The organism is Streptomyces sp. NPDC046335, assembly GCF_055587985.1.
Genome location: NZ_JBVJFF010000008.1, coordinates 370,343 through 424,245, shown reverse-complemented (window position 1 = coordinate 424,245; position 53,903 = coordinate 370,343). Strand labels below are relative to the sequence as shown.

Genomic DNA, 53,903 nt, shown 5'->3' with positions numbered 1-53,903 from the left:
GCGGTACGTCCCCGCGGTGATCACCGCGGCCGTCTCCGCGCTGATGTTCGTGTGGTACGGCTTGACCGACGAGGTGCCCAACCAGGTCGTCACCGCCACGCCGTACGTGGTGACCCTGCTGGTCCTCTCGCTCTCCGCCCAGCGGCTGCGCATGCCGAAGGCGGACGGAATGCCGTACCGGAAGGGCCAAGGAAAGTGACGACTGCCGCCGCCGACACCGACTGGGACGCCCTGCGGGAAGCCGCGCGCGAGGCCATGTCCCGCGCGTACGCGCCCTACTCCGGGTTCCCGGTCGGTGCCGCGGCCCTGGTCGACGACGGCAGGACGGTCTCCGGCTGCAACGTGGAGAACGCCTCCTACGGCCTCGGCCTCTGCGCCGAATGCGGCCTGGTCTCCCAGCTCCAGCTCACCGGCGGCGGCCGCCTCACCCACTTCACGTGCGTGGACGGCAAGGGCGAGATCCTGATGCCGTGCGGCCGCTGCCGTCAGCTCCTGTACGAGTTCGGGGGCCCGGAGCTGCTCCTGGAGACCGCTTCCGGGATCCGCGCCCTGGCGGAGATGCTGCCGGACGCGTTCGGCCCGCAGCACCTCGACTGAACACGACGGCCCCGCACTCCGGATCTTGTGATCCCGGGTGCGGGGCCGTCTTCATCTCGGCTCTCTATGCGCGTAGAGTCCCGAACGCATCCGTATACGTACGCTGTTGTACCGCTGGAAGGACATGCCAATGGACGTCATCTCCGTCATCCGCACCAAGCGCGACCGGGGCGAGCTCAGCGACGAGCAGATCGACTGGGTCATCGACGCGTACACGCGCGGCGCGGTCGCCGACGAGCAGATGTCCGCCCTCGCCATGGCGATCCTGCTCAACGGCATGAACCGCAAGGAGATCGCCCGCTGGACCGCCGCGATGATCGCGTCCGGCGAGCGCATGGACTTCTCCTCGCTGTCCCGCCCCACGGCGGACAAGCACTCCACCGGCGGCGTCGGCGACAAGATCACGCTGCCGCTCGCCCCGCTGGTCGCCGCGTGCGGCGCGGCCGTCCCGCAGCTCTCGGGCCGCGGCCTCGGCCACACCGGCGGCACCCTGGACAAGCTGGAGGCCATCCCCGGCTGGCGCGCGCTGCTCTCCAACGAGGAGATGCTGAACGTGCTCGACGGCGTCGGCTCGGTCATCTGCGCGGCCGGCGACGGCCTCGCCCCCGCCGACAAGAAGCTCTACGCCCTGCGGGACGTGACCGGCACGGTCGAGGCGATCCCGCTGATCGCCTCGTCGATCATGTCCAAGAAGATCGCCGAAGGCACGGGCTCGCTCGTCCTCGACGTGAAGGTCGGCACCGGCGCCTTCATGAAGAACGTCGACGACGCCCGTGAACTGGCCTCCACGATGGTCGGGCTCGGCACCGACAGCGGCGTGCGCACGGTGGCGCTGCTGACGGACATGTCGACCCCGCTCGGCCTCACGGCGGGCAACGCCCTGGAGGTACGGGAGTCGGTGGAGGTCCTCGCGGGCGGCGGCCCCGCGGACGTCGTGGAACTGACCCTCGCCCTGGCCCGCGAGATGCTCGACGCGGCGGGCCTGAAGGACGCGGACCCGGCGAAGGCGCTGGCCGACGGCTCGGCGATGGACGTGTGGCGCCGCATGATCGCGGCCCAGGGCGGCGACCCGGACGCGGCGCTGCCGGTGGCCCGGGAGACGCACGTGGTGACGGCCCCGTCGTCCGGCGTCCTGACCCGCCTCGACGCGTACGACGTCGGCGTCGCCGCGTGGCGTCTGGGCGCGGGGCGTGCGCGCAAGGAGGACGTGGTCCAGGCGGGCGCGGGCGTGGAACTCCACGCGAAGCCGGGCGACTCCGTCGAGGCGGGCGCCCCTCTCCTCACCCTGCACACGGACACCCCGGAGCGCTTCGAGTACGCGCTCCAGTCCCTGGAGGGATCCTTCGACATCGCCGCCGCGGGGACGTCCTTCTCGCCGAAGCCGATCATCCTGGACCGGATCAGCTGACCCCTGCCCCTTGAGCGGGGCTCTGGCCAAGGCGTACTCGTACGGGTGAACGGGACCGGTGGACCACCACCGGTCCCGTTCGGCGGCGTCACCGATGAGTTCCGTCCGCTGGGTCGGTCCATCCTGCATGGCCGACACCGAACCGCACCTCATCCGCATCGCGGGCCCTCTGCGCCCGGAAGACGTGCCCCGTCTCTGCGAGCAGGTGGCCGCCGCGAGACACGGCCCCGGCGCCGACGTCATCTGCGACGTCACCGCCGTGACGACCTCCGACCTCACCACGGTCGACGCCATCGCGCGGCTGCAACTGGCCGCCCGAAGGGCGGGGCGGACGATACGGCTCCGGAACCCCGCCCCCGCCTTGCTGGCCCTCCTCGGACTGGTCGGTCTGGTCGAACTGCTCGGCTTAGTCGTCGAGATGGAGCGGCATCCCGAAGAGGGGGAACCACCGCTGGGTGTCAAGGAAGCAGTGGAAGCCGGCGATACGGCCCTCTGAGATCTCGATGACCTGGATCGCCCAGGACTTGAATCCACCGTTCTCGGGATCGGGCTTGTACTGCGCGAAGCCCGGCGTGCCGTTCGCGTTCACCGGCAGGAGGCGGCCGTTGGCACACGGCGCGCCCATCGTGGACATGAAGCCCGTGATGTCCTCGGTGCCCCGCAGCCACAGGTCGAACGGCGGCATCGTCATGACGGCGTCCTCGGCGAGCAGCGCCGTGAGCGCCGCCATGTCATAGCCCTCGAAGGCGGTGACATAGCGGTCCAGGAGCTTCTGCTGCTCCTCGTCGAGCGGGTCGGAGACGGCGGTGTCGTCGTCCGGCCGCTCGGCGAGCGTGGCGCGGGCCCGCTGGAGCGCGCTGTTGACCGAGGCGACGGAGGTATCGATCAGCTCGGCGACCTCGCTGGCCTTCCACGCGAGGACCTCGCGCAGGATCAGCACGGCCCGCTGCTTCGGCGGCAGGTTCTGCAGGGCGGCGACGAACGCCAGGCGCACCGACTCCTTGGCGACGGCAGCCTCGGCCGGGTCGTGCGGGCTCGGCAGCACACGGGCGTCCGGCATCGGCTCCAGCCAGGTGTTGTCCGGGCGCGGGGTGAGCGCCGCCTGCGCCAGCGGGGCGGCGGCGGTCAGGTCCATGGGGCGGGCGCGGCGATTGCCCGCGTTCAGCATGTCCAGGCAGACGTTCGTCGCGATGCGGTACAGCCACGAGCGGACGCTGGAGCGGCCCTCGAACTTCTCGAAGCTGCGCCAGGCGCGCACCATCGTGTCCTGCACGGCGTCCTCGGCCTCGAAGGCCGAACCCAGCATCCGATAGCAGTACCCGGTCAGCTCGACCCGGTGCTTCTCCAGTGTGACGTCCAGCTCGGTCGTCGTCCCTGCGATGTCGCTCATCCCAACCCACCCCTGCGGCTCCATCCGAACGGCCCGGCGAAGGGCCTACTCGGGAAGCTACCGCAGCGCACTGACAACGGCCCCCGGAGTCGGGAAACCCACAGGCGGGGGCCCGTTGTCAGGAAGAGGGGGCGAGGGCCCGCCCGCTCGCGCGGGCCGCGTGGGAGCCCCACAGCGTGACCGACACGACGCCGAGCACCGCCAGGAGCCCGAGCCCCACCGTCCCGGCCCAGCCGCCCGCGTGGAAGGCGACGGCACCGAGCGTGCCGCCCGCGCTGGACCCCAGGTAGTACGCGGACTGGTACAGGGCCGAGGCCTGCGCGCGGCCCGTGGTGGCCGTACGGCTCACCGATGACGACGCCACCGCGTGCCCGGCGAAGAACCCGGCGGTGATCAGCACCAGCCCCAGGAGCACCAGGACCAGCGAGGGGGAGAGGGACAGGAGGAGCCCGCCCGTGGTCGTGCTCACCGCCAGGTAGAGCGCGCCGCGCCGCCCGAGCCTGGCCACCAGCTTGCCCGCCGCGGCGGAGGAGACCGTACCGACGAGGTAGACGAGGAAGACCGAGCCGATGATGCCCTGCGGGAGCGAGAAGGGCGCCTCGGTGAGCCGGTAGCCGATCACGGTGTAGACCGCGCCGAAGACGGTCATGAACAGCGCCCCGATCGCGTACAGCCTGCACAGGAGCGGGTTCGACAGGTGCGTGCGGACCGTGCGCGCCAGAGCCTTCGGGCTGAGCGAGGCCGGGGTGAAGTGCCGCGGCGCGGGCAGCAGCGCGCGGAAGGCGACGGCGCACAGGACGGCGAGGATGCCCACGACGCCGACCGCCGCGCGCCAGCCCCAGGCCTGCGCGACCCAGCCGGTGACGATGCGCCCGCTCATGCCGCCGATGGAGTTGCCCGCCACGAACATGCCGATGGCGGCGACCAGGGCCTTCGGCCGGACCTCCTCGGCGAGGAACGCCATCGCCGACGCCGGGAGCCCCGCGAGGGCCGCGCCCTGTACGGCACGCAGCGCGATGAGCGTCTCGACCGAGGGGGCGAAGGGGACCAGGAGACCCACCGCCACCGCGACGGAGAGCGAGGCGGTCATGACCGCGCGCCGCCCGAAGCGCTCGCTGAGCGCGCTGAGGGGCAGGACGAAGAGAGCCAGTGCGCCCGTGGCCGCCGACACCGTCCAGCTCGCCGTGCTCGCGCTCACCCCGAAGTCGTCGGAGACGAGGGGCAGGAGCGCCTGCGTGGAGTAGAGGAGGGCGAAGGTGGCGACACCCGCGAGGAAGAGCGCGAAACTCATCCGGCGGTAGCCGGGCCCGCCGGGCGTCATCCGCGAATCGGCGGCCGAGGGGGAGGGGGACGGCGAGGTGAGGGCGGCCGCGGGGGTGGTGGCGGTCGCCCCGCTACTGGCAGGAGGCATGCAAGGAACGTACGACCGCTTTTCTGATGCGTCCAATGCATGGAATCGCCATAATCATTCCCATGAAGCATCAGCAGAGGTCAGGCGCTCGCGTGTCACACAACAGTGACGCGGAGGACATCGTCACGCTGCTTGCGCCACGCCTCGCGTACTTCGCGGGGGTGGCCCGCACCGAGCACGTCACGCGCGCCGCCCAGGAGATGCAGATCCCCCAGTCGACGCTCTCCCGCGCCCTCGTACGCCTCGAAGGGGACCTGGGAGTCGACCTGTTCGCGCGCCGCGGCCGCACCGTCTCGCTCACCCCGGCGGGCCGCACCTTCCTCGCCTCGGTCGAGCGGGCCCTCGGCGAGGTGGAGCGCGCCGCCGAGTCGGTGCGCGCGGACGCCGACCCGGAGTCCGGCAAGGTCGCCTTCGGCTTCCTGCACACCATGGGCTCGGAGACCGTGCCCGGGCTGCTGCGGGCCTTCCGCGCCGACCACCCGCGGGTGCGCTTCAGCCTCGTACAGAACTACGGCGAGGCGATGCTGGAGCGGCTGCGCGCCGGCGAGCTCGACCTCTGCCTCACCTCGCCCGTGCCGGACGCCCCCGACCTGGTCGCCCGCCGCCTCGACGAGCAGCGGCTGCGCCTGGTCGTGCCCGACGACCACCGCCTGGCCGCACGCAAGCGCGTCCGCCTCACCGAGGCCGCCGACGAGGCCTTCGTGACCCTTGAGCCCGGCTACGGCCTCCGCCGCATCACGGACGACCTCTGCCAGGAGGCGGGCTTCAGGCCCCGCGTGGCCTTCGAGGGCGAGGAGGCGGAGACCCTGCGCGGCCTGGTCGCGGCGGGCCTGGGCGTGGCCCTCCTGCCGCCGCCGGCCGTGCGGCGCCCCGGAGTCGTGGAACTGACGGTGACGGGCCAACGGGCGGTACGCGAGATCGGCGTCGCCTGGCTGGACGGCCACCCGGACACTCCGCCGGTGGCGGCGTTCAAGGAGTTCCTGCTGAGCAGAAAGGGAAAGCTGCTGCAACAGTCGACATGACGGGGGCGGGCCACCGCCTCACCGCCTCACCGCCGAAGCGACTGCCCGAAGCCGGAGGCCAGCGGCATCCGTAGCCCCAGTGGCGGCGGCGCGGCCAACGCGTCCTCCAGGGGGCGGGCGAACCCGGCCCCGAACAGCGTCCCGAGGACGAAGTCGGAGGCCAGCGCCAGCACTTCGCTGTGATGCTGTTGCAGCCGGTGCCCGTCCGAGTGCACCTCGAACCGGCACACGTCGCGATTGGCCTTCTTGGCCCGCTGCGCGAACCGGAACGACAGCTCGGGATCGGTCCGTTCGTCGTTCGTGCCGTGCACGATCAGGACCCGCCGCCCCGCGAGCTGCTTCACCGGTTCGGGCGGCGCGGCCATGTCGTCCTCCGGCAGCCAGGGGGCGAGCGCCAGGACGGACTCGACCGCGCTGTGGCCGCCCGCGCGCAACGCGGCCCTGCCGCCCATGTCCACTCCGGCGAGGCAGACGGGGACGTCGCCGTAGAGACGTACGATCTCGTCCGCCGCCCAGGTCGCGTCGTGGGCGAGCTGCGCCTGCGCGCCGTTCCAGCCGCGGCTGCGGTAGTGCACGACGTGCGCGGCGAGGCCCGACCCGCGCCCGTCGTGGGCCAGCTTGCGGCCGAGCGCGCGCACGGCGCCGGCCGCGAGCGGAGATGGTCTGCGGGTGGATGTCTCGGCGCCGCCGGGCAGCAGTACGACCGCACCGCTCACCGCCGAAGGGGCCGTTCCGACCGCGCGCCCGAGCCTGGGCGCCCCCGTGGGCCCCGTCGTCCCATGCTGTGCCATGACAGAACAGTGTCAGAAGCGGCGGTGTACGCCACCCGTCCGCAGGGTCACTGTTACGTATCGACCAGTGAGTTCTACGCGCGTAGGCGCTAGAGTGCCGAAATGACGAGCCAGACTCACACGACCGGTCACACGGACCGCGAGACGCCCAGCGCCGAACAGATCCGCCGCGCCCCGAAGGTGCTCCTCCACGACCACCTCGACGGTGGCCTGCGCCCCGGCACGATCGTCGACCTCGCCCGGGAGAACGGGTACGAGGGACTGCCCGAGACCGACCCCGACAAGCTCGGGATCTGGTTCCGCGAGGCGGCCGACTCCGGGTCCCTGGAGCGGTATCTGGAGACCTTCGCGCACACCTGCGCGGTGATGCAGACGAAGGACGCCCTCAAGCGCGTGGCCGCTGAGTGCGCCGAGGACCTCGCCGAGGACGGCGTGGTCTACGCCGAGATCAGGTACGCCCCCGAGCAGCACCTGGAGCAGGGCCTCACCCTCGAAGAGGTCGTCGAGGCGGTCAACGAGGGCTTCCGCTTGGGCGAGCGCCGCGCGAAGGAGAACGGCCACCGCATCCGCGTGGGCGCGCTGCTCACCGCCATGCGGCACGCCGCCCGCGCCCTGGAGATCGCCGAGCTGGCCAACCGCTACCGCGACCTCGGCGTCGTCGGCTTCGACATCGCGGGCGCGGAGGCGGGCTTCCCTCCCACCCGCCACCTCGACGCCTTCGAGTTCCTCAAGCGCGAGAACAACCACTTCACGATCCACGCGGGCGAGGCCTTCGGCCTGCCGTCGATCTGGCAGGCCCTGCAGTGGTGCGGCGCCGACCGCCTCGGCCACGGCGTGCGCATCATCGACGACATCGAGGTCGCGGAGGACGGCAGCGTGCGCCTGGGCCGCCTCGCCAGTTACGTACGGGACAAGCGCATCCCCCTGGAGCTCTGCCCGACGTCGAACCTCCAGACGGCCGCCGCGTCCTCGTACGCCGAGCACCCCATCGGCATGCTGCGGAAGCTGCACTTCCGGGCCACGGTGAACACCGACAACCGGCTGATGTCGGGCACCAGCATGAGCCGCGAGTTCGAGCACCTGGTCGAAACGTTCGGCTACACGCTCGACGACATGCAGTGGTTCACGGTCAATGCGATGAAATCAGCGTTCATTCCTTTCGATGAGCGGCTCGCGATGATCAACGACGTGATCAAGCCCGGCTACGCCGAACTGAAGTCCGAGTGGCTGTTCCGTCAGACCGTCTCCACCAGCGCGTCCACCGCGAAGTAGCGCACGGCCCGCGCGTCGCCGCGGGCACCGGAGCGGCCGGGGAGTACGCCACCCGGCCGCTCTTCGCGTCCTGCGCCCGTGATCCGGAGGCCGCGCGGTCGTTGAACCGCCCGGATCCCCGTCATCGAATTCGCAAGGACGCCCTGAAGATGAAGCAGTCTGCCGCCAAGACCCTCGGTGTCGCCGCTCTCGGTGCCGCCTTCGCCGCCGCCGGAGCAGGTGCCGCGAGCGCCGCCCCCGCCGCCCCCGTCGTCCCTGACGCCGCGGCCCTCGGCACCGTCGTCTCGGCCCTCCCGCTCGACCAGCTCGCCAAGACGCCGCCCGGGGTCACCTCCGAGTCCGTGGCGCAGGGCGCCCTCCTTGGCGGCATGGCCGCGCAGCCCATCGCGGAAGAGGCCGCCCGGTCGCTCACGTCGACGGACCGCAAGGACGCGCTCGGCGCCGTGCTCGACGGCCTGCCGGTCAACGGCACCGGACTGAACGGCGTGCCGCTCTAGGCAGGCTCACGGCACGACGAATGGGGCGCCCCTCCGCACGGGAGGGGCGCCCCATCGTGTCTCGGTCACCAGGCCGTTCGGCGGGCCTTGTCCTCGGAGGGCAGCAGGAGCCACATCGCGAGATAGAGCAGGAACTGCGGGCCGGGGAGCAGACAGGAGACCACGAAGATCACGCGCATCGTCTTCGCGGAGGTGCCGAAGCGCTTGGCGAGGGCTGCGCACACTCCGCCGATCATCCGGCCGTGCGTGGGGCGGGCAAGGGCGGTCATGTCGGGCTCCTTCGTGAACCGTGGACGGGAGGCTTCTCGTATGCCCCGATGTCTCCACGCTACGACCGGAAAGCGGTACGAAGCGTCGCTCTACGGTGCGATCCCGACCCTGGGAATCGTCGGGGTCGCACCCTGAGACGTGTCCTCCCGGGGGAGGGCCGCGCCGCGCTCGAGCTCCGCGTGGTGGCGGAGCCTGGCACGCGCCGCCGGCACGACCGCGAGATGGACGGCCGCCACCCCGAGCGTGTTCAGGAGCAGCGAGTCGATGTCGACGACCTGACCGGGCACGCCGGTCTGGAGCAGTTCGATGCCGAGCGAGAGCAGCGCCCCCGCGGCGACGGTTCGCACCAGGGAACCCCACGGCGACACGACGAGCCGGCCGCCGGCCAGCGGGAGCAGCGCGCCGAGCGGCGCGAGCAGCAGCAGGGCCTCGCCGATCCGGCGGGTGGCCTGCACTCCGCCGAGCGCCAGATCCGCCTTGATCCCGGCGAGCGGCTGTAGATTCGCGGCGCTCACCCAGGGGACGTCCAGTGGACGCAGCGTGATCCATCCGACGAGCAGAAGGTGCGCGGCGAGGAGGAATCCTCCCGCCGCACGGAAGCGGATGGCGGCGGTACGGCCGCCCGAGCCTTGACGCACGCCCCCCAAGACGTCATGGGCGGCAGGATCGGTTCCGCGTCCGTGTGCCTGTTACCCCACGGTCGCTTCTGTTACCGCACCGTCTCAGAAGGGGGCTCCACCGAGCCCGGCCGCGAGCGGACCTCCGGCGCGCACGTGTAGCGCCGCAGCGGATCATCACCCGGTCCACCCATGATCACCGTCTGGTCCTGGGCCGACGCCGCGCTGTCGGCCAGCGTGCACACGATCTGCGCGAGCGCGAACGCGGAAAGATCCTGCGGCGGCCTGCTGAGGCGCAGCGCCTCATCCGGCTCACCCCGCGAAGGCCCGGAGACCGTGGTTCCGCCGCGTACGTCCGTGGCGAAGCCGGCCTGTTTCTCGGCCTCCGAAGGGGGCGCGGCCAGCTCGTCGAGCAGGGCCTGCGCGATCCGTACCCGGTCGGTGGTCGCCTTGTCCTCGTGGACCCGCACGGCCCGGTCGACGGTCACGAGCTGCGCCGCGCAGACCAGGAAGACCTGCACGGGGACCTCGCTGCCCGACTGCGAGGCGATGCTGGAGCCCGACATCACGCACGGCACCCGCGACGGCGCGGGCCCGAAGTCGGTCGGCACCTCCGTGGACCTGATCCCGCAGCCGGCGAGCCCGGCGGCCAGCACGGCCGTGACGACCGCGGCACGCGTACGACGCCCCGTCATGCGGGCTCTCCCTCGGTCTCGGCGGGCTCTTCGGGGCTTCCGCCGTCCCGCGGCAGCCGCAGCGTGAACACCGCGCCGCCCGTCGGGCAGTTGGCCGCGGAGATCTCACCGCCGTGGATGTGCGCGTTCTCCAGGGCGATGGACAGGCCGAGGCCGCTGCCCTCGGACCGCGGCCTGGACGCGCTCGCCTTGTAGAAGCGGTCGAAGACGTGCGGCAGGATGTCCGCGGGAATGCCGGGACCGTGATCGCGTACGGAGATGACGAGCTCCGCGTCCTCCAGGCGGGCCGAGACCTCCACCGGGGAACCGCCGTGCTTGAGGGCGTTGCCGATGAGGTTGGCGAGGATGACGTCGAGGCGGCGCGGGTCGAGGCGTACGGTGATGCCGCGCTCGGCGTCGAGCTCGACCGCGTCCAGCCAGGCGCGGGTGTCGATGCACGCCGTGATCTGGTCGGCGATGTCCACGTCGTCCAGGACCAGGCGCGCGGTGCCCGCGTCGAAGCGGGTGACCTCCATGAGGTTCTCCACGAGGTCGTTCAGGCGGCGGGTCTCGCTCACCACCAGGCGTACGGCCGGTTCGATCATCGGGTCGACGGAGCCGGTCTCCGCGTCGAGCTCCTCCTCCAGGATCTCGGTGACGGCCGTGATGGCGGTCAGCGGGGTGCGCAGCTCGTGCGACATGTCGGCGACGAAGCGGCGCGACGCCTCGTCACGGGCGCTCATGTCGGCGACCTTCTTCTCCAGGTTCTCGGCGGTCCTGTTGAACGTCCGGGACAGGTCGGCGAGTTCGTCGGTGCCGGAGACGCGCAGCCGGGTGTCGAGCTTGCCCTCGCCCAGCCTGCGCGCGGCCACCCCGAGGCGGTGCACCGGTTTGAGCACGGTCGTCGCGGCGGCCTGGGCGAGCAGCGCGGAGCCGATCAGGGCCAGCGCGGTGGCGATCGCGAGGGACCAGCCGAGCGAACTGAGGTCCTTGGCCTCCGGCTCCAGCGACTTCAGCATGTAGCCGGTCGGGCCGCCGCCGATCACCTCGGCGCCGCCGACCAGATACGGGGTGCCGTGCTCGGAGGTCCGCTGCCAGTACAGGTGGTGGGGGCTCTTGTTGCCCGAGGTGACCGGCTGCCGCTTGGCCACCGCTTTCTGAAGTGAGCGGGGGACCTTGGCGAGCGTGAAGGCGTCCAGGTCGGAGTAGCCGACTATCCGGCCGCCGCCCTTCTTCTCGGCGACGAGCAGCACGCTGTAACGCTGGCTGCTGTTCGCCATCTGCCCGGCCGCGACCTGGAGTTCCTCCTGCGAGGGGTTGGCGGGCAGCGCGCCGGCCCGCGTCTGCATCTGCTGCCGGAAGTCCTTGAGCGCCGCGTCCTGCGCACGCGTCAGCACGGCCTCGCGGTTGAGCCAGTACGCGATGCCGGACGCGGAGACGGCGGCGGTCAGCGCCACGAGGCCGAACACCAGCACGAGACGCAGTCGCAGACTCGTGAAGCGGATTCCCGCGAGCACGGCCCTGCGCGCCGCGGGCAGGGCGCGGAGCTTGTCCTGCGGTTTGGTCACTGAGGCGTGTCCAGCCGGTAGCCGACCCCGCGCACCGTACGGATCAGCGTGGGCGACGACGGCACGTCCTCGACCTTGGCGCGCAGCCGCTGCACGCACGCGTCCACGAGCCGCGAGTCACCGAGGTAGTCGTGCTCCCACACCAGGCGCAGCAACTGCTGTCGCGACAGCGCCTGTCCGGGCCTGCGGCTCAGCTCCAGGAGCAGCCGCAGCTCGGTCGGGGTGAGCTGGAGGTCCTCCCCGTTCTTCGTCACCGTCATCGCCGCGCGGTCGATGACCAGCGAACCGAACGTCGCCGCGTCGTTCGCCTCGCGCTCGCCGCGCCGCAGCACGGCCCGGATGCGCGCGTCGAGGACGCGGCCCTGCACGGGTTTCACCACGTAGTCGTCGGCACCGGACTCCAGGCCCACGACCACGTCGATGTCATCGCTGCGCGCGGTCAGCAGGATGATCGGCAACTGGTCGGTGCGCCGGATGCGACGGCACACCTCGAACCCGTCGATGCCCGGCAGCATCACATCCAGCACGATCAGGTCCGGCCGCTGCTCGCTGAGCAGCTTCAGGCCGTCCTCGCCGGTGGCAGCAGTGGCCACCCGGTGTCCCTGGCGCGTCAGCGAAAGCTCCAGGGCCGTCCGGATGGCGTCGTCGTCCTCGATCAGCAACAGGGAAGGCACGAACGTCATTCTGTCCCATGCCAGGGCTCCAGTACGACTGCTGGAGCGCTCCCTCACCTCACCCTCACGCGCGATACGGGGTGGCGGACCCCTGTGACAGGCCTGTGACAGTCGGCGGACACCGTCATGAAGTGGGTCCGGCAGAGTTCTGGTCACAAGCAAAAAGCACCACAGCACAGACCGAATGAACCGGACTCCACCGATGGGGGGCGCGAGATGAATACGCTGCACAGCACCAGGTCAAGCGCAGTTGTCACGCGTCTCCACGATGTCGGCCGGAGCTCTGAGAAGTCCGGTGCCGTGAGCGGGCGGGGGTGCGCTCGCGGTACCGGGCGTCAGCACACCACGTACATGACGGTGGTTGACGCACCTCACGGGGGAACCGCGTACGGGGAGGAACCGGGGGAGCGGAAGAGCTTGTCGGAGGCGGAGTTCACCGCCTACGTCCAGGAGCGCCGCGCCTCCCTGTACGCCACCGCCTACCACCTGACCGGTGACCGGTACGAGGCCGAGGACCTGCTCCAGAGCGCCCTCTTCTCGACGTACCGGGCCTGGGACCGGATCAGCGACAAGGCCGCGGTGGGGGGCTACCTCCGCCGCACCATGACGAACCTGCACATCAGCGCGTGGCGCCGCCGCAAGCTGAACGAGTATCCGACCGAGGAACTGCCGGAGACGGTGGGCGACACGGACGCGATGCGCGGCACCGAGCTGCGCGCCGTGCTGTGGCAGGCCCTGGCCCGGCTGCCCGAACTCCAGCGCACGATGCTGGTCCTCCGCTACTACGAGGGCCGCACCGACCCGGAGATCGCGGACATCCTCGACATCAGCGTGGGCACGGTGAAGTCCAGCATCTGGCGCTCGCTCCGCCGGATGCGCGAGGACGAGGTCCTCAGCTTCGGGCGTGACCAGGAGGAGTCCTTCGGCGAGTTGGTCGCCTGAGGATCGGGGGGAACACGGGGGAAGTACGGGGGCCGTCGCTCCGGGGGGACGCGGCGGAGCACGGGGGAACAAGCGGGGAACACGGGGGAGACAAGTAGCGGGACCGGAAGGCCGGGGGGTCTTTCCGGTCCTTCTGCTTGTCCGGGGGCGGGCGCTCCCGGGGCCTGCCGGAGCGGGGCGGCCCGTCAGCCGGCGTCGACGCCCGCCGCGACACGCCGCCCGGCGGCAGCGGCGGCAACCCTCCCCAGGGCCTCACCCTTGGCACAGGGGTACGCCCCGAGGGCGGCCTGCCGGGCCACGATGGCGCGTTCCGCGCGCATCAGCCGCCAGCCCCTGCGCAGCAGGAACGGCACCGACTTGCGCCCCTCGCGCAGATCCCGCAGCAGCCGCCGCCGGAACGTGGTGGAGGGCCGGCCCCGCAGACAGATCGCGTCGGCGAGCACGCCGTTCTCCCGGCACCGCTCCACGATGTCCGCCGCGAAGATGCCCTCGGCGATGAACAGCGGGGTGCGCTCGATGTCCAGGGACTCCTGGCCGACGCGCGCGCTGGTCGCGATGTCGTACACCGGGACGCGCGTACGCCCCGTACGGCACAGCTCCTCGATGGCGGCGAGCGCCACGTCCGCGTCCCAGGAGGCGGGCGAGTCCCAGTCGATGTCCGCGCTGCCGGGGACGAGCGGCAACGTGGGGTCGTCGCCCTCCTTGTAGAAGTCGTCCAGGCAGAGCACGGGGAGCCCGGAGCGGGCGGCGAAGACGGACTTGCCCGAGCCCGAGGGGCCGCAGAGCAGCACGACGCGGGCGGGTGTCGGGGGCTGGGATCCCAATGCGCTGACCCTTTTCAGATGTTGGTTCGCCTCGAGTGGTCGGGAGTCATTATCAACGGCGGCGCGAAGCATGCCCATACCGGCCGTGAACGGACCGCGAAAAGGGATGCGGGAACGCGCGTTTGAGCTCCCGGGGCCGCCTGTGGCGCCTCCCGTACGCGTCAACTACGCTGCGTGCTCGCGTACTTACTCACCACACAGGGATGCGGACGGTACTCATGGCACGACACGCGGCTCGCACATCACTCCGTCCCGGCGCCCGCGGACTGCTGCGCGCGGGGCTGACGCTCACCGCGGCGGGTGCCGCGCTCGGCGCGGGGGGTGCGGCCGCCGGTGCCGCGGAACCGGTCGCGGCACCGCCCGCGGCCGGGACCGCCGAGCCGGCCGACGCCGGGCACGGCATCTCGACCGTCGAGGCGCTGACGGGCGCGCTGCGCAGTTCGGCGGCAGGCGGCCTCGCCCCCGCCAAGTCCCTCCAGCTCGACCCGCTGGCGAACACCGGCACCGACCCGCTCGACAACTCCCTCGGCACCCAGATCGCGGACTTCAAGCCGATCAGCACGGCCGCCGTCACCGGCCCGATCACCCGCGGCGGCTCCGTGAGCGACCTGCCGGTGGTGGGCCCGGTGACGGGGCTGCTGCCGGGCTAGCGGGCGGAGACGGCGGGCGGCGGACAGCGGGCGGCCGGGCCAGGGGCCTACGAGGCTTCGGTGGATGCCGTGCCGGGGTTCGACCGCAGGGGTACCTCGCGGATCAGCCAGGCCGCCGCGAGCGTCAGGGCGCACAGGACGGCCGTGCCGGTCATGACGCCGTGCAGCCCGCCGGTGACCGCGGCCCCGAAGGCGTCCCGCACCGGCTCCGGCATGCCCCGCAGCGCCTCCGGCGTCAGCTGGTGGCCGCCCGCGAGGCGCTCGCCGTCCTCGCCGAGCCGTTCCGTGAGGGTGTCGGTCATGCGGCCGGTGTAGAAGGAGCCGAGCACGGCCACGCCGAGGGAGCCGCCGATGGTGCGCAGCAGCGTGGTGGTGCCGCTCGCGGCGCCCATGTCGCGGGGTTCCGCGCTGTTCATGGTGATCAGCAGGGACGGCTGCAACAGGCAGCCGAGGCCCACCCCCAGGACGAACGTCAGCGCGGAGGCCACGCCCGTGGCGGTGTCCACGTCCAGCGTCAGCAGGGCGAGCGCGCCCGCCGTGGCGACCGCGCCGCCCGCGATCGGGTAGATCCGGTAGCCGCCGCCCTTGCCGACCGCCCGGCCGATGGCGAGCTGCGCGCCCATCATGCCGAGCATCAGCGGAAGCAGCAGCAGACCGCTCGCCGTCGAGGACATGCCGCGGACGAACTGCATGTACTGCGGCAGATAGCTCGCCGCGCCCAGCATCGCCGCGCCCGCCAGGAAGGTGAGCACCTGGGCGACGGTGAAGTTGCGGTCGCGGAACAGGCGCGGCGGGATGACCGGTTCGGGAGCGCGCCGTTCCACGCGTACGAAGGCGGCCAGCGAGGCCGCGGCGATCAGCGCGAGGGCGGCGAGCTGCGGGGAGATCCACTCGTACGTCGTGCCGCCCCAGGTGCCCAGCAGGGTGAGGGCGAGGATGCCCGTGGTGAGGAGCGCGACGCCCGCGTAGTCGATACGGGCGGTGCTGTGCTCGCCGGTCGGCCGGATGAGGAGGCCGACGATCAGCAGTGCGGCGGCGCCCACGGGCACGTTGACGTAGAAGACCCAGCGCCAGTCCAGCTGGTCGGTGAGGAAGCCGCCGAGCAGCGGGCCGCCGATCATGGCGACCGGCAGCATCACGCCGATCATGGACTGCGCGCGCCCCGCCCGCGCCGGCGGCAGGAGCGTGCCGATGAGGGAGAGCGCGCCCACGAAGAGGCCGCCCGCACCGATGCCCTGGAGCCCCCGGAAGGCGATGAGCTGGGCCATGTCCTGCGCGGCTCCGCAGAGCACCGAGCCGACGAGGAAGACGGCGATCGAGGTCAGGTAGCTGCCCTTGCGGCCGTACAGGTCGCCGGCCTTGCCCCAGATCGGGGTCGAGACGGCGGCGGTGAGCAGATAGGCCGTGACCACCCAGGAGAAGTGGCCGAGGCCGCCGAGGTCACCGACGATCGTGGGCAGGGCGGTGCCGACGATGGTGCCGTCGAGCGTGGCCAGGATGATGCCGAGCAGCAGCCCGAGCATGGCGAGGCGGGAGGGCTCCGCGGCCCGGGTGACCGTGGGGTCCGCCGCTTCCGTGCGCTGGTTCATGGCTCTCCCGGGTGGTGGCGGGGCCTCAGGCGGAGTACGGGCGGGCGGCCCTGGCCTCGCTCAGCGCGCGGGCCCACCAGGCGAGCTGGTCGAGCATGGCCTTGGCGGCGGTGTCGCTCTGCGGGTCGCGCATCGTGTGCTCCTCGTCGAAGAGGCCCCAGGCGTTGTGCAGGCTGACCGTGTTGCGGATGGTCGTCGCGTTCAGCTCTGCCATGACGAGGCGGAGCTGTTCGACCGCGCGCAGGCCGCCCGAGATGCCGCCGTAGGAGACGAAGCCGACCGGCTTGGCGTGCCACTGCTCGTTGTGCCAGTCGATGGCGTTCTTCAGCGTCGCGGGGAAGCTGTGGTTGTACTCAGGTGTGACGAAGACGAAGGCGTCGGCCGCCGCCAGGCGGGGTGAGACCTGGGCGAGCGCCTCCTCGGTGCCGGCGGCGGGCGGCTGACCGAAGGCCGGGAGGACGGTGGGCAGCGGCGTCTCGGCGAGGTCGACGACGTCGACGCTCATGTCGTCGCGCTGGTCGAGGTGGCTCTTGATCCACTGGGTGACGATGGGCGCGAAGCGGCCCTCGCGGGTGGAGCCGACGACGACCGCGATGCGGAGCGGCCGGGGCTGTGACTGCGGGCTCGTGTTCATGGGGACCCCCCGTTGCGTACGCCGCCGTTGTGTACGGCGTATCTGGTGCGTACAACGTACACACGAATGTGTACGGCGTCCACTGGGGATACGCTGTACACAAGTCGTCCGTCGAGAGGAGCCCCCGTGGCAGCCCAGCAGAAGAGCAGCGGCGCCGAACCGCCCGTGCTGTGGGAGCGCGTGGAGCGCCCCGCGGCCGCGCCCCGCGCCTCTCTGACACCGCAGAAGATCGCCGCCGTCGCCGTGCGCGTGGCCGACGCCGAAGGCAGCGCCGCCGTCACTATGCGCCGCCTCGCCACCGAGCTGGGCGTCGCCCCCATGGCCGCGTACCGCCATGTCTCCGGCAAGGACGACCTGTGGGCGCTCATGGTCGACCAGGTCATGGGGGAACTGACCGTGCCCGAAGAGGTGACCGGCTGGCGCGAGGTGCTGCGCGCCTACGCCCACGGCAACCGCGCCATGACGCTGCGCCACCCCTGGCTCGCCCAGCTCCCCGCACCGAACTTCACGCTGACGCCGAACCGCATGGCGGCGGCGGAGCGGCAGCTCGCGGCGCTCGACGGCCACGGAATGGACACCGACTCGGTGATGGCCGCCTTCCGCGCGGTCAGCGCCTACGCGCACGGGGCGACGCAGTCCGAGGTCGCGCTGCGCCAGTACATGGACGACAACGGCTGGAGCAGCGGCGACGACACGCGCCGCGCGCTGGCGCCGCAGATGATGTACCTGATGGGCACCGGCCGCTATCCGACCTACCGGCGCTACGCCCTCGGCGAGGGCCGCAAGGACGACGCCGCCTGGCAGTTCGAGACCGGCCTGGAGTGCGTGCTCGACGGCATCGCCGCCCGCTTCGGCATCGGCCCGGGCGACGGGGCCTGACGGACCGGACAGCACGAAGCCCCGGCCTCCTGGACGGAGGGGGCCGGGGCCTCGCTGTGCGGGGAGTGGCTAGTAGGCCGAGCCCGACGCGCCCAGGGAGCCCGTGGGGTGCCAGACCGTCTTGGTCTCCAGGAAGGCCGTCAGGCGGTGCGTGCCCGGGTCGGCCGAGAAGTCCACAGCCTGTGGACGCAGCACCCGCTTGAGGTTGTCGGCGGCGGCGACCTCCAGGTCACGCGCCAGGTCCGCGTCCGCGCCCGTGAGGTCGATCGCGTTGACGTCCTGGTGGGCGGCGAGCGGCGCCGCGATCTCGGCGGTCCTCCCGGTGAGGATGTTGACCACACCGCCGGGAACGTCGGAGGTCGCGAGAACCTCACCCAGCGAGAGGGCGGGCAGCGGGTACTTCTCGGAGGCGATCACCACGGCCGTGTTGCCCGTCGCGATCACCGGGGCGAGCACCGAGACCAGGCCGAGGAACGACGACTCCTGGGGCGCGACGACCGTGACGACGCCCGTCGGCTCCGGCGTCGACAGGTTGAGATACGGGCCCGCGACCGGGTTGGCCCCGCCCGCCACCTGGGCGATCTTGTCGGTCCAGCCCGCGTACCAGACCCAGCGGTCGATCGCCGCGTCGACCTGCGCGGCGGCCTCGGACTTGGAGATGCCCTCCGCGTCCCTGACCTCCCGCACGAACTGGTCCTTGCGGCCCTCCAGCATCTCCGCGACGCGGTAGAGGACCTGGCCGCGGTTGTACGCGGTCGCGCCCGACCAGCCGCCGAAGGCCTTGCGGGCGGCGACGACCGCGTCACGGGCGTCCTTGCGGGAGGCGAGGGGCGCGTTCGCGAGCCACCTGCCCTTTGAGTCGTTCACCTCGTACACCCGGCCGCTCTCGGAGCGGGGGAACTTGCCCCCGACGTACAGCTTGTAGGTCTTGAGAACCGTGAGTCGGTCAGACATCGAGGTACGCCTCCAGCCCGTGCCGGCCGCCCTCGCGGCCGAAGCCCGACTCCTTGTAGCCGCCGAACGGCGACGTCGGGTCGAACTTGTTGAAAGTGTTGGCCCAGACGACGCCCGCCCGGAGCTTGTTCGCGACCGCGAGGATGCGCGAACCCTTCTCCGTCCAGATGCCGGCGGAGAGGCCGTACTGCGTGTTGTTGGCCTTGGCGACCGCCTCGTCCGGCGTGCGGAAGGACAGGACGGAGAGCACCGGGCCGAAGATCTCGTCACGGGCGATGGTGTGCGCCTGCGTGACGTTGGTGAAGAGGGTCGGCGCGAACCAGTAGCCGCTCTCCGGCAGCTCGCAGGGCGCGGACCAGCGCTCGGCGCCCTCCGCCTCACCGGTCTCGGCGAGCGCGGTGATACGGGCGAGCTGCTCGGCGGAGTTGATGGCGCCGATGTCGGTGTTCTTGTCCAGCGGGTCACCGAGGCGCAGGGTCGAGAGCCGCCGCTTCAGCGAGTCGAGCAGCTCGTCCTGGATCGACTCCTGTACGAGGAGACGCGACCCGGCGCAGCAGACCTGGCCCTGGTTGAAGAAGATGCCGGTGACGATGCCCTCGACCGCCTGGTCGATGGGGGCGTCGTCGAAGACGATGTTCGCGCCCTTGCCGCCCAGTTCAAGCGTGACCTTCTTGCCGGTGCCCGCGACCTGGCGGGCGATGGCCTTGCCGACGGCCGTCGAGCCGGTGAACGCGACCTTGTTCACGTCCGGGTGGGCGGTCAGGGCCGCGCCCGCGTCGCCGTACCCGGGAAGGATGTTGACGACGCCCTTCGGGAGACCCGCCTGGCGGCAGATGTCCGCGAAGAACAGCGCCGACAGCGGAGTCGTCTCGGCGGGCTTCAGGACGACCGTGTTGCCGGTCGCGAGCGCCGGAGCGATCTTCCAGGCCAGCATGAGCAGCGGGAAGTTCCACGGGATGACCTGGCCCGCGACGCCGAGCGGCGCGGGGTTCCTCCCGTACCCGGCGTGGTCGAGCTTGTCGGCCCAGCCCGCGTAGTAGAAGAAGTGCGCGGCGACCAGCGGGAGGTCGGCGTCGCGGGTCTCCTTGATGGGCTTTCCGTTGTCCAGCGTCTCCAGGACGGCCAGCTCGCGGCTGCGCTCCTGGATGATCCTGGCGATCCGGAAGAGGTACTTGGCTCGCTCGGCGCCCGGCAGCGCCGACCATGTCTCGAACGCCTTGCGGGCGGCCCACACCGCACGGTCGACGTCGGCTTCGCCGGCCTGCGCGACCTCGGAGAGGACCTCCTCGGTGGCCGGGGAGACCGTCTTGAAGACCTTGCCGTCGGCGGCCTCGGTGAACTCGCCGTCGATGAACAGGCCGTAGCTCGGCGCGATGTCGACGACCGAGCGGGACTCGGGCGCCGGGGCGTACTCGAAGGGGGAAGTCATCTGGATCAGTCCACCGTCACGTAGTCGGGGCCGGAGTAGCGGCCCGTGGCCAGCTTCTGGCGCTGCATCAGCAGGTCGTTGAGGAGCGACGAGGCGCCGAAGCGGAACCAGTGGTTGTCCAGCCAGTCGGCCCCCGCCGTCTCGTTGACGAGCACGAGGAACTTCACCGCGTCCTTGGTCGTGCGGATGCCGCCGGCGGGCTTCACGCCGATCTGCACCCCGGTCTGCGCGCGGAAGTCGCGGACGGCCTCCAGCATGAGCAGGGTGTTGGCCGGGGTGGCGTTGACGCCGACCTTGCCGGTCGAGGTCTTGATGAAGTCGGCGCCCGCGATCATGCCGATCCAGCTGGCGCGCCTGATGTTGTCGTACGTCGACAGCTCACCGGTCTCGAAGATGACCTTCAGGCGGGCGGTGCCGCAGGCCTCCTTCACGGCGCGGATCTGCTCGAACACGGTCATGTAGTCGCCGGAGAGGAAGGCGCCCCGGTCGATGACCATGTCGATCTCGTCGGCGCCGGCGGCGACGGCCTCGCGCACGTCGCCGAGCTTGACCTCGATGGCGGCGCGGCCCGCGGGGAAGGCCGTCGCCACGGAGGCGACCTTCACGCCGCTGTCCCCGACGGCGGCCCTGGCGGTGGCGACCATGTCCGGATAGACGCAGACGGCCGCGGTGCGCGGCGTGCCACGGTCGGTGGGGTCGGGGTTGACGGCCTTCGCGCCGAGCGCCCGGACCTTGCCGGGGGTGTCGGCGCCCTCAAGGGTCGTCAGGTCGATCATCGAGATGGCCAGGTCGATGGCGTACGCCTTCGCCGTGGTCTTGATCGAACGGGTTCCGAGCGAGGCGGCACGCGCCTCCAGGCCGACCGTGTCGACGCCGGGCAGCCCGTGGAGGAAGCGGCGCAGCGTGCTGTCGGACGCGGTCACGTCAGCGAATGCAGTGGGCATGGTCACGAGCTGAGCATATCTACGCGCGTAGCGGCTGTACAGGGGTGTCCCTCGCGGTGGCCGCCGCCGGTTGCCCCGCGCCTGGCCTCGCGGTGGCCGCCGCCGGTTGCCCCGGGGTCTCCCCTGCCCCGGCGCTCCGCGCCGGATGTCTCCCACCCACCCGCCCGGTACTCCGCGGCTGCGAATGGATGAGCTGGCGGAACCGGGTAGGAGCCCGCACGGGTGGTCCGAGGCGAGGGGACGTGTCGGTATGTCTGCCCGGAGCACGGTACGCATGGCTACAGGCCTCCGAAGCGGCCCAGCAGCCACGCAGGCGATAGCGAGGACGGACATACCGGCGCGGCCCCGCCCCACAACCGACCGAAGGCAGACGCGACCACGACCGGCTGAAGATGGACCGTCCGCAACCGACCGAACGCGACACGGCCACGGGCGGTGACCCCGCCGATATCACCCCGCAGGCCCGGTACGTACGCATGTGCGGACCGGCGGGAGGCCCTAGCCGTGGCGTCAGGCAGAATCAAGGGTATGAGCGACCCTCAGAACCCCGTGGCGGAGCCCGCATACAAGGACCGCACCTTCCGGTCCCCCGCCGGCATCGCGGGCGGCGTCCTCCTGCTCGCCCTGGGCGCCTGGCTAGGCATCGACGCGGTCATCCGCGGCGAGGGCCGCACCCCGTGGCTCGCGCTCGCCGGGCTGCTCCTGGCGGTACCGCTGGTCGTCGCGTTCACCGTGCGCCCCGCCGTGTACGCCAACGACGACCGGCTCCGCGTCCGCAACCCCTTCAGGACCGTCACGCTGCCGTGGGCGTCCATCGCGACGCTGCGCTCCAGCTACTCCAACGAGGCGGTCACCACGTCCGGCGCCAAGTACCAGCTCTGGGCGATCCCCGTCTCCCTGCGCGGCCGCAAGAAGGCGGCGCGCAGGCAGTCGCAGGCCGCGGCGGCGGGCGACCCGGTGACGGGCGGCCGGCCCTTCCTCGACCCGTCGGCCAAACCCACCCGCTCCGAGGGCGACCAGGTCATGGACGAACTCCGCGAGCTCTCCGAGCGGCAGGCCGACGCCGAGACCGCGCAGGGCGAGCCCACGGTCCGCTGGGCCTACGAGATCGTCGTGCCGAGCGTCGCCGGGGCGATCCTGCTCGTGGTGCTCCTCGCGGTCACCTGATCCATTCCTTTGGCTTACGGAGCCTCACGGCGGCCCGTGCCAGCCCAGGAGCATGTGGCCGCCGAGTACGGCCGACGTGAGTGCCGCCGTGCCCAGGAGCGTCACCAGTACGTGCGTCCTCGCGCGGGCCAGTGCCACGGCGACCGGCAGCAGCAGCGGGAAGGCGGGGAGCACGAAGCGGGCCCGGGGGAAGTAGACGCCGCTGCTGCCCAGCACGATCGCCAGCAGCAGGCCGCTGAAGACGAGCAGGGGCAGCGGCTGCCGGTCGCACGCCGACAGTACGAAGAGCACGACCGAGCCGAGCAGTACCGCCGTCACCACCGCCACGAACAGCGCGGGACGCTCGGTCACGAAGAGATCCCGCATCCGCCGCAGCGTCCCGACGCCGCCGTCCCACTCGTTGCGCCACAGCCTCTGTACGGCGAAGTAGCCGTCCCAGCGGCCGAGACGCAGGCCCACCCAGCCGACGTACGAGAGCCAGCCGAGGGGTGCGACGACGGCACCCAGGAGCGGTCTCACGGCGACGGACCGCCGCAGGGCCAGCAGGGCCGTCAGGGACACCGCCGCGGCCACCGCGACGCCCGTGGGGCGCGTGAGGCCCGCGAGGGCAGCCAGAGAGCCCGCCCACAGCCAGCGGCCGCTGAGCACCGCGTACAGCGACCACGCGCAGAGCGCCGTGAAGAGGGACTCCGTGTAGCCCATCCACTGCACCAGGGCCACCGGCAGGCTGCCCCAGAGGACGGCGAGGAGCACCCCGGTCCTGCGCCCGTACAGCCGGTCGCCCACCGCGAAGATCCCCCACGCCGCGAGCAGCGAGGCGGCCAGCGAGACCGACAGGCCCGCCGCGCCCCTCGGCAGCCAGGGCAGCAGGGCGTCGCCCGCCCTGACGAGCAGCGGGTAGAGGGGGAAGAAGGCGAGGTTGTTGCCGTCGATGCGGGTGCCGAGCTCGTGGGCGTAGCCGTCGCTCGCGATCCGCAGGTACCAGTCGCAGTCCCAGGACTCCATGAGCAGATGCCGCACCCCGCGGTGCTCGCGGTGCGCCCACACGGTGAACACCAGCAGGCCGATCCCGCGTACGGCCGCGTATCCGGCGAGGGCGGGCCAGGCGTGGCGCAGGGCACGGGCCGCGCGCCCCGCGAAGCCGCGGGGCGGGTGCGGGGCGTCGTCGGGGCACCTGGACGCGGGGACGCGTGACGGGACGGCTGTCGAGGGCTCGGAGAATCCGTACGGCACTGCGGCGGCTCCCGGAACGTGAAAGTGCGCTACCGGTCGTCCCTTCCTGGGGGACCGGCAGCGCACCGGGCACTGCGGCAGTTGCTCCGGCGGAATCACCCGGAGGGGTGACCCGGCAGCCTTGCCGGGCCTCGGGCCTCCGGCCCGGGTCTCCGGCCTCCGGGTCTCCGGCCTCCGGCCTCCGGTCGCCTGGCCTCTGGCCTCCGGCCTCCGGGAGGCCGGTTCCGCATGCTGGGCTTCCGGCTCCGTGTGCCGGGCTTCGGCTCGGTGTGCCGGGCGTCCGGTTCGCGTGCCGGGCTTCCGGTTCGCACGCCGGGCGTCCGCGTCGTGTCAGATGCCCGCTGCCGTCGCGAGGTCGCGCTTGATGGCCGTCAGGAGGGCCGTCGCCCGTGCGCGGGCCGCCGGCAGCTCGGGCTTGTCCGCCACCGGGACGACCACCTCCAGGTAGCACTTGAGCTTCGGCTCGGTGCCGCTGGGGCGGACGATGACGCGGGCGCCGTCGAGCGTGTAGCGCAGGCCGTCCGTGGGCGGCAGCGTCTGCGTGCCCCGCGTCAGGTCCTCCGCCTTCGTCACGGGCAGCCCCGCGAGCCCGGTGGGCGGCTGCTCGCGCAGGCGGCGCATCGCGGCCGCGATCAGGGACAGGTCCTCCACGCGGACCGAGAGCTGGTCGGTGGCGTGCAGACCGTGCTCCACGGCCAGGTCGTCGAGCAGGTCGAGGAGCGTGCGGTCCTGTTCCTTGAGCTCGGACGCCAACTCCGTGAGCAGGAGCGCCGCCGTGATGCCGTCCTTGTCGCGTACGCCCTCGGGGTCCACGCAGTAGCCGAGCGCCTCCTCGTAGCCGTAGCGCAGGCCGTCGACGCGGGCGATCCACTTGAAGCCGGTCAGCGTCTCCTCGTACGGCAGGCCCGCCTTCGCCGCGATCCTGCCCAGGAGGGAGGAGGAGACGATCGACTCGGCGAACGTGCCTCGCGCTCCGCGTCCGACCAGGTGCGCGGCGAGCAGGGCGCCCACTTCGTCGCCCCGCAGCATCCGCCACTCGCCGCCGTCCATGACCGCCGCCGCGCAGCGGTCCGCGTCCGGGTCGTTGGCGATGATCAGGTCGGGCGCGGGGGTGGCGCGGGCCGCCGTCGCGAAGGCCAGGTCCATCGCGCCCGGCTCCTCCGGGTTCGGGAACGCCACCGTCGGGAAGTCCGGGTCCGGCTCGGCCTGCTCGGCCACGAGGACCGGGGCCGGGAAGCCCGCCCGGTCGAACGCCGCGAGCAGGGTCTCCTTGCCGACGCCGTGCATCGCCGTGTAGACGACGCGGGCCGTACGGGGGGAATCCGGGGCCAGGACCGCGTCCGTGCGGGACAGGTAGGCCTCCAGGACCTCGTCGCCGAGGATCTGCCAGCCGGTCTCGGGGCGCGGGACGTCGTCGAGTGACGCGACCGCGTCGATCTCCGCCGCGATCTCCGCGTCCGCGGGCGGGACGATCTGGGAACCGTCGCCCAGGTAGACCTTGTAGCCGTTGTCGCGCGGCGGGTTGTGGCTGGCCGTCACCTCTACGCCTGCCGCCGCGCCGAGGTGGCGTATGGCGAAGGCGAGTACGGGGGTGGGGAGCGGGCGGGGGAGCACGGCCGCCTTCAGGCCCGCGCCCGTCATCACGGCGGCGGTGTCGCGGGCGAAGTCCGCGGACTTGTGGCGGGCGTCGTAGCCCACGACCACCAGGCCGTCCGCCTGGCCCTTCGCCTTGAGGTACGCGGCCAGGCCTGCCGCGGCGCGGATGACGACGGAGCGGTTCATTCGCATGGGGCCCGCGCCGAGTTCGCCCCGGAGGCCGGCGGTGCCGAACTGGAGGGTGCCGGCGAAGCGTGCCGCCAGCTCTTCGGTGTCCTCGGCGTCGATGAGCTTGGCCAGCTCTTCGCGGGTCTCGGGGTCCGGGTCCTCGGCCAGCCAGGCGTGGGCCCGTGCGGTGAGTTCGGGGTCGTCGTGCACGGTGTCGTCAGCCTTTCGTTGCGGCTTCGCTTTAGCGGTTCTGGGGGTCCGGGGGTCCGGGGGTGCTGGTGGTCGTGCTTCGGCTGGACGGGAGGCGTCCTGGTTGCGGGGCGTCCGTCTGCGGTCGCCTTCGGTTGGTTGTGGGGCGGGGCCGCGCCGGTATGTCCGTCCTCGCTATCGCCTGCGTGGCTGCTTGGCCGCTTCGGGGGGCCTGTAGCCATGTGTACCGTGCTCCGGGCAGACATACCGACACGTCCCCTCGCCTCGGACCGCGCCTGCGGGCTCCTACCTGGTTCCGCCAGCTCATCCATTCGCAGCCGCGGAGTACCGGGTGGGTGGGTGGGAGACATCCGGCGCGGAGCGCCGGGGCAGGGGAGACCCCGGGGCAACCGGCGGTGGCGGCCCCCGGGGACGGCAGCCCCGGGGCAACCGGCGGCGGGGGCCGCGAGGTCAGATGCGGGTGAGGACCTGGCCGAGGAGCTCGCCCATGCGGGCGGCACTGTCGCGGCCCGCCTGGAGAACCTCCTCGTGGTTGAGGGGCTCACCCGTCATGCCCGCGGCAAGGTTCGTGACCAGGGAGATGCCGAGGACCTCCGCCCCGGCCTCGCGCGCGGCGATCGCCTCCAAGACGGTGGACATGCCGACCAGGTCCGCACCGATCGTGCGGGCCATACGGATCTCCGCCGGAGTCTCGTAGTGCGGGCCGGGGAACTGGGCGTAGACACCCTCCTCCAGGGACGCGTCGATCTCCTTGCAGAGCGTCCGCAGCCGCGGCGAGTAGAGGTCGGTGAGGTCCACGAAGTTCGCCCCGACGATCGGCGACGTGGCCGTCAGGTTGAGGTGGTCGCTGATCAGCACCGGCTGACCCGGGCGCATGCCCTCGCGCAGACCACCGCAGCCGTTGGTCAGCACGATCGTCTTGCAGCCCGCGGCCACGGCGGTGCGTACGCCGTGCGAGACGGCGGCGACGCCACGGCCCTCGTAGTAGTGGGTGCGGCCCAGGAAGACCAGCGCCCGCTTCTCACCGATCTTGATGGAGCGGATGCGGCCGCCGTGGCCCTCGACCGCCGGCGGCGGGAAGCCGGGCAGCTCGGTGACGGGGAACTCCGCCTCCGGCTCGCCCAGCGCGCCGACGGCCGGCGCCCAGCCGGAGCCCATCACGAGGGCGACGTCGTGGGTCTCTGCGCCCGTCAGCTCGCGCAGGCGCGCGGCGGCGGCGTCGGCGGCGGCGTACGGGTCGCCCTGGATGCTGTCCGGAATAACTGAAGCGTTCACGCCGACGAGAGTAGCCGCTCCCGCCCTACGCGCGTAGATGACGATGCTCACGGGAATCTGATTGTTGTGTTGTCGTTTCCGACGAGAGGCCGGCCGGGCCCTAGCAGGGCCTCTTGCGCAGCTCCATCACGTAGTCGTGCGGCGCCCCCGCCGACTCCGCGGCGTCCGCGAGCTCCCCGAGGTAGCGCGCCGAGGGGAGTCCGCCCTCGTAACCGTTGAGCACGTACACCCAGGCGGGTTCCTCGGCCTCCAGGGTGTGGACGCGGACCCGCATGCGGCGGTAGATGTCCAGGCCCACGCCCTCCCAGCGGTCCATGGACTCCTCGTCCATGGGCGCGATGTCGTAGAGCGTGACGAAGACCTGGGAGCGGGGCGCCTCCACGATCGTGGCCAGCGCGCCCTCCCACCCCATGTGCTCCCCGCCGAACGTGAGCCGCCAGCCGTTCAGCCAGCCGGTCGCGCGCAGCGGTGAGTGCGGGGCGCGGCGTGACATGAGCCGCGGATCCAGATTGCCGGCGTACGCGGCGTAGAGCGACATGAGGACGAGGGTACGGCAGCAATCAAGTACGCCCCTCCTGCAACGTGAGGAGCGCCCGTACGGGGGCGCCACACCGACGGAGCCCCCCGGCGCGTGCGCACCTTGAAGCGTGCGGGACAATGGAGTACGTGACTCGGATCGTGATCATTGGCGGCGGACCCGGCGGCTACGAGGCGGCACTGGTGGCCGCCCAGCTCGGCGCGGAGGTGACCGTCGTCGACTGCGACGGTCTGGGCGGGGCGTCGGTGCTCACCGACTGCGTGCCGTCCAAGACTCTGATCGCGACGGCCGAGGTGATGACCACCTTCGACTCGTCGTACGAGGAGCTGGGGATCATCGTCGCGGACGACACCCCGCACATCGACAGCCCGGCCCGGGTCGTCGGCGTGGACCTGGGGAAGGTCAACCGCCGTGTGAAGCGGCTCGCGCTCGCCCAGTCCCACGACATCACCGCCTCCGTCACGCGGGCCGGCGCGCGCGTGCTGCGCGGCCGCGGGCGGCTGGAGGGCCAGCAGGAGGCCGACGGCTCCCGGAAGGTCGTCGTGCGCGCGGCCGACGGGACGGAGGAGACCCTCGTCGCCGACGCCGTGCTGATCGCGACCGGCGGTCACCCGCGCGAGGTCCCCGACGCCCTGCCCGACGGTGAGCGCATTCTGAACTGGACCCAGGTCTACGACCTCGACGAGCTGCCCGAGGAGCTCATCGTGGTCGGTTCGGGTGTGACCGGTGCCGAGTTCGCCGGCGCCTATCAGGCGCTGGGGTCGAACGTCACCCTCGTATCGAGCCGTGACCGCGTGCTGCCGGGTGAGGACCCGGACGCCGCGGCCGTGCTCGAAGACGTCTTCCGGCGGCGCGGCATGAACGTCATGTCCCGTTCGCGCGCCGCCTCCGCCAAGCGCGTGGGCGACCGGGTGGAGGTGACGCTCAACGACGGGCGTGTCATCTCCGGTACGCACTGCCTGATGGCCGTGGGTGCCATCCCGAACAGCAGCGGCATGGGTCTGGAGGAGGCCGGGGTCCGGCTCAAGGACTCGGGGCACATCTGGACGGACAAGGTGTCGCGCACGTCCGCGCCCGGTGTGTACGCCGCCGGTGACGTGACCGGGATCTTCGCGCTCGCCTCCGTCGCCGCCATGCAGGGGCGCATCGCGATGTACCACTTCCTGGGCGACGCGGTGACGCCGCTGAACCTGAAGACCGTGTCGTCGAACGTCTTCACCGACCCCGAGATCGCGACCGTCGGCTACAGCCAGGCCGACGTCGACGGGGGCAAGATCGACGCCCGGGTCGTCAAGCTTCCGCTGCTGCGCAATCCGCGCGCGAAGATGCAGGGCATCCGCGACGGATTCGTCAAGATCTTCTGCCGCCCCGGTACGGGCATCGTGGTCGGCGGTGTGGTGGTCTCCCCGCGCGCTTCGGAACTGATCCATCCCATCTCGATCGCGGTCGACAACAATCTCACCGTCGAGCAGATCGCGAACGCGTTCACCGTGTACCCGTCGCTTTCGGGATCGATCGCCGAGGTGGCGCGGCAACTGCACACGCGGAAGACGGCCGACGAGGGCTGATCGAAACGGCGGCTTGAAACAACTCTCCGCAGGTCACGCACTGTTGCGGCCCATTCGCGCGGCATAGGCGCGGTGAGTAGGCGGCTATACCATCTCCCGCCCTGCTGTGCGAACAACTTCTGTAATTCGGCGCATACTGCTGAAAGCAGACGGTCGTTGGGGTTACTGTCAGTTTCGTGTTCGCTGCAGAACGTCGCCAATTGATCCTCGAAATGGTGCGGGCCAACGGAGCGGTATCGCTCCGCGAGCTCGCCCGCGTCGTCCAGACCTCCGAAGTGACCGTACGGCGGGACGTGCGCGCGCTGGAGGCAGAAGGACTCCTCGACCGCCGGCATGGCGGTGCGGTATTGCCGGGCGGATTCACGCGGGAGTCCGGCTTTCCGCAGAAATCACATCTCGCGACCGCCGAGAAGACGGCCATCGCCGATCTCGCGGCGGGTCTCGTCGAAGAGGGCGAAGCCATCGTCGTCGGGGCGGGTACGACCACGCAGGAGCTGGCCCGACGGCTCGCGCGGGTCCCCGGCCTGACCGTGGTCACCAACTCCCTGCTGGTGGCCCAGGCGTTGGCCCATGCCAATCGCGTCGAAGTCGTCATGACCGGCGGCACCCTGCGCGGTTCGAACTACGCGCTCGTGGGCAGCGGGGCCGAGCAGTCCCTCCAGGGGCTGCGCGTCTCCCGGGCGTTCCTCTCGGGCAGTGGTCTGACCGCCGAGCGCGGCCTCTCCACGTCCAACATGCTCTCCGCGAGCGTGGACCGCGCGCTGGTGCAGGCGGCGGCCGAGGTCGTGGTCCTCGCCGACCACACCAAACTCGGCACCGACACGATGTTCCAGACGGTGCCGACGGACGTCATCACGCGTCTGGTCACGGACGAGCCGCCCGCGCACGACGACCGGGCGGGCACGGAACTACAGGCCCTGGCAGACCAGGGCGTGCAGATCGCGGTCACGGGCGGCGGCGCCGGCCCTGAAGCCGGACCCGGTCCCGACTCCGTCCCCGCGGGGCGCCAGCCGCGCCGGGACGTGCCCCTGCCGGGTCAGCGGCGCAACCACGGGGCGGGCTCGGGCCAGCAGTTGCGCAGCGCGCTCCTCGGGGAGCAGCCGCCGGGGGAGCGGACCGCGCGCGTCGCGGACATGCGCCGCCGCTGAGCCGCACGGGCCGGGGCCGGGCGAGCCGGACGGGACCTAGGCCGCTGTCCGGCCCTCGGCCCGTAGGCCGCGCAGTGTCAGCGTGAGCAGGCGGTCGGCCAACTCCGGGTCGTCCGGGGTCTCCTCGGCCGCCAGCGAGATCGCGTTGGTCAGCTGGAGCAGGTCGGAGATGGAGACGTCGGGCCGCACGGCCCCCGCCTCCTGCGCGCGGGCGAGCAGCGCCGAGCCCGCCTCGCGCATGGGCCTGCTGCACCGGGCCAGCGCCGAAGTGTCGTCGTGCGACGCCGACATGAGGGCGCTGGACAGACCGCGGTACTCGCCCGCATGAGTGACGATGGCGCGCAGCCACGTCACCAGCGCGGCACAGGGGTGCGGGTCGTCGAGGAGAGCGTGCGAGCGGGCCAGGAGATCGCGTACGGCGTCCTCCCACACGGCGCTCATCAGCGCGTGGCGGTTGGGGAAGTGCCGGTAGAGCGTGCCGATGCCGACGCCCGCGCGGCGCGCCACGTCCTCCAGGGACGTGCCGGTGCCGTGCTCGGCGAACGCGGCCCTCGCCTCGGCGACCAGCCGGTCGTAGTTCCGTCGCGCGTCGGCCCGCTGTGCTCTGGCCGCTCTGGCCTGGGGGCCCATGCCGGTCTTCATCCCCGCGCCTCCGATCGCTCTTCGCGTAACCAGAATGCCACTGCTCGCGGGGGCGCGGTTCGGGGCCCCTTGCTCCCGGGGTCTTGGCTCGGTCCGTCACCGGCTCCGCCGAGTTCGTCCTCAAACGCCGGACGGGCTGGGAATGCCCGCCGGGGGTGGGCTGGGAATGCCCGCCGGGGGTGGGCTGGGAATGCCCGCCGGGGGTGGGCTGGGAATGCCCGCCGGGGGTGGGCCCGGGACGTGTCCCATGGCCGGGCCCCGAAACGTGCCGCGGGGCCGGGCTGGAGGTCAGCTCGGCCCCGGGGCGTGTGTGCTGCGGTCAGTCCTTGATCTCGCAGATCGCCGCGCCGGAGGTGAGGCTGGCGCCGACCTCCGCCGTGAGGCCCTTGATCGTGCCCGAGCGGTGGGCGTTCAGGGGCTGTTCCATCTTCATGGCCTCCAGGACGACGACCAGGTCGCCCTCGTTGACCTGCTGGCCCTCCTCGACCGCGATCTTCACGATCGTGCCCTGCATGGGCGAGGCGAGGGTGTCGCCGGAGGCGGCGGGGCCGGACTTCTTGGCCGCGCGGCGCTTGGGACGGGCGCCGCCCGCCGCCGCGGTGCGCGCGATCGTCATGCCGAGGGAGGAGGGGAGGGAGACCTCCAGGCGCTTGCCGCCGACCTCGACGACCACCGTCTCGCGGCCCGGCTCCTCGTCGGCGTCCGCGTCCGCGGCGGGCGCGGTGAAGGCCGGGATCTCGTTGACGAACTCGGTCTCGATCCACCGGGTGTGGATCGTGAACGGGGCGTCGGAGCCGGTCAGTTCCGGCGCGAACGCCGGGTCCTTGACGACCGCCCGGTGGAACGGGATGGCCGTGGCCATGCCCTCGACGTTGAACTCCGCGAGCGCGCGGGCGGCGCGCTGGAGCGCCTGCTCGCGGGTCGCGCCGGTCACGATCAGCTTGGCCAGGAGGGAGTCCCAGGCCGGGCCGATGACCGAGCCCGACTCGACGCCCGCGTCCAGGCGGACGCCGGGGCCCGAGGGCGGCGCGAAGGCCGTGACGGTGCCGGGGGCGGGCAGGAAGTTGCGGCCCGGGTCCTCGCCGTTGATGCGGAACTCGAAGGAGTGGCCGCGCAGCTGCGGGTCGTCGTAGCCCAGTTCCTCGCCGTCGGCGATGCGGAACATCTCGCGGACCAGGTCGATGCCGGTGACCTCTTCGGTGACCGGGTGCTCCACCTGGAGACGGGTGTTGACCTCCAGGAAGGAGATCGTGCCGTCGACGCCGACGAGGAACTCGACGGTGCCCGCGCCCTCGTAGCCGGCCTCCTTGAGGATGGCCTTGGACGCCGCGTACAGCTCGGCGTTCTGCTCGGCCGTCAGGAACGGCGCGGGCGCCTCCTCGACGAGCTTCTGGTGGCGGCGCTGGAGCGAGCAGTCACGGGTGGAGACGACCACCACATTGCCGTGCTTGTCGGCCAGGCACTGGGTCTCCACGTGCCGCGGCTTGTCGAGGTAGCGCTCCACGAAGCACTCGCCGCGGCCGAAGGCCGCCACGGCCTCGCGCACCGCGGAGTCGTACAGCTCCGGGACCTCTTCGAGGGTGCGGGCGACCTTGAGGCCGCGCCCGCCACCGCCGAACGCGGCCTTGATCGCGATCGGCAGGCCGTTCTCCTCGGCGAAGGCGACGACCTCGTCGGCTCCGGAGACCGGGTCGGGGGTGCCCGCGACCAGCGGGGCACCGGCGCGCTGCGCGATGTGCCGCGCGGCGACCTTGTCGCCCAGGTCACGGATGGCCTGCGGCGGCGGGCCGATCCAGTTCAGGCCCGCGTCGATGACGGCCTGCGCGAAGTCGGCGTTCTCCGAAAGGAAGCCGTAGCCGGGGTGGATCGCGTCCGCCCCCGCGTCCTTGGCCGCTGCCAGCACCTTGGAGATGTCCAGGTAGCTGGTGGCCGGAGTGTCACCGCCCAGCGCGAACGCCTCATCGGCCGCCCGGACGTGCAGAGCGTCCCGGTCGGGGTCTGCGTAGACGGCAACGCTCGCGATCCCTGCATCCCGGCATGCCCGGGCAACGCGGACAGCGATTTCGCCACGGTTGGCGATGAGCACCTTGCGCACGATGGCTCCCTCCTTGAAACAAGCCGAGTTTAGGGACTGTGGACACGGCTGTACGACCCATCCCCAAGGGTGAGCTTGCCCACACGGAGTGTGATGCGACGCCCGCTCGGTCCGCGAAAACCCTTGTCCTACCACGGTAGGCGGGGTTACTTGCCGGAAGCCTAGCCCGCCGGTGTGGTCAAGGTCTCTGTGAGGCAGTGCTGCGGCAGGAGGCCTTTCTTTGTGGAGTCCCTACCAATGGCCCAATGATTCTTTGCCCTGGGCGCAGCTCTTGTCCCACCCCTTACCGGTTAGTAGCGTGCGCAGGGATCGGACGTACCAGGGGTAACAGCAGAGCGGAAGTGGGTGGGGCGCCGTGGCGCGCAGACCGGTGGCCTGGTTGGGCGCGATCGTTCTCCTGGTGGAGGCGGTCGGCATCGCGTTCCTGAACTGGTTCCTGGGCATGGTCGTCGACAAGCAGGACATGTCCCTGGCCGGCCTCGATCCGCACGCGATGACCGTGTCGACGTGGATCGCCGGCGTCGTCTTCGGCGGCTACCTGGTGCTCTGCGCGTTCGCGCTGGCCCGCGCGGCCGCCCGCGACCGCGCGCCGGGGCGCTTCGGGCGGGTGCTGCTCATCACCTGCGCCGTCGTGCACGGGGTGCTCGGCGCCTTCTGCGTGGGCCTGGTGGGCTGGCCCGCGTTCGCCTTCATGATGGTCGTGCTCGGCCTGATCGTGCTGCCGCTCGTGGCCTACGACAAGGCAGGACGGGTCACGCCCACAACTGCGTGACGCCGATGCCCAGTTCCGCGAGGAGCCGGCGCAGCAGCGGCAGCGAGAGGCCGATGACGTTGCCGTGGTCGCCCTCGATGCCGTCGATGAACGGGGCCGAGCGGCCGTCCAGGGTGAACGCCCCGGCCACGTGCAGCGGTTCGCCGCTCGCCACGTACGCGGCGATCTCCTCGTCGGAGGGCTCACCGAAGCGGACGACGGTCGAGGCCGTCGCCGACGCGTACGTCCCCGCGGTCGTGTCGCGGACGCAGTGGCCCGTCTGAAGGACGCCGGCGCGGCCGCGCATGGACTTCCAGCGGGCGGTCGCCTCCTCGGCGTCGGCGGGCTTGCCGAGCGCCCGGCCGTCCAGTTCGAGGACCGAGTCGCAGCCGATGACCAGGGCGCCCATGGCCTCGGGCCGCGCGGCGACCACGGAGGCCTTGGCCTCGGCGAGGGCCAGGGCGAGCTCGGCGGGGGTCGGCGCGGTGACCTTGTCCTCGTCGAAGCCGCTGACGATCACCTCGGGGGCGAAGCCCGCCTGCCGCAGCAGGGCGAGGCGCGCGGGTGACTTCGACGCGAGGACGAGACGGCGGGGCTGATCACTCATGCCGTCAGCGTAAGGGGTCCGGCTCAGCGGATGCCGAGCACGAACATCGCCACCACCATGGCGAGGGCGAGGACGCATCCCGCGCGGCGCATCTTCGCCTGCATGTCCCGCATGTCCTCGGGCGGGTCGTTCTCCGGGTCGGACCACAGCATGACTCCGATGGTGCGGCCGGCCGGGCCGGGGCGCCTGAGTACGCGTACTCAAGTTCCCCGGCCGGCCAGCTCACGGAATCACGGATCGCGGATCACGGGACCACGCGGCTACGAGGGCCAGTACGTGCGGCCCCACGCGGTGGGACCCGGTGCCGGGAGCCGGTCCCTGGCCACGCGGGCCGGGTCGGCCCAGGAGTCGGGCGGTACGGGCGCGCCGGACGGCGGGTCCGCCACCGCCGCGGCGCGCGCCTGGACCACCGCCAGTGCGGCGGCCAGCTCCTCAGGGGTCGGGTTGCCCCGAACGACCTTGATCACGAGGGCTCCTTCAACGGTCGCGGCCTACAGGGACCTACAGGGGACCTACAGGGGGATGTTGCCGTGCTTCTTCGGGGGCAGTGATTCCCGCTTCGTGCGGAGCTGACGCAGGCCGCGCACGAGGTGGGAGCGGGTCTCCGAGGGCATGACCACGGCGTCGATGTAGCCGCGCTCGGCCGCGGTGTACGGGTTGAGCAGGGCGTCCTCGTACTCCCGGATGAGCCGCGCCCGCGTGGTCTCCTGGTCGTCGGCCGCGGCGATGGTGCGGCGGTGCAGGACGTTGACCGCGCCCTGCGCGCCCATGACCGCGATCTGCGCGGTCGGCCAGGCGAGGTTCAGGTCGGCGCCCAGGTGCTTGGAGCCCATGACGTCGTACGCGCCGCCGAAGGCTTTGCGGGTGATGACCGTGATGAGCGGGACGGTGGCCTCGGCGTAGGCGAAGATCAGCTTCGCGCCGCGGCGGATGATGCCGGTGTGCTCCTGCTCGACGCCCGGCAGGAAGCCGGGGACGTCCACGAAGGTGATGACCGGCACGTTGAACGCGTCGCAGGTGCGCACGAAGCGCGCGGCCTTCTCGGAGGCGTCGATGTCCAGGCAGCCGGCGAACTGCATCGGCTGGTTGGCGACGATGCCCACCGGGTGGCCCTCGACACGGCCGAAGCCGGTGAGGATGTTCGGCGCGAACAGCGGCTGCGTCTCGAAGAACTCCATGTCGTCGAGGACGTGCTCGATCACCGTGTGCATGTCGTACGGCTGGTTCGCGCTGTCCGGGATCAGCGTGTCCAGGGCCCGGTCCTCGTCGGTGGGGGCGAGGTCGGCCTCCTCGGGGAACGCGGGCGGCTCGCTGAGGTTGTTCGAGGGCAGGTAGGACAGGAGCGACTTCACGTACTCGATGGCGTCCTTCTCGTCACCCGCCATGTGGTGCGCCACGCCCGAGGTCGCGTTGTGGGTGCGGGCGCCGCCCAGCTCCTCGAAGCCGACGTCCTCACCGGTGACCGTCTTGATCACGTCGGGCCCGGTGATGAACATGTGCGAGGTCTGGTCGACCATGACCGTGAAGTCGGTGATCGCGGGCGAGTAGACCGCGCCGCCCGCGCACGGGCCGACGACCAGGCTGATCTGCGGGATGACGCCGGAGGCGTGGGTGTTGCGGCGGAAGATCTCGCCGTACATGCCGAGGGCCATGACGCCCTCCTGGATGCGGGCGCCGCCGGAGTCGTTGATGCCGATGACGGGGCAGCCGGTCTTCAGGGCGAAGTCCATGACCTTGACGATCTTCTGCCCGAAGACCTCGCCGAGCGCACCGCCGAAGACGGTGAAGTCCTGCGAGAACACCGCCACGGGGCGGCCGTCGACGGTGCCGTAACCGGTCACGACGCCGTCGCCGTAGGGCCGGTTGTCCTCCAGGCCGAACTGGGTCGAGCGGTGCTGGGCGAACTCGTCGAACTCGACGAAGGAGCCCTCGTCGAGCAGCAGCCCGACCCGCTCACGCGCCGTCAACTTCCCCTTGGCGTGCTGCTTCTCGACCGCGCGGGCCGACCCCGCGTGCGTCGCCTCCTCGATGCGGCGCTGGAGGTCCGCGAGCTTGCCGGCGGTCGTGTGGATGTCGATCTCGGACATAGGGATGCGGCTCCCTGCCTGCTCAAAGGTGCGTATGGCGGCTTACGGCTGGCTACTGACCCGTAGCGTATCGGCGCGGATACCGTTCGGCAGTGCGGCGTTTACCACACCTAGGGTGGCTTGCATGACGCCGCCAGATGCTCAAGACAACCGCTGGTCCGACCTCGACCGCCCGCCCCTGAACGCCGCATCCCTGCGGCGGGCGCTCGTGCGCGACGGTGCCCTGTGGACCTCGCTCGACGTGGTGCCCGCCACCGGGTCGACCAACACCGACCTCGCGGCGCGCGCCGACGGCCTCCCCGAGGGAGCGGTCCTCGTCGCCGAGGAGCAGAGCGCGGCCAGGGGCCGCCTGGACCGCACGTGGTCGGCGCCCGCCCGCTCGGGCCTCTTCTTCTCCGTGCTGCTCAAACCCGCCGATGTGCCGGTCGAGCGGTGGGGCTGGCTGCCGCTGCTCACCGGCGTGGCCGTCGCCGCGGGGGTCTCGCGGGCCGCGGGGGTGGACACCGCACTCAAGTGGCCCAACGACCTCCTGGTCACCGTCGGTGACGAGGAGCGCAAGGCCGGCGGCATCCTCGCGGAGCGGGCGGGCTCCGCCTCCGGCGGCGGCGTGGTCATCGGCGTCGGCCTCAACGTCACCCTGCGTGCGGACGAGCTGCCGGTGCCGACGGCCGGGTCGCTCGCCCTCGCCGGGGCGTCGACGACGGACCGCGACCCGCTGCTGCGGGCCGTGCTGCGCTCCCTGGAGCAGTGGTACGGCGACTGGCGCGCGGCGGGCGGCGACCCCGCGGGCGCACGGCTCCAGGAGGCGTACGCGGCCGGATGCGCCACGCTCGGCCGCCGGGTCCGGGCGGAGCTGCCGGGGGACCGCTCCATCGTGGGGGAGGCGGTGGCGGTCGACGGCGACGGCCGCCTCGTGCTCGCCACGGAGGCGGGGGTGCAGGAGCCGGTCGGCGCGGGCGACATCGTGCACCTGCGGGCGGCCGGGTGACCGGCGGCTCCGCGCGCCCGGGGGCGGCCGGGCACCCGGCGTGCCCCGGCCGGGGGAACGGGTCACGGGACTCGGGAGTGAGCTGCGGCACACCTGCCGTAAAGTTGGCGCCGGTCGATACCTGACCGCGGCAGATCGGAAGGGCAGCAGGCGTGACCGTCGACGACACGGGCTCCGGCGCGGGGGCAGAGCGTGGCCCCGACGACGGGCCGGGCGGCGCGGCCGGCGTTCCCGAGGTGCAGGACGAGCACAAGGACGGCGAGTCCGCCAAGGACCCCCTCGCCCTCCGGCTCGAAGGGCTCATCCTCGGCGCGGACCGCCGCTACACCCCCTTCCAGGCGGCCCGCAGCGCGGGCGTCTCCATGGAGCTCGCGTCCCGCTTCTGGCGGGCCATGGGCTTCCCCGACATCGGCCAGGCCAAGGCGCTGACCGAGGCCGACGTGCTCGCCCTGCGCCGCCTGGCGGGCCTCGTCGAGGCGGGCCTCCTGAGCGAGGCCATGGCGGTGCAGGTGGCCCGGTCCACGGGGCAGACCACCGCGCGGCTCGCGGAGTGGCAGATCGACTCCTTCCTGGAGGGGCTGACCGAGCCGCCCGAGCCCGGCATGACCCGTACCGAAGTCACGTATCCCCTGGTGGAGCTGCTCCTGCCGGAGCTGGAGGAGTTCCTCGTCTACGTCTGGCGCCGCCAGCTCGCCGCCGCCACGGGGCGCGTCGTGCAGGCCGCCGACGACGAGGAGATGGTCGACCGGCGGCTCGCCGTGGGCTTCGCCGACCTGGTCGGCTTCACGCGCCTCACGCGGCGCATGGAGGAGGAGGAGCTCGGGGAGCTCGTGGAGGCCTTCGAGACCACGGCGGCCGACCTCGTCGCCGCGCACGGCGGACGGCTCATCAAGACCCTCGGCGACGAGGTCCTGTACGCCGCCGACGACGCGGGCGTGGCCGCCGAGATCGCCCTGCGCCTCATCGAGACCATGGCGAACGACGAGACGATGCCCGAGCTGCGCGTCGGCATCGCCTTCGGCACGGTCACCACGCGCATGGGCGACGTCTTCGGTACGACGGTGAACCTCGCGAGCCGCCTGACCTCGATAGCGCCGAAGGACGCGGTCCTCGTGGACGGGGCGTTCGCGGAGGAGCTGACCCGGACCGGCGACGCGCCCGCGTCGGAGGCGAAGGCCGCGGAGGCGGCAGCGGCGGCCGAGAAGGAGGGCGAGGACCCGCCCTCGTACCGCTTCGCACTCCAGCCGATGTGGCAGCGGCCGGTGCGCGGCCTCGGCGTGGTCGAGCCGTGGCTCCTCGCGCGGCGGGGCTGAGGCGCGGCGGGGCTGAGTCTCCGCGGGGCCGATGCGCCCCTTCCCGGGGCGGGCCCCGGCTGACATGATCCCCGGGTAACGGTCGTTAACCGGAGGTTCAGGAGGCGTCATGGCAGACGAGCAGCGGTACGGGGAGCACGTGGCGGTCAGGCGGCACGGCCACGTCGTCGAGCTCGTCCTCGACCGCCCCAAGGCCATGAACGCCGTCTCCTCGGAGATGGCCCGCTCCATCGCCGCCGCCTGCGCGGCCCTGGCCGGCGACGCGGACGCCCGTGTCGTCGTCGTGACGTCCACGCACGAGCGGGCGTTCTGCGTCGGCGCCGACCTCAAGGAGCGGAACTCCCTCAGCGACGCCGAGTTGCTGCGCCAGCGCCCCACGGCGCGGGCCGCCTACACCGGCGTACTGGACCTGCCCATGCCCACCATCGCCGCCGTGCACGGCTTCGCGCTCGGCGGCGGCTTCGAGCTCGCGCTCTCCTGCGACGTGATCGTCGCCGACCCGACCACGGTCGTCGGGCTGCCCGAGGTGTCCGTCGGCGTCATCCCGGGCGGCGGCGGTACGCAGCTCCTGCCGCGCAGGGTCGGCGCCGCCCGCGCCGCCGAGCTGATCTTCTCGGCGCGGCGCGTGGAGGCGGCGGAGGCGCGGGAGTTGGGCCTGGTCGATCTCCTCGCGGACGAAGGCGGAGCCCGTACGGAGGCGCTGGCGCTCGGCGCCCGCATGGCCGCCAACTCGCCCGTGGGCCTGCGCGTGGCCAAGCGCGCCCTGCGCCTCGGCCACGGCCTCGACGTGCGCGCGGGCCTGGAGGTGGAGGACGCGGCGTGGCGCACGGTGGCCTTCTCGGGCGACCGGGCGGAGGGTGTCGCGGCGTTCAACGAGAAGCGGAAGCCGGAGTGGCCGGGGGAGTGAGCCGCGTGCCCGCGGGATCTGTGACGTGGGGTCCGAGGCCCCGCGACCTGCGACTCGTGGTCGCGATATGTCTCGAAGTTCCAAATTGCCGTAAACCTCCTAGCCTGGGGTGATGGGAGAGGACGTCCGGCTGCGGGCCGTGGTGGAGCTGGCGCAGGGCATGGCCGCCGCGCGGACCCCGCGCGAGACCTGGCGGGCGGCGGCCTCGGGCGCCTGCCGCGCGCTGGACGGCAGCTTCGCCGCGCTCTCCCTGTGGGAGCGCGAGCTCGGCCGGCTCCGGGTCCTGGTGAACACGGGCGAACGGAGCGAGGGCGAGGAGGAGTTCCCGGAGCGGGAGGCGTACCCCGTCCACCAGTTCCCGGAGATCACCGAGTTCCTGCACGAGCGCTGGGCGGGCGGCGGCGAGCCCGACGCCTGGGTCGAGACGGCCGAAGGGCCCGCGGGCGGCCGCTCCGCGGGCTACTGCCACCAGCGCGTCACCGCGCTGCGCAGGCGGGGCCGCGGCTGCTGTGTGGTCGCGCCGGTCGTGCTGCACGGGCGGGCCTGGGGCGAGCTGTATGTGGCGCGTCCGGTGGGGGCGCCGGTCTTCGGCCGCGCCGAAGCGGACTTCGCCACCGTCCTCGCCTCGGTGGTGGCCGCGGGCATCGCGCAGACCGAGCGCCTGGAGGAGGCGCGCAGGCTGGCCTTCACGGACGCGCTGACCGGGCTCGCCAACCGCCGCGCGGTCGACCTGCGCCTCGACGAGGCGGTGGAGCGGCACCGTGCCGACGAGGCCGTGGTGAGCCTGGTCGTCTGTGACGTCAACGGGCTCAAGCGGGTCAACGACACCCTGGGCCACGCGGTCGGCGACCGCCTCCTCGAACGCTTCGGCTCGGTCCTCTCGCTCTGCGGCGCGATGCTCCCGGGCACGCTGGCCGCGCGCCTCGGTGGCGACGAGTTCTGCCTGCTCTCCGCGGGGCCTACCGCCGACGAGGTGGTACGGGTCGCCGACGAACTGTGCGTACGCGCGGCCGAGTTGGAGCTCGGTGACGGGGTCGCCTGCGGGGTCGCTTCGACCGGGGACCCGATCGGTCCGGTGCGCTCGGCGCGCCGCCTCTTCCGCCTCGCCGACGCGGCGCAGTACCGCGCGAAGGCGGCGCACGCGGTGAAGCCGGTGGTCGCGGGGCGGGAGGGCGGCGACGGTGAGAGTGACCCGGTGGTCCGGCTCGCCGACTCGCCCCCGGCGGTGGCGGGGACGGGGGAGCGGCGGAAGTTCCGTGGCCGGGGGCAGCCGCCTTCCTGAAGGGGCCGCCGGGGCGGTGCCTCCGGCCGCGTTCGCGGTACGGGCCGACGTTCCGCGGGGCGCTCGGGCGGGGCGTCGGTGGCGGTAAGTGGTCCCGCCGCACCTCACCCGTGACACCTGGCGATTCAATACGTACGCTGCTGAATATGGATATGCACAGCGTGGGCACCGTGGCCCTTGGGACGTCCGGTACGACCGCGGCCGACGTCATCGCCGTCGCGCGCGGGAACGCACGGATCGAACTGACCGACGAGGCCCTGAGCGCCCTTGCCGCGTCGCGCGAGATCATCGACGCGCTCGCCGCCAAGCCCGAGCCGGTCTACGGCGTCTCGACCGGCTTCGGCGCCCTGGCCAGCCGCCACATCGGCCCCGAACTGCGGGCCCAGCTCCAGCGCAACATCGTCCGCTCGCACGCCGCGGGCATGGGCCCGCGGGTGGAGCGCGAGGTCGTGCGCGCGCTGATGTTCCTGCGCCTGAAGACGGTCTGCTCGGGCCACACGGGCGTGCGCCCCGAGGTCGCGGAGGCCATGGCGGGCGTACTGAACGCCGGGATCACGCCGGTCGTGCACGAGTATGGTTCGCTGGGCTGCTCCGGCGACCTCGCCCCGCTGAGCCACTGCGCGCTCACGCTGATGGGCGAGGGCGACGCCGAGGGGCCCGACGGCGAGGTGAAGCCCGCGGGCGAGCTGCTCGCCGCGCACGGCATCAAGCCGGTCGAGCTGGCGGAGAAGGAGGGCCTCGCCCTCCTCAACGGCACCGACGGCATGCTCGGCATGCTGATCATGGCCCTCGCCGACCTCGACACCCTCTACAAGTCCGCGGACGTCACCGCCGCCCTGACGCTGGAGGCCCTGCTCGGCACGGACAAGGTCCTCGCGCCCGAGCTGCACGCCATCCGGCCGCACCCGGGCCAGGGCGTCTCCGCCGCCAACATGCTGAAGGTCCTCGCGGGGTCGGGGCTCACCGGCCACCACCAGGACGACGCGCCGCGCGTCCAGGACGCGTACTCCGTGCGGTGCGCACCGCAGGTCGCGGGCGCGGGCCGGGACACCATTTCGCACGCCAGGATGGTCGCCGAGCGGGAACTGGCCGCCGCCGTCGACAACCCCGTCGTCCTGCCCGACGGCACCGGGGGAGGCCGCGTCGAGTCGAACGGCAACTTCCACGGGGCCCCGGTCGCGTACGTCCTGGACTTCCTCGCCATCGCCGCGGCCGACCTCGGCTCGATCGCCGAGCGCCGCACCGACCGCCTCCTCGACAAGAACCGCTCGCACGGCCTTCCGCCGTTCCTCGCGGACGACGCGGGGGTCGACTCGGGTCTGATGATCGCCCAGTACACGCAGGCTGCCCTGGTCAGCGAGTTGAAGCGGCTCGCGGTCCCGGCCTCGGCGGACTCCATCCCGTCCTCCGCCATGCAGGAGGACCACGTGTCCATGGGCTGGTCCGCCGCGCGCAAGCTGCGCACGGTGGTGGACAACCTGACCCGCATCGTCGCGATCGAGCTGTACGCGGCCACGCGCGCGGTCGAACTCCGCGAGGACCTGACGCCGGCGCCCGCGACCCGCGAGGTCATCACGGCGCTCCGCAAGGCGGGCGTGGAGGGCCCGGGCCCCGACCGCTACCTGGCCCCCGACCTGGCGGGGGCGGATGCCTTCGTACGCTCGGGAGCACTGCTGACGGCGACCGAGACGGTCACGGGCCCGCTGGCCTGACGCGCGCGCCGCCCCGCCGGGCTAGTGGGCCGTCCTCGCCGGCCGCTCCCGGCGGGCCGAGAAGGCCACGAAACCCGCGCCGAGGCCCAGGAACGCCGTGCCGCCGATCACGTACGGGGTGGTGTCGAAGCCGCCCGTGTCGGCCAGGCGGGCCGGGCCCGCGTGGGTCGTGGCGTCGGAGGCCGGGGGCTGGCCGGCGGGGCGGCTCTGCACGGCGGTCCCGGTGGGCGAGGAAGGGGACGTCGCGTTCGCGGAGGGGACGAACCACAGGGCTCCGAGAAGGGCTCCGGCGGCGGTGGCGGTCAGCAACGATCGGCGTGCGGACACGGAATCGGATCCCCCTTGTGGTGCTGGCGAATTGGCCGTGTGGGGCGATGGTAATGAAAGGCGCGGGTCGCGGGAAAGTCGTGGGAGGAGCGGGCCGTACTCTCCCTCGTATGACTGGAGACGAGACATCACGGTTTGTACGGCTGCGGGTTGAAATGGTGGTCGAGGTCGGTGACAGCGAGAAGCTGACCGGCGCCGCGCTCGACCGCATCGCTCGGGACCAGCCGGTGCCGTCGGAGGAGCGGGCCCACGCCGAGTCGGCGGTACGGGAGGACGACGCGGAGGCGCTCGCCCACCTCGTGGACCCGTTCGACCTGGTCAGCCAGGTCCCCGGCATCGAGCTCGCCCAGGCCTCCTGGAGCAGCGAGGCGATCGACTACGACCCCGACGCGCCGGACTGGGAGCACGACGTCGACGACGATGACGACGAGGAAGACGACGACGAACTGGTCTGATCGGACGCCGCCGACGCGGATCGGTGCGCGCACACCGGATTGAGAGATCCGGAATCGGGGACCCCGGACAGCAACCGCCGTCCGGGGTTCCTTCGTCCCTCTGGGCGTCCGTCGTGCACAGTGGTCACGGGCGGGGAGCCGGTCCAGTACCGGGAACGTGGTGTTCCCCACATTCCTTGCGGTAGTGGAACGGGACGAACCGGGCAGGACGTTATGCGGGTCTACGGGGACTCTCGGGTTTGTTCGGGATTCGGCAACTATGGAGATGTGTGTGATGACGGACAGTAGGCGCCGAGCGGCGGGGCGTGGACGCAAGGGCCTCGCGGCCGTGTCCGCTCTCGTGGGCGGCGTGCTCGTGCTCTCGGCGTGCAGCGACGACGGCGGCGACAAGGCCTCCGGCGGCAAGGAGTCGCAGAACCAGGTCGACGAGGCGGCGGCCAAGAAGACGTCGGTCGCCCAGATCAGGATCGCGCCGAAGAACGGCTCCGACAACGCCAGCATCAACAGCGCGGCCGCGGTCACCGTCAGCAAGGGCACGCTCACCGACGTGTCCATGGAGACCGCCGACGGCACCGCCGTGCCCGGTCAGATATCCGCTGACAAGAAGAGCTGGAAGCCGAGCAAGCAGCTCGAGCGCGCCACGAAGTACAAGATCTCGGCGACGGCCACGGACTCCGAGGGCCGCAAGGCGCACGAGAACTCCAAGTTCACGACCGTCTCGCAGGCCAACAGCTTCATCGGGAACTTCACGCCCGAGGACGGCTCCACCGTCGGCGTCGGCATGCCCGTGTCCATCAACTTCGACAAGGGCATCACGAACAAGAAGGAAGTGCAGTCCGCGGTCAAGGTGTCGTCAAGCAGCGGTCAGGAGATCGTCGGCCACTGGTTCGGCAACAACCGCCTGGACTTCCGCCCCGAGGACTACTGGAAGGGCAACTCCACGGTCACCCTGAAGCTGAACCTCGACGGCGTCGAGGGCGCCGACGGTGTGTACGGCGTGCAGCAGAAGACCGTCCAGTTCAAGATCGGGCGCAACCAGGTCTCCATCGTCGACGCCAAGACCAAGACGATGAAGGTGACGCGGGACGGCAAGGTCGTGAAGTCCATCCCGATCTCCGCCGGTTCACCCGAGAACAAGACGTACAACGGCAAGATGGTGATCTCCGAGAAGTTCAAGGAGACCCGCATGGACGGTGCCACCGTCGGCTTCAAGGACGGCGACGGCAAGGGCGAGTACGACATCAAGGACGTACCGCACGCCATGCGCCTATCGAACTCGGGCACCTTCATCCACGGCAACTACTGGGGCTCGCCCTCGATCTTCGGCGGCGCCAACACCAGCCACGGCTGCATCGGCCTCCAGGACGCCAAGGGTGCCAACGACAAGAGCACCCCGGGCTCCTGGTTCTACGAGAACTCCATCACGGGTGACGTCGTCGACGTCCGCAACACTGGCGACAAGGTCATCGCCCCGGACAACGGCCTCAACGGCTGGAACATGGACTGGGCGCAGTGGAAGGCCGGCTCCGCCGTCTGACCCTCGATCCCCGGCTCCTGACCGCCTAGCGCGGTGATGTCACGGGCGCGGCGCCGAAGGGGCTGTCGATCACGTATCGCCAGTATCCGTCGGCGCCGCGTCGTGCCACGTCCGTGGCCGTTGAACGCACCTCGCCGCCGATCTCCCAGTCCACGACGAGCAGCGCGATGTCCCCGGCGACGTGCACCTGCCGCGGCGTCACGGAGATCGGCAGGCCGAGGCCGAGGAAGGGCGCGTTGGCGGCGGCGATCTCCGCGCGGCCGTGCACGGCGTCCCCCGCCTCCGGCACGAAGGCGGCCCGCTCCTCGTACAGCTCGCGCACGGCTTCGGGGTCACCGCTGTTGAACCGCGCGGCGAACGCGGCGGGCACGTCTTCGGCGCGGGTCGGCAGCGGCGGGGTCGCTATGGTCATACGGGGCACTGTCATGCCGGGACTGTAGGAGGCCGCCTCGTGACTCACCGAACGGTAAGCGACGGCACGGACGCGGCCCCGGGCCTCCCGGACGACGTATTCGCCCAGGTCACGGCCCCGCACCCGGCCTGCCCCGTGGAAATCACCCTCGCCGCCCTGCGCGGCCGCTGGACGACGCTCCTGGTCCGCGAACTGCTGCGGCACGAGCACCGCACGTACACCGAACTCTCCGCCGCGCTGCCGCACTTGTCGGCCAAGGTGCTCACCGACCGCCTCACGCACCTGCTCGGCACGGGCGTGGCCACCCGCACCCGCACCCCCGGCCGGCCCCCGACGGTCACGTACGGACTGACCCCGCGCGGCCGGGAGCTGGGGCCCGTACTCCAGGCCCTGTGGGACTGGGGAGCCGCCGGAGGCGACGGTGACTAGGGTGCTTCCATGACCACGCTTCCGCTGTCCGAAGACCACGCGTCGCTGCCCAGGGCGGAGTTCGCATTCCCCGGGCCGCTGCGCGACCAGCTCGTGGCGGCCATTCTGGACGGGTCCAAGACGTCGACGACCGGGCTGTTCGTCGACCACGAGAACGGCGGGGAGCCCCTGCCGCCGGTCGGCGAGCGCTCCGTCGTCGTGGACTCCGACGAGCGGCCCGTGGCCGTCATCGAGATCACCGAGGTACGGGTCGTGCCGCTCGCCGACGTGGACCTCGCGCACGCCGTCGACGAGGGCGAGGGATACACCACCGTCGCGCAGTGGCGGGCCGGGCACGAGGACTTCTGGCACAGCGCCGAGATGCGGGCCGCGCTGGGCGACGAGACGTTCACCGTGCACGACGGGACCGCGCTCGTCCTGGAACGCTTCCGGGTCGTCGCCGACCTCCGGGAGGCGTGAGCGGGCGTGCCCTTCGCCGAAGCGGCCGACGGCGCCGCCATCCACTACCTGCTGCACGGCTCCGGCGAGCCGCTGGTGCTGCTCAGCGGGCAGTCCAACGACCACCACTGGTGGGACCCCGTACGGGACGACTTCGCCGCGCGCCACACGACCGTGCTCATCGACCACCGGGGCACCGGCGGGAGCGACCGCCCCGACACCGACACGTACAGCACGCCCGGGTTCGCCCGTGACGTGCTCGCCGTGCTCGACCACGCGGGCATCGCGCGCGCCCACGTCTACGGGACCTCCATGGGCGGGCGTATCGCGCAGTGGCTCGCCGCCGATCATCCCGACCGCGTCGGCCGCCTCGTTCTCGGCTGCACCTCGCCCGGCGGTCCGCACGCCGTCCAGCGCGCCCCCGGCATCGGCGAAACCCTGAGCCGGGCCGACCCGGACGCCGCGCGCCGCGCTCTGCTGGAGCTGATGTACACCCCGGCGTGGCTCGCCGAGCAGGAGCGCGTCCGGCCGGGCCGGGAGTACCGCACTCTGGGTGATCCGACGATGCCCCCGTACGCCCGCCGCCGCCACCTGCGGGCCAGCAACCGCCACGACGCGTGGGACGCGCTGCCCCGCGTCAAGGCGCCGACCCTCGTCGTGCACGGCACGGACGACGTGTTCAACCCGGCCGCCAACGCCCCGCTCATCGCCGGGCGCATCCCGGACGCCAGGACGTTCCTCGTCCCGGGCGCCCGGCACGCCTACTTCGAGGAGTTCGCGGACGTGGCCACGGAACCCGTGCTCGCGTTCCTGGCTCAGGCGCCGCTGCCGTAGGGCCTGGTGAGGATCTCCAGGTTGTGGCCGTCCGGGTCCTCCCAGTACAGGCCGCGGCCGCCGTCGTTCGTGTTGATCTCGTTCGCGCGGCTGTGGTGCGGGTCCGCCCAGTACGGCAGGGCCCGGTCCTTGATGCGCCCGAAGATCGCGTCGAACTCGTCCTCGGAGACCAGGAACGCGTAGTGCTGCGGCGTGACGGGCCCGTCGCCGAGGTCGGCGAAGTCGAGCGTGACGCCGTTCGGGATCGGCACCGGAATGAACGGTCCGAACGGCGGGCTCACCTCCAGCCCCAGAATGTCCGCGAGGAACTGGGCGGAGGCCTTCTTGTCGGTCGCCGCGACGATCGTGTGGTTCAGCTCGATGGTCATCTCGTGTGCTCTCCTCGCCCGCTCGAACGGTGTTTGTCCTGCGCTGACGGGGATGATGCTAGGCGGGACGGCCGGGCACACACATCGGTCGCCGGTCCCGGTCCGCGACGTCATGCGGACCAGGACCGGCGACCGAGATGCGTTCAAGCCACACGGGCCACGGAGGCGGTCATACGCGCCACGGAGGCGGTCATACGCGCCACGAGGCGGTCATACGTGTCCCTCGGCGGGACGTCAGATGGTGGCGGCGTCGATCACGAAGCGGTAGCGCACGTCGCTGGCGAGGACCCGCTCGTACGCCTCGTTGACCTGCTCGGCGCGGATCAGCTCGATCTCGGAGCCCAGGCCGTGCTCGGCGCAGAAGTCCAGCATCTCCTGGGTCTCCGCGATGCCGCCGATCATGGAGCCCGCCAGGGTCTTGCCGCCGGCGATCACGGAGAAGAGGTTCAGCGAGACCGGCTCCTCGGGGGCGCCGACGTTGACGAAGGCACCCTCGGAGCGCAGCAGGCCGAGGTACTTGTCCAGCGGCAGGGGCGCCGAGACCGTCGAGAGGATCATGTCGAAGGAGCCCGCGAGCTGCTCGAACGTGGCGTCGTCGCTGGTCGCGTAGTAGTGCTCCGCGCCGAGCCGCAGACCGTCGTCCTTCTTGCGCAGGGACTGCGAGAGGACGGTCACCTCGGCGCCGAGCGCGTGCGCGATCTTGACGGCCATGTGGCCGAGCCCGCCGAGACCCACCACGGCGACCTTCTTGCCGGGGCCCGCGTTGAAGCGCTTGAGCGGGGAGTACGTGGTGATGCCGGCGCACAGCAGCGGCGCGGCGACGTCCAGCGAGATCCCCTCGGGGATGCCGACGGTGAACGCCTCGTCGACGACGATGTGCGAGGAGTAGCCGCCGTACGTCGGCTCACCGCTGTGGTCCAGGCCGTTGTACGTGGGGACGTTGCCCTGCACGCAGTACTGCTCCAGGCCGGCCTTGCAGTTGTCGCACTCCCGGCAGGAGTCGACCATGCAGCCGACGCCCACCCGGTCGCCGACGGCGAACTTGGTCACACCGGCGCCGACCTCGGTCACGACACCGGCGATCTCGTGGCCGGGCACCATCGGGAAGATGCCCTCGCCCCAGCCGTCACGGGCCTGGTGGATGTCGGAGTGGCAGATCCCGGAGTACTTGATGTCGATCAGCACGTCGGACTCGCCGACGGCGCGGCGCGGCACGGTGGTCCGCTCCAGGGGCGCGTCGGGGGCGGGAGCGGCGTAGGCGGAAACGGTGGTGATCTGCTCAGTCATGTCTTCGAGGCTGCCAGCCGCGCGCCGAGTCACCCAGACACCCGTTCCGCCTACGTCCAGCGGTCCTACCACTGGTGGGGACAGTCTCAGCGGCGTACGGGCCGGGATACTGGAAGCATGGACGACACGCACGAGACGCCCGCCGGACACCCGCGAGGTGCCGGCGCCGCGCCGCTGGACGGCCGGGCCGAGCTCAGCGAGTTCCTGCGCACCCGCAGGGCCCGGCTGCGTCCCGCCGACGTCGGCCTGCCGGAGTACGGCAGGCACCGGCGGGTGCCCGGCCTGCGTCGCGAGGAGCTCGCCCAGCTCGCCGGGGTCTCCGTCGCGTACTACACGCGCCTGGAGCAGGGCAACGGCCGCAACGTCTCCGCCGAGGTGCTCGACGCCATCGCGCGCGCCCTGCGCCTCACGGACGCCGAGCACTCCCACCTCACGCGGCTCGCGAAGCCGAAGACGGTGAAGAAGAAGCGGGCCGCGCGCCCGCAGCACCTGCGGCCCGCGCTCCAGCAGCTCCTGGACTCCATCGACGGCGTGCCCGCGTACGTCATCGGCCGCCGCTCGGACATCCTCGCGTGGAACGCGCTCGCGGCGGCCCTCTTCGGCGACTGGAGCGAGCTGCCGCCCGAGCACCGCAACTGGGCGCGGATCTGCTTCCTCGACGAGCGCTCGCGCGAGTTCTTCATCGACTGGGAGCAGAAGGCGTCCGACATCGTCGGCTACCTCCGCATGGACGCGGGCTGCTACCCCAACGACCCCCGGCTCTCCGCCCTCGTGGGCGAACTCTCCGTCAAGAGCGAGGAGTTCAGGAGTCTGTGGGCCACCCACGACGTACGGGAGAAGGGCCATGGCGTCAAGCGCATGCGCCACCCGCTGGTGGGCGAGCTGACCCTGTCGTTCGAGACGCTGCGGTTGCCGGACGACTGCGACCAGTCGCTGATCATGTACCACGCCGAGCCGGACTCGGCGTCGGCGCAGGCGCTGCGGCTCCTTGCGAGCTGGGGGCGGGACGCTTCGTCGGTGGGGTCGGCCACGAAGTAGTCGCGGCGGTGTGACGGTGTGACGGTGCGGCGGTGTGGTGAGCGGCGGTACGGCGGTGAGCGGCGATACGGCGGTGCGGTGGTGACGGGATTTCGCGGGTGGCGGAACGCATACCGCTGCCCGGCGGCCGGGTCGCCTCCTAGGGTGAGACGGTGAGCAGCGAAGCGAGCAGCCAAGCCCAGGGCCGAGCCGACAGCCGAGCGAGCGGCCGGGCCGGGGGCCCACCGCGGCAGAAGCCGGACGAGGCCCGCGTGATTCCTCTGCGCCCGGTCGGGGCGGCGCGCCCGGCGGCTCCCTCTTCTCCGGCCCCGGTCCCGGCCCCGGAGGCCAGGGAGCCCCTCTGGCGGGACGTGGTGGGAGACGTCCTGCGCCGCGAGCGCCTCGCCCAGGAACGCACCCTCAAGGACGTGGCCGACGACGCCCGTATCTCCATGCCGTACCTCTCCGAGCTGGAGCGCGGCCGCAAGGAAGCCTCCTCCGAGGTCCTCGCGGCCGCGGCCCACGCGCTCGGCCTGCGCCTGACCGACGTCCTCTCCCTGGCCCAGAGCCGGCTGGCCGTCTCCCCGCGTACACGGCCTGCCAGGGCCTCGTACCAGGGCGAGGTCCGCCTGGCGGCCTGACGCCCCGCCGTGGCGTGGCTCAGGGCTCAGGCGGCGACGGGCAGGCCCCGCCGGCTGAGCACCTGGTCGGCGAGCCCGTACGCGACGGCCTCCTGCGCGGTGAAGAACTTGTCGCGGTCCATGTCGGCCCGGAGCGTGGCGACGTCGTGGTGCGTGTGCCGCGCGAGGACCTCCTCCACCTGCGAGCGGATCCGCAGCATCTCCTTGGCCTGGAGCTGGAGGTCGGACACCGTCCCCTGCTGGCCCCGGCTCGCGGGCTGCCCGAGCAGCACGCGCGCGTGGTCGAGCACGAACCGCCGCCCCGGGTCGCCCCCGGCGAGCAGCACGGCGGCCGTGGACGCCGCCTGGCCCACGCAGAAGGTGGAGATGGGCGCCGAGATGAAGCTCATCGTGTCGTAGATGGCCATGAGCGAGGTGAAGGAACCGCCCGGCGAGTTGATGTAGATGGCGACCTCCCGCTCGGGGGCGGACGACTCCAGGTGGAGGAGCTGCGCGATGACGACGTTGGCGACGCCGTCGTCGATCTCCGTGCCGAGGAAGATGATCCGCTCGGAGAGCAGCCGGCTGTAGACGTCGTACGTTCGCTCGCCCTGCGGGGTGCGCTCGACGACGGTAGGGATCGTGTACTGACTCATGCGGTGTCTCCCCTGATCCTCAGATGCCCTGGACGCCCAGACCGATGCGCCGCTTCGACCCGGCGGGCCGCACGTCTGCGAGGGACTCGACCACGTGGTCGACCATCCCGTACTCCTTGGCCTGCTCGGCGGTGAACCACCGGTCACGGTCGCCGTCCCGCGAGATCGTCTCCGGGGTCTGGCCGGTGTGCTCGGCGGTGATCCGCTCGATGGCCGACTTCGTGAACTCCAGGTTCTCCGCCTGGATCGCGATGTCGGCGGTGGTGCCGCCGATGCCGGCCGACGGCTGGTGCATCATGATCCGCGCGTTGGGCAGCGCGAACCGCTTGCCCGGGGTGCCGACGCTGAGCAGGAACTGGCCCATGCTGGCGGCGAACCCCATGGCCAGCGTGGCCACGTCGTTCGGGATGAGCCGCATGGTGTCGTAGATGGCGAGCCCGGCGCTGACGGAGCCGCCGGGGCTGTTGATGTAGAGGCTGATGTCGGTCTTGGGGTCCTCGGCCGACAGCAGCAGCATCTGCGCGCAGACGCGGTTGGCCGACACGTCGTCGACCTGGGTGCCGAGGAACACGATGCGCTGGTTGAGCAGTTGCGCGGCGAGGTGATCGTCGAAGCGCGACGGAGCGGTGTCCCCCTCCTCACCCCGCGGCCGCGCCTCCCCACCACTGCCGAATACGGACACACCGAACACGGACATGAAGCCTCCCTGAGATCCCGCGGCCACCGAAGCCGCGTTGGTGACTTCACTGTTGCCCGACGGGGAGGCACTTGTCGGCGATATCGGCTGGGGGCAGATTCGCTGAGGGCAGAGGAGGGGCTCCCGCGTGTACGGGGGTCAGGCCGTCCCGGCCCGTGAGAGGTGATCGGCCAGGGCTCGGCTGATCTCCATGCCCGTGGCGTATTCGACGAAGCCGTACTGGCCATTGGGGTTGCATTCCAGGAACCACCAGTCGCCCTGATGGTCGACCGCGAAGTCGAACGCCCCGTACTCCAGGCCATAGAGCTTCATGTAGGACAGAACGCCGAGTTCGATCTCGGCGGGAATCCGGCGCAATTCCTCGAAGGCCAGTTCACGAGGAGGGGGTTGACGCCAGTCCGGGATGCCGGGAGGGGCCACTATCTTCGCGGCGAACAACCGCTCCCCGACGGCGGTCAACCGCACGTCGAAGTCCTTCTCGATGTACTGCTGCAACAGGAGCAGCCCAGAACCGAGACCCTCCGGAGCCGCGAACCTCGCAGGCAGGAAGGCGCCCTCCTGCTGTCTGAGCGTCTTCGTGATGGTGCGGAACGCGGCGCCTTCGATGAACTCTCGCGCCGTTTCCCTCTCCGACGTCATCAGGGTGACCGGCACGTTGAAGCCGCACCTTCTGGCCCTCTTCAGCTGGTGCGGCTTGTGCGAGGCTCTTTCGTTGTGCCAGGGGTGGTTCACCCACAGGGGAGTGTCGAGCGTGAACAGGAGCCCGAACAGAGCCGCCACGTGCTCGGCACGCTCGGGCACCTTCGGCTTTCTCCAGTAAACCGCCCGAATCTCGTGCGAGTGAGTCGTGCGGTAGCGGTCCTGGAGCCGGAATTCCCCGTCTCCCACGGACGACTCGATCCTCAGGGTGTGCGGCACATCGCCGGGGTCCACCCGGTGAACCTTCCCGCCCCGCCTGGTCAGTTCTCGGATCACCAGGTCGGCGGTCAAGTCGTCCTTCGCCGTCACGACCACCGTCACCCCTGGAACTGCCACTGGGGCTACCACCGGGACGCTTCCGCCGAATCAGTCGTCGTGGTGGCTGCCCCGCTCGTCCTGGCACGTGGTGCCCTCGAACCAGTCGCCGGCGTCAATGAAGACCTCACCTGATTCGGTGACGTTGACCTGGAGTTCCTCATCGTAGATCGCCTTCACTGTTCCTCCTGAGGGAAGCGTCTCAACGGCTCGAACTGCTACTTGCTCGCCTCCGGCGCAGGCGCGATGCCTGTCGGGCAGGCTCGGCCCCAGTTTGTTTCCGAGGGGCTTTCCAGTTCTACGCCCGTGCCGCCGATGCCGCAGTAGCCGTCGGGGTTCTTGTCCAGATACTGCTGGTGGTACGGCTCCGCCGGCCAGAAGGGGCGGGGGGCCGCGGGCAGGATCGTCGTGGTGATCGGGCCGAGGTTCGCGGCCGTCAGGACCTGCTGGTAGGCCTCACGGGACGCCTCCGCCGCCGCTTCCTGCTCGGGGGAGTGCGTGTAGATCGCCGAGCGGTACTGCGTGCCCACGTCGTTGCCCTGGCGGAAGCCCTGCGTCGGGTTGTGGGACTCCCAGAAGACCTTCAGGAGTGACTCGTACGAGACGCGCTCGGGGTCGAAGACCACGCGGACCACCTCCGCGTGACCCGTGAGGCCGGAGCACACCTCCTCGTAGGAGGGGTTCTCCGTGTGGCCGCCCTGGTAGCCGACGTACGTCGTCCAGACGCCTTCCGTCTGCCAGAACTTGCGCTCCGCGCCCCAGAAGCAGCCGAGACCGAAGTCCGCGGTCCGCAGGCCCTCGGGGTAGGGGCCGAGGAGGGGGTTGCCGAGGACCGTGTGGCGGGAGGGGACCTCGAATTCCGGGGTCGCCCGGCCCTTGAGCGCCTGCTCCGGAGTGGGGAGCTCGGGCGTGCGGCCGAAGATCATGTGGTCTCTCTCCTCGTACGTGACCGGGAACCGGAATCGTGAGACGTGCATCGTGAAAGGGGGTGCTGCCTACGGCACAACGCCGTCAGGCGGGATCGCATTCCGGCGAAGGCCCGCGGCCCGGGGCGCGACAGCCCGGCGCCCCGCGGCCTCAGTGGGGCAGTGTCGCCGGGCTGCCGCCGTTCGCCTCGTAGCCCGCGACTGCCAGGGCGCGGTAGACCGCGTAGTCCGATGCCGGGTCGGGGGAGAGCGTCCAGGGCAGGGCGCCGACGTGGCCGTCCACGTGGACGAGCTGGCTCATGGCCTCGCCCCAGCGCTCGCAGCGGACCAGGAAGAAGACCAGGAGGTGGCGGACGTGCGCCAGCATCGGGTCGCCCGGGCGCGCCGCGTGCACCGCGAAGAGGGCGCCCTCCATGGCCTTGGTGACGACCTCGCTCTCGTAGAACCCGCGGACGAGGTTGACCTCGGGCAGGTGTTCGTAGACCGCGAAGAGGGGGAGCGCGGCGAGCAGGGAGGCTCGGGGCGCGCGGGCGGCGGCGGCCTCGGCGAAGCTCTGGGCGAGG

Annotated in this window: 60 protein-coding genes (2 of these 60 running past the window's edge); 26 read left to right on the top strand and 34 right to left on the bottom strand. The window is 71.8% G+C overall.

Annotated features, from left to right (window positions below):
• The 4 genes from ACZ6JY_RS22175 to ACZ6JY_RS22160 all read left to right on the top strand — a co-directional run.
• Positions 1-199: the end of an ABC transporter permease gene (locus ACZ6JY_RS22175; protein WP_469197929.1), read on the top strand. 1,064 nt of this gene lie to the left of the window's left edge; 199 of the gene's 1,263 nt are visible here — the last part of the coding sequence; the start codon falls outside the window, past its left edge; it ends in the stop codon at positions 197-199.
• Positions 196-597 carry a cytidine deaminase gene (locus ACZ6JY_RS22170; RefSeq protein ID WP_469197927.1) on the top strand — a complete coding sequence of 134 codons (402 nt, stop codon included), beginning with the start codon at positions 196-198 and terminating at the stop codon, positions 595-597. Before ACZ6JY_RS22175 ends, ACZ6JY_RS22170 begins: the two co-directional genes overlap by 4 nt.
• A gap of 124 nt (positions 598-721) precedes the next feature.
• On the top strand, positions 722-2,005 hold the full coding sequence (locus tag ACZ6JY_RS22165) for a thymidine phosphorylase (protein WP_469197925.1): 1,284 nt from the start codon (positions 722-724) through the stop codon (positions 2,003-2,005).
• A 127-nt stretch (positions 2,006-2,132) separates the two neighbouring features.
• Positions 2,133-2,501 (top strand): STAS domain-containing protein, encoded by a 369-nt coding sequence (locus tag ACZ6JY_RS22160; protein WP_469197923.1) that lies wholly within the window; start codon positions 2,133-2,135, stop codon positions 2,499-2,501.
• On the opposite strand, the gene ACZ6JY_RS22155 is transcribed toward ACZ6JY_RS22160, so the two are convergent.
• Together ACZ6JY_RS22155 and ACZ6JY_RS22150 are read right to left on the bottom strand one after the other, a co-directional pair.
• Positions 2,412-3,395, bottom strand: a complete 984-nt coding sequence (locus tag ACZ6JY_RS22155; RefSeq protein WP_469197921.1) for a sigma-70 family RNA polymerase sigma factor — start codon at positions 3,393-3,395, stop codon at positions 2,412-2,414. The genes ACZ6JY_RS22160 and ACZ6JY_RS22155 overlap by 90 nt on opposite strands.
• A gap of 118 nt (positions 3,396-3,513) precedes the next feature.
• Positions 3,514-4,806, bottom strand: a complete 1,293-nt coding sequence (locus ACZ6JY_RS22150; protein ID WP_469197919.1) for an MFS transporter — start codon at positions 4,804-4,806, stop codon at positions 3,514-3,516.
• Between the two features lie 62 nt (positions 4,807-4,868).
• On the opposite strand from ACZ6JY_RS22150, the gene ACZ6JY_RS22145 reads away from it, so the two are divergent.
• Positions 4,869-5,828, top strand: a complete 960-nt coding sequence (locus tag ACZ6JY_RS22145) for a LysR family transcriptional regulator (protein WP_469197917.1) — start codon at positions 4,869-4,871, stop codon at positions 5,826-5,828.
• 26 nt (positions 5,829-5,854) lie between these two features.
• Here the strand turns inward: ACZ6JY_RS22145 and ACZ6JY_RS22140 are convergent, their stop codons facing one another.
• On the bottom strand, positions 5,855-6,619 hold the full coding sequence (locus tag ACZ6JY_RS22140; RefSeq protein WP_469197915.1) for an alpha/beta hydrolase: 765 nt from the start codon (positions 6,617-6,619) through the stop codon (positions 5,855-5,857).
• A 102-nt stretch (positions 6,620-6,721) separates the two neighbouring features.
• On the opposite strand from ACZ6JY_RS22140, the gene ACZ6JY_RS22135 reads away from it, so the two are divergent.
• Positions 6,722-7,891: an adenosine deaminase gene (locus tag ACZ6JY_RS22135; RefSeq protein ID WP_469197913.1), complete on the top strand. Its 1,170-nt coding sequence runs from the start codon at positions 6,722-6,724 to the stop codon at positions 7,889-7,891.
• Positions 7,892-8,040: 149 nt separating this feature from the next.
• Positions 8,041-8,388, top strand: coding sequence for an ATP-binding protein (locus ACZ6JY_RS22130; protein ID WP_469197911.1), 348 nt, complete (start codon positions 8,041-8,043; stop codon positions 8,386-8,388).
• Positions 8,389-8,453: 65 nt separating this feature from the next.
• On the opposite strand, the gene ACZ6JY_RS22125 is transcribed toward ACZ6JY_RS22130, so the two are convergent.
• The 5 genes from ACZ6JY_RS22125 to afsQ1 all read right to left on the bottom strand — a co-directional run bounded on the left by ACZ6JY_RS22125 (position 8,454) and on the right by afsQ1 (position 12,191).
• Complete coding sequence (locus ACZ6JY_RS22125) at positions 8,454-8,657, bottom strand: PspC domain-containing protein (RefSeq protein WP_469197909.1); 204 nt, start codon at positions 8,655-8,657, stop codon at positions 8,454-8,456.
• 90 nt (positions 8,658-8,747) lie between these two features.
• Positions 8,748-9,296 (bottom strand): VanZ family protein, encoded by a 549-nt coding sequence (locus ACZ6JY_RS22120; RefSeq protein ID WP_469197907.1) that lies wholly within the window; start codon positions 9,294-9,296, stop codon positions 8,748-8,750.
• Positions 9,297-9,367: 71 nt separating this feature from the next.
• Entirely contained in the window at positions 9,368-9,970 is a 603-nt protein-coding gene (locus tag ACZ6JY_RS22115) for a hypothetical protein (RefSeq protein ID WP_469197906.1), read from the bottom strand.
• Positions 9,967-11,517 (bottom strand): ATP-binding protein, encoded by a 1,551-nt coding sequence (locus ACZ6JY_RS22110; RefSeq protein WP_469197904.1) that lies wholly within the window; start codon positions 11,515-11,517, stop codon positions 9,967-9,969. Before ACZ6JY_RS22110 ends, ACZ6JY_RS22115 begins: the two co-directional genes overlap by 4 nt.
• Positions 11,514-12,191 (bottom strand): two-component system response regulator AfsQ1, encoded by a 678-nt coding sequence (afsQ1, locus tag ACZ6JY_RS22105; protein WP_030562528.1) that lies wholly within the window; start codon positions 12,189-12,191, stop codon positions 11,514-11,516. Before afsQ1 ends, ACZ6JY_RS22110 begins: the two co-directional genes overlap by 4 nt.
• A gap of 216 nt (positions 12,192-12,407) precedes the next feature.
• Here afsQ1 and ACZ6JY_RS22100 point away from each other — a divergent pair, with 216 nt between their 5' ends.
• The gene (locus tag ACZ6JY_RS22100; RefSeq protein ID WP_469197902.1) at positions 12,408-13,133 is read left to right on the top strand and encodes a SigE family RNA polymerase sigma factor; all 726 of its coding nucleotides are present in this window, start codon (positions 12,408-12,410) and stop codon (positions 13,131-13,133) included.
• 185 nt (positions 13,134-13,318) lie between these two features.
• Here the strand turns inward: ACZ6JY_RS22100 and ACZ6JY_RS22095 are convergent, their stop codons facing one another.
• Complete coding sequence (locus ACZ6JY_RS22095) at positions 13,319-13,957, bottom strand: uridine kinase family protein (protein WP_469197900.1); 639 nt, start codon at positions 13,955-13,957, stop codon at positions 13,319-13,321.
• 218 nt (positions 13,958-14,175) lie between these two features.
• On the opposite strand from ACZ6JY_RS22095, the gene ACZ6JY_RS22090 reads away from it, so the two are divergent.
• Positions 14,176-14,607 (top strand): hypothetical protein, encoded by a 432-nt coding sequence (locus ACZ6JY_RS22090; protein ID WP_469197898.1) that lies wholly within the window; start codon positions 14,176-14,178, stop codon positions 14,605-14,607.
• A gap of 47 nt (positions 14,608-14,654) precedes the next feature.
• Here the strand turns inward: ACZ6JY_RS22090 and ACZ6JY_RS22085 are convergent, their stop codons facing one another.
• Both ACZ6JY_RS22085 and ACZ6JY_RS22080 read right to left on the bottom strand, forming a co-directional pair.
• Positions 14,655-16,196 carry an MDR family MFS transporter gene (locus ACZ6JY_RS22085; RefSeq protein WP_469197897.1) on the bottom strand — a complete coding sequence of 514 codons (1,542 nt, stop codon included), beginning with the start codon at positions 16,194-16,196 and terminating at the stop codon, positions 14,655-14,657.
• A 25-nt stretch (positions 16,197-16,221) separates the two neighbouring features.
• A complete protein-coding gene (locus tag ACZ6JY_RS22080) occupies positions 16,222-16,830 on the bottom strand; it encodes an NADPH-dependent FMN reductase (RefSeq protein WP_469197895.1) in 609 nt (202 codons plus the stop codon).
• 126 nt (positions 16,831-16,956) lie between these two features.
• Here ACZ6JY_RS22080 and ACZ6JY_RS22075 point away from each other — a divergent pair, with 126 nt between their 5' ends.
• The gene (locus ACZ6JY_RS22075; protein ID WP_469197894.1) at positions 16,957-17,709 is read left to right on the top strand and encodes a TetR/AcrR family transcriptional regulator; all 753 of its coding nucleotides are present in this window, start codon (positions 16,957-16,959) and stop codon (positions 17,707-17,709) included.
• A 69-nt stretch (positions 17,710-17,778) separates the two neighbouring features.
• Here the strand turns inward: ACZ6JY_RS22075 and ACZ6JY_RS22070 are convergent, their stop codons facing one another.
• The 3 genes from ACZ6JY_RS22070 to deoC are packed head-to-tail and all read right to left on the bottom strand — an operon-like array spanning position 17,779 to position 21,036.
• Positions 17,779-18,663: an aldehyde dehydrogenase family protein gene (locus ACZ6JY_RS22070; RefSeq protein WP_469197892.1), complete on the bottom strand. Its 885-nt coding sequence runs from the start codon at positions 18,661-18,663 to the stop codon at positions 17,779-17,781.
• A complete protein-coding gene (locus tag ACZ6JY_RS22065) occupies positions 18,656-20,092 on the bottom strand; it encodes an aldehyde dehydrogenase family protein (protein WP_469197889.1) in 1,437 nt (478 codons plus the stop codon). The genes ACZ6JY_RS22070 and ACZ6JY_RS22065 overlap by 8 nt, the downstream gene beginning before the upstream one ends.
• 5 nt (positions 20,093-20,097) lie before the next feature.
• Positions 20,098-21,036, bottom strand: a complete 939-nt coding sequence (gene deoC / locus ACZ6JY_RS22060) for a deoxyribose-phosphate aldolase (protein ID WP_469198039.1) — start codon at positions 21,034-21,036, stop codon at positions 20,098-20,100.
• A 528-nt stretch (positions 21,037-21,564) separates the two neighbouring features.
• Here deoC and ACZ6JY_RS22055 point away from each other — a divergent pair.
• On the top strand, positions 21,565-22,203 hold the full coding sequence (locus ACZ6JY_RS22055; RefSeq protein ID WP_469197887.1) for a PH domain-containing protein: 639 nt from the start codon (positions 21,565-21,567) through the stop codon (positions 22,201-22,203).
• A gap of 24 nt (positions 22,204-22,227) precedes the next feature.
• Here ACZ6JY_RS22055 and ACZ6JY_RS22050 read toward each other — a convergent pair whose 3' ends face one another.
• The 4 genes from ACZ6JY_RS22050 to ACZ6JY_RS22035 all read right to left on the bottom strand — a co-directional run bounded on the left by ACZ6JY_RS22050 (position 22,228) and on the right by ACZ6JY_RS22035 (position 27,223).
• Positions 22,228-23,436, bottom strand: a complete 1,209-nt coding sequence (locus ACZ6JY_RS22050; RefSeq protein WP_469197885.1) for a hypothetical protein — start codon at positions 23,434-23,436, stop codon at positions 22,228-22,230.
• A 330-nt stretch (positions 23,437-23,766) separates the two neighbouring features.
• A complete protein-coding gene (locus ACZ6JY_RS22045; RefSeq protein WP_469197883.1) occupies positions 23,767-25,410 on the bottom strand; it encodes a phospho-sugar mutase in 1,644 nt (547 codons plus the stop codon).
• 450 nt (positions 25,411-25,860) lie between these two features.
• A complete protein-coding gene (locus ACZ6JY_RS22040; RefSeq protein ID WP_469197881.1) occupies positions 25,861-26,685 on the bottom strand; it encodes a purine-nucleoside phosphorylase in 825 nt (274 codons plus the stop codon).
• A 100-nt stretch (positions 26,686-26,785) separates the two neighbouring features.
• Positions 26,786-27,223: a gamma-glutamylcyclotransferase family protein gene (locus tag ACZ6JY_RS22035; RefSeq protein WP_062783610.1), complete on the bottom strand. Its 438-nt coding sequence runs from the start codon at positions 27,221-27,223 to the stop codon at positions 26,786-26,788.
• 119 nt (positions 27,224-27,342) lie between these two features.
• Here ACZ6JY_RS22035 and ACZ6JY_RS22030 point away from each other — a divergent pair, with 119 nt between their 5' ends.
• On the top strand, positions 27,343-28,791 hold the full coding sequence (locus ACZ6JY_RS22030; protein ID WP_469197878.1) for an NAD(P)H-quinone dehydrogenase: 1,449 nt from the start codon (positions 27,343-27,345) through the stop codon (positions 28,789-28,791).
• Between the two features lie 176 nt (positions 28,792-28,967).
• On the top strand, positions 28,968-29,939 hold the full coding sequence (locus ACZ6JY_RS22025) for a DeoR/GlpR family DNA-binding transcription regulator (RefSeq protein WP_469197876.1): 972 nt from the start codon (positions 28,968-28,970) through the stop codon (positions 29,937-29,939).
• A gap of 36 nt (positions 29,940-29,975) precedes the next feature.
• Here ACZ6JY_RS22025 and ACZ6JY_RS22020 read toward each other — a convergent pair whose 3' ends face one another.
• Positions 29,976-30,581, bottom strand: coding sequence for a TetR/AcrR family transcriptional regulator (locus ACZ6JY_RS22020; RefSeq protein ID WP_469197873.1), 606 nt, complete (start codon positions 30,579-30,581; stop codon positions 29,976-29,978).
• 319 nt (positions 30,582-30,900) lie between these two features.
• Positions 30,901-32,676: an acetyl/propionyl/methylcrotonyl-CoA carboxylase subunit alpha gene (locus ACZ6JY_RS22015; protein ID WP_469197872.1), complete on the bottom strand. Its 1,776-nt coding sequence runs from the start codon at positions 32,674-32,676 to the stop codon at positions 30,901-30,903.
• 355 nt (positions 32,677-33,031) lie between these two features.
• Between ACZ6JY_RS22015 and ACZ6JY_RS22010 the strand changes: the two genes are divergently transcribed.
• Complete coding sequence (locus ACZ6JY_RS22010) at positions 33,032-33,448, top strand: hypothetical protein (RefSeq protein ID WP_469197870.1); 417 nt, start codon at positions 33,032-33,034, stop codon at positions 33,446-33,448.
• Here ACZ6JY_RS22010 and ACZ6JY_RS22005 read toward each other — a convergent pair.
• The 4 genes from ACZ6JY_RS22005 to ACZ6JY_RS21990 all read right to left on the bottom strand — a co-directional run bounded on the left by ACZ6JY_RS22005 (position 33,429) and on the right by ACZ6JY_RS21990 (position 36,121).
• On the bottom strand, positions 33,429-34,034 hold the full coding sequence (locus ACZ6JY_RS22005) for a nucleoside triphosphate pyrophosphatase (RefSeq protein WP_469197868.1): 606 nt from the start codon (positions 34,032-34,034) through the stop codon (positions 33,429-33,431). The genes ACZ6JY_RS22010 and ACZ6JY_RS22005 overlap by 20 nt on opposite strands.
• A gap of 23 nt (positions 34,035-34,057) precedes the next feature.
• Positions 34,058-34,186, bottom strand: a complete 129-nt coding sequence (mmpB, locus tag ACZ6JY_RS22000) for a morphogenic membrane protein MmpB (RefSeq protein WP_447039511.1) — start codon at positions 34,184-34,186, stop codon at positions 34,058-34,060.
• A 108-nt stretch (positions 34,187-34,294) separates the two neighbouring features.
• Positions 34,295-34,501: an acyl-CoA carboxylase subunit epsilon gene (locus ACZ6JY_RS21995; RefSeq protein ID WP_469197865.1), complete on the bottom strand. Its 207-nt coding sequence runs from the start codon at positions 34,499-34,501 to the stop codon at positions 34,295-34,297.
• 45 nt (positions 34,502-34,546) lie between these two features.
• Positions 34,547-36,121, bottom strand: coding sequence for an acyl-CoA carboxylase subunit beta (locus ACZ6JY_RS21990; protein ID WP_469197863.1), 1,575 nt, complete (start codon positions 36,119-36,121; stop codon positions 34,547-34,549).
• Positions 36,122-36,245: 124 nt separating this feature from the next.
• On the opposite strand from ACZ6JY_RS21990, the gene ACZ6JY_RS21985 reads away from it, so the two are divergent.
• From ACZ6JY_RS21985 to hutH, 5 genes are all read left to right on the top strand, one after another.
• Positions 36,246-37,109, top strand: a complete 864-nt coding sequence (locus ACZ6JY_RS21985; RefSeq protein ID WP_469197861.1) for a biotin--[acetyl-CoA-carboxylase] ligase — start codon at positions 36,246-36,248, stop codon at positions 37,107-37,109.
• 152 nt (positions 37,110-37,261) lie between these two features.
• Complete coding sequence (locus ACZ6JY_RS21980; protein WP_469197859.1) at positions 37,262-38,422, top strand: adenylate/guanylate cyclase domain-containing protein; 1,161 nt, start codon at positions 37,262-37,264, stop codon at positions 38,420-38,422.
• Positions 38,423-38,531: 109 nt separating this feature from the next.
• Positions 38,532-39,329, top strand: a complete 798-nt coding sequence (locus ACZ6JY_RS21975; protein WP_469197857.1) for an enoyl-CoA hydratase/isomerase family protein — start codon at positions 38,532-38,534, stop codon at positions 39,327-39,329.
• A gap of 112 nt (positions 39,330-39,441) precedes the next feature.
• Positions 39,442-40,611 carry a GGDEF domain-containing protein gene (locus ACZ6JY_RS21970; protein WP_469197855.1) on the top strand — a complete coding sequence of 390 codons (1,170 nt, stop codon included), beginning with the start codon at positions 39,442-39,444 and terminating at the stop codon, positions 40,609-40,611.
• A gap of 161 nt (positions 40,612-40,772) precedes the next feature.
• The gene (gene hutH / locus ACZ6JY_RS21965) at positions 40,773-42,323 is read left to right on the top strand and encodes a histidine ammonia-lyase (RefSeq protein ID WP_469198037.1); all 1,551 of its coding nucleotides are present in this window, start codon (positions 40,773-40,775) and stop codon (positions 42,321-42,323) included.
• A 21-nt stretch (positions 42,324-42,344) separates the two neighbouring features.
• Here hutH and ACZ6JY_RS21960 read toward each other — a convergent pair whose 3' ends face one another.
• Complete coding sequence (locus ACZ6JY_RS21960; protein WP_469197853.1) at positions 42,345-42,650, bottom strand: LPXTG cell wall anchor domain-containing protein; 306 nt, start codon at positions 42,648-42,650, stop codon at positions 42,345-42,347.
• Between the two features lie 110 nt (positions 42,651-42,760).
• Here ACZ6JY_RS21960 and ACZ6JY_RS21955 point away from each other — a divergent pair, with 110 nt between their 5' ends.
• Both ACZ6JY_RS21955 and ACZ6JY_RS21950 read left to right on the top strand, forming a co-directional pair.
• On the top strand, positions 42,761-43,105 hold the full coding sequence (locus tag ACZ6JY_RS21955; protein WP_469197851.1) for a hypothetical protein: 345 nt from the start codon (positions 42,761-42,763) through the stop codon (positions 43,103-43,105).
• A gap of 274 nt (positions 43,106-43,379) precedes the next feature.
• Entirely contained in the window at positions 43,380-44,642 is a 1,263-nt protein-coding gene (locus tag ACZ6JY_RS21950; RefSeq protein ID WP_469197849.1) for a L,D-transpeptidase, read from the top strand.
• Positions 44,643-44,667: 25 nt separating this feature from the next.
• Here ACZ6JY_RS21950 and ACZ6JY_RS21945 read toward each other — a convergent pair whose 3' ends face one another.
• Positions 44,668-45,054: a YybH family protein gene (locus ACZ6JY_RS21945; protein WP_469197847.1), complete on the bottom strand. Its 387-nt coding sequence runs from the start codon at positions 45,052-45,054 to the stop codon at positions 44,668-44,670.
• 39 nt (positions 45,055-45,093) lie between these two features.
• Between ACZ6JY_RS21945 and ACZ6JY_RS21940 the strand changes: the two genes are divergently transcribed.
• The 3 genes from ACZ6JY_RS21940 to ACZ6JY_RS21930 are packed head-to-tail and all read left to right on the top strand — an operon-like array spanning position 45,094 to position 46,755.
• Positions 45,094-45,483: a winged helix-turn-helix transcriptional regulator gene (locus ACZ6JY_RS21940; protein WP_469197846.1), complete on the top strand. Its 390-nt coding sequence runs from the start codon at positions 45,094-45,096 to the stop codon at positions 45,481-45,483.
• A 9-nt stretch (positions 45,484-45,492) separates the two neighbouring features.
• Positions 45,493-45,942, top strand: coding sequence for an ASCH domain-containing protein (locus tag ACZ6JY_RS21935; RefSeq protein WP_469197844.1), 450 nt, complete (start codon positions 45,493-45,495; stop codon positions 45,940-45,942).
• Positions 45,943-45,948: 6 nt separating this feature from the next.
• Positions 45,949-46,755 carry an alpha/beta fold hydrolase gene (locus tag ACZ6JY_RS21930; protein ID WP_469197841.1) on the top strand — a complete coding sequence of 269 codons (807 nt, stop codon included), beginning with the start codon at positions 45,949-45,951 and terminating at the stop codon, positions 46,753-46,755.
• Here the strand turns inward: ACZ6JY_RS21930 and ACZ6JY_RS21925 are convergent.
• A complete protein-coding gene (locus tag ACZ6JY_RS21925) occupies positions 46,737-47,123 on the bottom strand; it encodes a VOC family protein (RefSeq protein ID WP_469197839.1) in 387 nt (128 codons plus the stop codon). The genes ACZ6JY_RS21930 and ACZ6JY_RS21925 overlap by 19 nt on opposite strands.
• 234 nt (positions 47,124-47,357) lie before the next feature.
• On the bottom strand, positions 47,358-48,410 hold the full coding sequence (locus ACZ6JY_RS21920; RefSeq protein ID WP_469197837.1) for an NAD(P)-dependent alcohol dehydrogenase: 1,053 nt from the start codon (positions 48,408-48,410) through the stop codon (positions 47,358-47,360).
• A gap of 117 nt (positions 48,411-48,527) precedes the next feature.
• Here ACZ6JY_RS21920 and ACZ6JY_RS21915 point away from each other — a divergent pair, with 117 nt between their 5' ends.
• On the top strand, positions 48,528-49,448 hold the full coding sequence (locus ACZ6JY_RS21915) for a helix-turn-helix domain-containing protein (protein WP_469197835.1): 921 nt from the start codon (positions 48,528-48,530) through the stop codon (positions 49,446-49,448).
• 251 nt (positions 49,449-49,699) lie between these two features.
• Positions 49,700-50,068 (top strand): helix-turn-helix domain-containing protein, encoded by a 369-nt coding sequence (locus tag ACZ6JY_RS21910; protein WP_469198034.1) that lies wholly within the window; start codon positions 49,700-49,702, stop codon positions 50,066-50,068.
• Between the two features lie 26 nt (positions 50,069-50,094).
• Here ACZ6JY_RS21910 and ACZ6JY_RS21905 read toward each other — a convergent pair whose 3' ends face one another.
• From ACZ6JY_RS21905 to ACZ6JY_RS21880, 6 genes are all read right to left on the bottom strand, one after another.
• On the bottom strand, positions 50,095-50,703 hold the full coding sequence (locus ACZ6JY_RS21905) for a ClpP family protease (protein WP_469197832.1): 609 nt from the start codon (positions 50,701-50,703) through the stop codon (positions 50,095-50,097).
• A 19-nt stretch (positions 50,704-50,722) separates the two neighbouring features.
• Positions 50,723-51,400 carry a ClpP family protease gene (locus ACZ6JY_RS21900; protein ID WP_469197830.1) on the bottom strand — a complete coding sequence of 226 codons (678 nt, stop codon included), beginning with the start codon at positions 51,398-51,400 and terminating at the stop codon, positions 50,723-50,725.
• Between the two features lie 138 nt (positions 51,401-51,538).
• Positions 51,539-52,408, bottom strand: a complete 870-nt coding sequence (locus ACZ6JY_RS21895; RefSeq protein WP_469197828.1) for an MvdC/MvdD family ATP grasp protein — start codon at positions 52,406-52,408, stop codon at positions 51,539-51,541.
• 57 nt (positions 52,409-52,465) lie between these two features.
• Positions 52,466-52,594 (bottom strand): hypothetical protein, encoded by a 129-nt coding sequence (locus ACZ6JY_RS21890; RefSeq protein ID WP_469197826.1) that lies wholly within the window; start codon positions 52,592-52,594, stop codon positions 52,466-52,468.
• A 38-nt stretch (positions 52,595-52,632) separates the two neighbouring features.
• Positions 52,633-53,340 (bottom strand): peptide-methionine (S)-S-oxide reductase MsrA, encoded by a 708-nt coding sequence (msrA, locus tag ACZ6JY_RS21885; RefSeq protein ID WP_469197823.1) that lies wholly within the window; start codon positions 53,338-53,340, stop codon positions 52,633-52,635.
• A gap of 151 nt (positions 53,341-53,491) precedes the next feature.
• On the bottom strand, positions 53,492-53,903 hold the 3' end of the coding sequence (locus tag ACZ6JY_RS21880; RefSeq protein ID WP_469197821.1) for a hypothetical protein. 707 nt of this gene lie beyond the right edge of the window; 412 of the gene's 1,119 nt are visible here — the last part of the coding sequence; the start codon falls outside the window, past its right edge; the stop codon is at positions 53,492-53,494.

What these genes read in the sequence shown, in the direction of transcription:
- ACZ6JY_RS22055 (WP_469197887.1), top strand. Translation starts at nt 21,565, where the DNA reads ATGAGCGACCCTCAGAACCCCGTGGCGGAGCCCGCATACAAGGACCGC.
- ACZ6JY_RS22135 (WP_469197913.1), top strand. Translation starts at nt 6,722, where the DNA reads ATGACGAGCCAGACTCACACGACCGGTCACACGGACCGCGAGACGCCC.
- ACZ6JY_RS21900 (WP_469197830.1), bottom strand. Translation starts at nt 51,400, where the DNA reads ATGTCCGTGTTCGGTGTGTCCGTATTCGGCAGTGGTGGGGAGGCGCGG.
- ACZ6JY_RS22005 (WP_469197868.1), bottom strand. Translation starts at nt 34,034, where the DNA reads ATGAGTGATCAGCCCCGCCGTCTCGTCCTCGCGTCGAAGTCACCCGCG.
- ACZ6JY_RS21955 (WP_469197851.1), top strand. Translation starts at nt 42,761, where the DNA reads ATGACTGGAGACGAGACATCACGGTTTGTACGGCTGCGGGTTGAAATG.
- ACZ6JY_RS21915 (WP_469197835.1), top strand. Translation starts at nt 48,528, where the DNA reads ATGGACGACACGCACGAGACGCCCGCCGGACACCCGCGAGGTGCCGGC.
- ACZ6JY_RS22085 (WP_469197897.1), bottom strand. Translation starts at nt 16,196, where the DNA reads ATGAACCAGCGCACGGAAGCGGCGGACCCCACGGTCACCCGGGCCGCG.
- ACZ6JY_RS21935 (WP_469197844.1), top strand. Translation starts at nt 45,493, where the DNA reads ATGACCACGCTTCCGCTGTCCGAAGACCACGCGTCGCTGCCCAGGGCG.
- ACZ6JY_RS22165 (WP_469197925.1), top strand. Translation starts at nt 722, where the DNA reads ATGCCAATGGACGTCATCTCCGTCATCCGCACCAAGCGCGACCGGGGC.
- ACZ6JY_RS22125 (WP_469197909.1), bottom strand. Translation starts at nt 8,657, where the DNA reads ATGACCGCCCTTGCCCGCCCCACGCACGGCCGGATGATCGGCGGAGTG.
- ACZ6JY_RS22150 (WP_469197919.1), bottom strand. Translation starts at nt 4,806, where the DNA reads ATGCCTCCTGCCAGTAGCGGGGCGACCGCCACCACCCCCGCGGCCGCC.
- ACZ6JY_RS21925 (WP_469197839.1), bottom strand. Translation starts at nt 47,123, where the DNA reads ATGACCATCGAGCTGAACCACACGATCGTCGCGGCGACCGACAAGAAG.
- ACZ6JY_RS21985 (WP_469197861.1), top strand. Translation starts at nt 36,246, where the DNA reads ATGACGCCGCCAGATGCTCAAGACAACCGCTGGTCCGACCTCGACCGC.
- ACZ6JY_RS22130 (WP_469197911.1), top strand. Translation starts at nt 8,041, where the DNA reads ATGAAGCAGTCTGCCGCCAAGACCCTCGGTGTCGCCGCTCTCGGTGCC.
- ACZ6JY_RS22070 (WP_469197892.1), bottom strand. Translation starts at nt 18,663, where the DNA reads ATGTCTGACCGACTCACGGTTCTCAAGACCTACAAGCTGTACGTCGGG.
- ACZ6JY_RS22140 (WP_469197915.1), bottom strand. Translation starts at nt 6,619, where the DNA reads ATGGCACAGCATGGGACGACGGGGCCCACGGGGGCGCCCAGGCTCGGG.
- ACZ6JY_RS21945 (WP_469197847.1), bottom strand. Translation starts at nt 45,054, where the DNA reads ATGACCATAGCGACCCCGCCGCTGCCGACCCGCGCCGAAGACGTGCCC.
- ACZ6JY_RS22155 (WP_469197921.1), bottom strand. Translation starts at nt 3,395, where the DNA reads ATGAGCGACATCGCAGGGACGACGACCGAGCTGGACGTCACACTGGAG.
- deoC (WP_469198039.1), bottom strand. Translation starts at nt 21,036, where the DNA reads ATGCCCACTGCATTCGCTGACGTGACCGCGTCCGACAGCACGCTGCGC.
- ACZ6JY_RS21970 (WP_469197855.1), top strand. Translation starts at nt 39,442, where the DNA reads ATGGGAGAGGACGTCCGGCTGCGGGCCGTGGTGGAGCTGGCGCAGGGC.
- ACZ6JY_RS22065 (WP_469197889.1), bottom strand. Translation starts at nt 20,092, where the DNA reads ATGACTTCCCCCTTCGAGTACGCCCCGGCGCCCGAGTCCCGCTCGGTC.
- msrA (WP_469197823.1), bottom strand. Translation starts at nt 53,340, where the DNA reads ATGATCTTCGGCCGCACGCCCGAGCTCCCCACTCCGGAGCAGGCGCTC.
- ACZ6JY_RS22090 (WP_469197898.1), top strand. Translation starts at nt 14,176, where the DNA reads ATGGCACGACACGCGGCTCGCACATCACTCCGTCCCGGCGCCCGCGGA.
- ACZ6JY_RS22145 (WP_469197917.1), top strand. Translation starts at nt 4,869, where the DNA reads ATGAAGCATCAGCAGAGGTCAGGCGCTCGCGTGTCACACAACAGTGAC.
- ACZ6JY_RS22160 (WP_469197923.1), top strand. Translation starts at nt 2,133, where the DNA reads ATGGCCGACACCGAACCGCACCTCATCCGCATCGCGGGCCCTCTGCGC.
- ACZ6JY_RS21950 (WP_469197849.1), top strand. Translation starts at nt 43,380, where the DNA reads ATGACGGACAGTAGGCGCCGAGCGGCGGGGCGTGGACGCAAGGGCCTC.
- ACZ6JY_RS22080 (WP_469197895.1), bottom strand. Translation starts at nt 16,830, where the DNA reads ATGAACACGAGCCCGCAGTCACAGCCCCGGCCGCTCCGCATCGCGGTC.
- ACZ6JY_RS21920 (WP_469197837.1), bottom strand. Translation starts at nt 48,410, where the DNA reads ATGACTGAGCAGATCACCACCGTTTCCGCCTACGCCGCTCCCGCCCCC.
- ACZ6JY_RS22035 (WP_062783610.1), bottom strand. Translation starts at nt 27,223, where the DNA reads ATGTCGCTCTACGCCGCGTACGCCGGCAATCTGGATCCGCGGCTCATG.
- ACZ6JY_RS22020 (WP_469197873.1), bottom strand. Translation starts at nt 30,581, where the DNA reads ATGAAGACCGGCATGGGCCCCCAGGCCAGAGCGGCCAGAGCACAGCGG.
- ACZ6JY_RS22030 (WP_469197878.1), top strand. Translation starts at nt 27,343, where the DNA reads ATGGAGTACGTGACTCGGATCGTGATCATTGGCGGCGGACCCGGCGGC.
- ACZ6JY_RS21905 (WP_469197832.1), bottom strand. Translation starts at nt 50,703, where the DNA reads ATGAGTCAGTACACGATCCCTACCGTCGTCGAGCGCACCCCGCAGGGC.
- ACZ6JY_RS21990 (WP_469197863.1), bottom strand. Translation starts at nt 36,121, where the DNA reads ATGTCCGAGATCGACATCCACACGACCGCCGGCAAGCTCGCGGACCTC.
- ACZ6JY_RS21975 (WP_469197857.1), top strand. Translation starts at nt 38,532, where the DNA reads ATGGCAGACGAGCAGCGGTACGGGGAGCACGTGGCGGTCAGGCGGCAC.
- ACZ6JY_RS22115 (WP_469197906.1), bottom strand. Translation starts at nt 9,970, where the DNA reads ATGACGGGGCGTCGTACGCGTGCCGCGGTCGTCACGGCCGTGCTGGCC.
- ACZ6JY_RS22100 (WP_469197902.1), top strand. Translation starts at nt 12,408, where the DNA reads ATGAATACGCTGCACAGCACCAGGTCAAGCGCAGTTGTCACGCGTCTC.
- mmpB (WP_447039511.1), bottom strand. Translation starts at nt 34,186, where the DNA reads ATGCTGTGGTCCGACCCGGAGAACGACCCGCCCGAGGACATGCGGGAC.